This window comes from Paraburkholderia polaris (assembly GCF_012927345.1).
Lineage (GTDB): Bacteria > Pseudomonadota > Gammaproteobacteria > Burkholderiales > Burkholderiaceae > Paraburkholderia > Paraburkholderia polaris.
The window spans coordinates 57,221-114,891 of the sequence record NZ_JABBGJ010000008.1; the positions used below are offsets into that span (position 1 = coordinate 57,221).

The 57,671-nt window shown below is 62.4% G+C and carries 48 protein-coding genes (2 of these 48 running past the window's edge); 18 read left to right on the forward strand and 30 right to left on the reverse strand.

Going from position 1 to position 57,671, the window contains the following annotated elements; translation table 11 throughout:
• On the reverse strand, positions 1-332 hold the beginning of the coding sequence (locus tag HHL24_RS09080; protein ID WP_169485184.1) for a xylulokinase. Its footprint begins 1,210 nt before the window's first position; the window shows 332 of its 1,542 coding nt (coding positions 1-332); the start codon lies at positions 330-332; its stop codon lies beyond the left edge, outside the window.
• Positions 333-757: 425 nt separating this feature from the next.
• On the opposite strand from HHL24_RS09080, the gene HHL24_RS09085 reads away from it, so the two are divergent.
• Positions 758-2,170: a nucleobase:cation symporter-2 family protein gene (locus HHL24_RS09085; RefSeq protein ID WP_169485185.1), complete on the forward strand. Its 1,413-nt coding sequence runs from the start codon at positions 758-760 to the stop codon at positions 2,168-2,170.
• Between the two features lie 196 nt (positions 2,171-2,366).
• On the opposite strand, the gene HHL24_RS09090 is transcribed toward HHL24_RS09085, so the two are convergent.
• The 3 genes from HHL24_RS09090 to HHL24_RS09100 are packed head-to-tail and all read right to left on the reverse strand — an operon-like array spanning position 2,367 to position 8,376.
• On the reverse strand, positions 2,367-3,914 hold the full coding sequence (locus HHL24_RS09090; RefSeq protein WP_169485186.1) for an efflux transporter outer membrane subunit: 1,548 nt from the start codon (positions 3,912-3,914) through the stop codon (positions 2,367-2,369).
• A gap of 1 nt (position 3,915) precedes the next feature.
• Positions 3,916-7,125 carry an efflux RND transporter permease subunit gene (locus HHL24_RS09095; protein WP_169485187.1) on the reverse strand — a complete coding sequence of 1,070 codons (3,210 nt, stop codon included), beginning with the start codon at positions 7,123-7,125 and terminating at the stop codon, positions 3,916-3,918.
• 18 nt (positions 7,126-7,143) lie between these two features.
• Complete coding sequence (locus tag HHL24_RS09100; RefSeq protein ID WP_169485188.1) at positions 7,144-8,376, reverse strand: efflux RND transporter periplasmic adaptor subunit; 1,233 nt, start codon at positions 8,374-8,376, stop codon at positions 7,144-7,146.
• 429 nt (positions 8,377-8,805) lie between these two features.
• Between HHL24_RS09100 and HHL24_RS09105 the strand changes: the two genes are divergently transcribed.
• On the forward strand, positions 8,806-9,456 hold the full coding sequence (locus HHL24_RS09105; RefSeq protein ID WP_169485303.1) for a TetR family transcriptional regulator: 651 nt from the start codon (positions 8,806-8,808) through the stop codon (positions 9,454-9,456).
• A 123-nt stretch (positions 9,457-9,579) separates the two neighbouring features.
• Here HHL24_RS09105 and HHL24_RS09110 read toward each other — a convergent pair whose 3' ends face one another.
• Positions 9,580-10,212 carry a cysteine hydrolase family protein gene (locus HHL24_RS09110; protein WP_169485189.1) on the reverse strand — a complete coding sequence of 211 codons (633 nt, stop codon included), beginning with the start codon at positions 10,210-10,212 and terminating at the stop codon, positions 9,580-9,582.
• Positions 10,213-10,382: 170 nt separating this feature from the next.
• On the opposite strand from HHL24_RS09110, the gene HHL24_RS09115 reads away from it, so the two are divergent.
• Complete coding sequence (locus HHL24_RS09115) at positions 10,383-11,378, forward strand: helix-turn-helix domain-containing protein (RefSeq protein WP_169485190.1); 996 nt, start codon at positions 10,383-10,385, stop codon at positions 11,376-11,378.
• A 133-nt stretch (positions 11,379-11,511) separates the two neighbouring features.
• On the opposite strand, the gene HHL24_RS09120 is transcribed toward HHL24_RS09115, so the two are convergent.
• From HHL24_RS09120 to HHL24_RS09145, 6 genes are all read right to left on the reverse strand, one after another.
• Complete coding sequence (locus tag HHL24_RS09120) at positions 11,512-12,273, reverse strand: CoxG family protein (RefSeq protein WP_169485191.1); 762 nt, start codon at positions 12,271-12,273, stop codon at positions 11,512-11,514.
• A gap of 32 nt (positions 12,274-12,305) precedes the next feature.
• Positions 12,306-12,698 (reverse strand): DUF427 domain-containing protein, encoded by a 393-nt coding sequence (locus HHL24_RS09125; RefSeq protein ID WP_169485192.1) that lies wholly within the window; start codon positions 12,696-12,698, stop codon positions 12,306-12,308.
• Positions 12,699-12,861: 163 nt separating this feature from the next.
• Positions 12,862-13,356 carry a carboxypeptidase regulatory-like domain-containing protein gene (locus tag HHL24_RS09130; RefSeq protein WP_169485193.1) on the reverse strand — a complete coding sequence of 165 codons (495 nt, stop codon included), beginning with the start codon at positions 13,354-13,356 and terminating at the stop codon, positions 12,862-12,864.
• A gap of 233 nt (positions 13,357-13,589) precedes the next feature.
• Complete coding sequence (locus HHL24_RS09135) at positions 13,590-15,107, reverse strand: DegQ family serine endoprotease (protein ID WP_169485194.1); 1,518 nt, start codon at positions 15,105-15,107, stop codon at positions 13,590-13,592.
• A gap of 157 nt (positions 15,108-15,264) precedes the next feature.
• Positions 15,265-16,566, reverse strand: coding sequence for an ATP-binding protein (locus HHL24_RS09140; protein ID WP_169485195.1), 1,302 nt, complete (start codon positions 16,564-16,566; stop codon positions 15,265-15,267).
• A gap of 4 nt (positions 16,567-16,570) precedes the next feature.
• Positions 16,571-17,233 carry a response regulator gene (locus tag HHL24_RS09145; protein ID WP_169485196.1) on the reverse strand — a complete coding sequence of 221 codons (663 nt, stop codon included), beginning with the start codon at positions 17,231-17,233 and terminating at the stop codon, positions 16,571-16,573.
• A 317-nt stretch (positions 17,234-17,550) separates the two neighbouring features.
• Between HHL24_RS09145 and dacB the strand changes: the two genes are divergently transcribed.
• The 3 genes from dacB (at position 17,551) to HHL24_RS09160 (ending at position 21,674) form a co-directional block, all read left to right on the forward strand.
• Positions 17,551-19,200, forward strand: a complete 1,650-nt coding sequence (gene dacB / locus HHL24_RS09150; RefSeq protein ID WP_206002774.1) for a D-alanyl-D-alanine carboxypeptidase/D-alanyl-D-alanine endopeptidase — start codon at positions 17,551-17,553, stop codon at positions 19,198-19,200.
• A gap of 193 nt (positions 19,201-19,393) precedes the next feature.
• On the forward strand, positions 19,394-20,344 hold the full coding sequence (locus HHL24_RS09155) for a sterol desaturase family protein (RefSeq protein ID WP_169485197.1): 951 nt from the start codon (positions 19,394-19,396) through the stop codon (positions 20,342-20,344).
• A 94-nt stretch (positions 20,345-20,438) separates the two neighbouring features.
• Complete coding sequence (locus HHL24_RS09160) at positions 20,439-21,674, forward strand: SGNH/GDSL hydrolase family protein (protein ID WP_169485198.1); 1,236 nt, start codon at positions 20,439-20,441, stop codon at positions 21,672-21,674.
• A 211-nt stretch (positions 21,675-21,885) separates the two neighbouring features.
• Here HHL24_RS09160 and HHL24_RS09165 read toward each other — a convergent pair whose 3' ends face one another.
• The 9 genes from HHL24_RS09165 to HHL24_RS09205 all read right to left on the reverse strand — a co-directional run bounded on the left by HHL24_RS09165 (position 21,886) and on the right by HHL24_RS09205 (position 31,667).
• Positions 21,886-22,938, reverse strand: a complete 1,053-nt coding sequence (locus HHL24_RS09165; protein ID WP_169485199.1) for an L-threonylcarbamoyladenylate synthase — start codon at positions 22,936-22,938, stop codon at positions 21,886-21,888.
• A gap of 10 nt (positions 22,939-22,948) precedes the next feature.
• Positions 22,949-24,145: a 5-(carboxyamino)imidazole ribonucleotide synthase gene (locus tag HHL24_RS09170; protein WP_169485200.1), complete on the reverse strand. Its 1,197-nt coding sequence runs from the start codon at positions 24,143-24,145 to the stop codon at positions 22,949-22,951.
• A 104-nt stretch (positions 24,146-24,249) separates the two neighbouring features.
• Positions 24,250-24,768 (reverse strand): 5-(carboxyamino)imidazole ribonucleotide mutase, encoded by a 519-nt coding sequence (gene purE, locus HHL24_RS09175; RefSeq protein ID WP_120289708.1) that lies wholly within the window; start codon positions 24,766-24,768, stop codon positions 24,250-24,252.
• Between the two features lie 155 nt (positions 24,769-24,923).
• Positions 24,924-25,814 (reverse strand): phosphoribosylaminoimidazolesuccinocarboxamide synthase, encoded by an 891-nt coding sequence (locus tag HHL24_RS09180; RefSeq protein WP_169485201.1) that lies wholly within the window; start codon positions 25,812-25,814, stop codon positions 24,924-24,926.
• Between the two features lie 132 nt (positions 25,815-25,946).
• On the reverse strand, positions 25,947-27,011 hold the full coding sequence (gene fba / locus HHL24_RS09185) for a class II fructose-bisphosphate aldolase (protein ID WP_063497240.1): 1,065 nt from the start codon (positions 27,009-27,011) through the stop codon (positions 25,947-25,949).
• Positions 27,012-27,249: 238 nt separating this feature from the next.
• Positions 27,250-28,686 carry a pyruvate kinase gene (pyk, locus tag HHL24_RS09190; protein ID WP_169485202.1) on the reverse strand — a complete coding sequence of 479 codons (1,437 nt, stop codon included), beginning with the start codon at positions 28,684-28,686 and terminating at the stop codon, positions 27,250-27,252.
• Between the two features lie 448 nt (positions 28,687-29,134).
• Positions 29,135-30,328 (reverse strand): phosphoglycerate kinase, encoded by a 1,194-nt coding sequence (locus HHL24_RS09195; protein ID WP_169485203.1) that lies wholly within the window; start codon positions 30,326-30,328, stop codon positions 29,135-29,137.
• Positions 30,329-30,600: 272 nt separating this feature from the next.
• The gene (locus HHL24_RS09200; RefSeq protein WP_169485204.1) at positions 30,601-30,924 is read right to left on the reverse strand and encodes an AzlD domain-containing protein; all 324 of its coding nucleotides are present in this window, start codon (positions 30,922-30,924) and stop codon (positions 30,601-30,603) included.
• Positions 30,921-31,667 (reverse strand): AzlC family ABC transporter permease, encoded by a 747-nt coding sequence (locus HHL24_RS09205; RefSeq protein ID WP_169485205.1) that lies wholly within the window; start codon positions 31,665-31,667, stop codon positions 30,921-30,923. The genes HHL24_RS09200 and HHL24_RS09205 overlap by 4 nt, the downstream gene beginning before the upstream one ends.
• Before the next feature lie 199 nt (positions 31,668-31,866).
• On the opposite strand from HHL24_RS09205, the gene HHL24_RS09210 reads away from it, so the two are divergent.
• From HHL24_RS09210 to HHL24_RS09240, 7 genes are all read left to right on the forward strand, one after another.
• Positions 31,867-32,790: a branched-chain amino acid transaminase gene (locus HHL24_RS09210; RefSeq protein WP_169485206.1), complete on the forward strand. Its 924-nt coding sequence runs from the start codon at positions 31,867-31,869 to the stop codon at positions 32,788-32,790.
• A 78-nt stretch (positions 32,791-32,868) separates the two neighbouring features.
• Positions 32,869-33,063: a zinc-finger domain-containing protein gene (locus tag HHL24_RS09215; protein ID WP_169485207.1), complete on the forward strand. Its 195-nt coding sequence runs from the start codon at positions 32,869-32,871 to the stop codon at positions 33,061-33,063.
• A 257-nt stretch (positions 33,064-33,320) separates the two neighbouring features.
• Complete coding sequence (gene waaF, locus HHL24_RS09220; protein ID WP_169485208.1) at positions 33,321-34,346, forward strand: lipopolysaccharide heptosyltransferase II; 1,026 nt, start codon at positions 33,321-33,323, stop codon at positions 34,344-34,346.
• Between the two features lie 511 nt (positions 34,347-34,857).
• Positions 34,858-35,898, forward strand: coding sequence for a phage tail sheath family protein (locus HHL24_RS09225; protein WP_169485209.1), 1,041 nt, complete (start codon positions 34,858-34,860; stop codon positions 35,896-35,898).
• Between the two features lie 412 nt (positions 35,899-36,310).
• Complete coding sequence (locus HHL24_RS09230) at positions 36,311-36,757, forward strand: nuclear transport factor 2 family protein (RefSeq protein WP_169485210.1); 447 nt, start codon at positions 36,311-36,313, stop codon at positions 36,755-36,757.
• Positions 36,758-36,835: 78 nt separating this feature from the next.
• Positions 36,836-37,975, forward strand: coding sequence for a YheT family hydrolase (locus HHL24_RS09235; protein WP_169485211.1), 1,140 nt, complete (start codon positions 36,836-36,838; stop codon positions 37,973-37,975).
• A complete protein-coding gene (locus tag HHL24_RS09240; protein WP_169485212.1) occupies positions 37,968-38,543 on the forward strand; it encodes a DUF2946 family protein in 576 nt (191 codons plus the stop codon). The genes HHL24_RS09235 and HHL24_RS09240 overlap by 8 nt, the downstream gene beginning before the upstream one ends.
• A gap of 72 nt (positions 38,544-38,615) precedes the next feature.
• Here HHL24_RS09240 and HHL24_RS09245 read toward each other — a convergent pair whose 3' ends face one another.
• Entirely contained in the window at positions 38,616-40,349 is a 1,734-nt protein-coding gene (locus tag HHL24_RS09245) for a M48 family metalloprotease (protein WP_169485213.1), read from the reverse strand.
• A 134-nt stretch (positions 40,350-40,483) separates the two neighbouring features.
• Here HHL24_RS09245 and moaC point away from each other — a divergent pair, with 134 nt between their 5' ends.
• On the forward strand, positions 40,484-40,960 hold the full coding sequence (moaC, locus tag HHL24_RS09250; RefSeq protein WP_169485214.1) for a cyclic pyranopterin monophosphate synthase MoaC: 477 nt from the start codon (positions 40,484-40,486) through the stop codon (positions 40,958-40,960).
• Between the two features lie 321 nt (positions 40,961-41,281).
• Positions 41,282-42,328, forward strand: a complete 1,047-nt coding sequence (locus HHL24_RS09255) for a phage tail sheath family protein (protein ID WP_169485215.1) — start codon at positions 41,282-41,284, stop codon at positions 42,326-42,328.
• Between the two features lie 54 nt (positions 42,329-42,382).
• Here the strand turns inward: HHL24_RS09255 and HHL24_RS09260 are convergent, their stop codons facing one another.
• The 9 genes from HHL24_RS09260 to recA form a co-directional block, all read right to left on the reverse strand.
• Positions 42,383-44,167 (reverse strand): PglL family O-oligosaccharyltransferase, encoded by a 1,785-nt coding sequence (locus HHL24_RS09260; RefSeq protein ID WP_169485216.1) that lies wholly within the window; start codon positions 44,165-44,167, stop codon positions 42,383-42,385.
• Positions 44,168-44,293: 126 nt separating this feature from the next.
• On the reverse strand, positions 44,294-46,000 hold the full coding sequence (gene ltrA, locus HHL24_RS09265) for a group II intron reverse transcriptase/maturase (protein ID WP_169485217.1): 1,707 nt from the start codon (positions 45,998-46,000) through the stop codon (positions 44,294-44,296).
• A gap of 1,178 nt (positions 46,001-47,178) precedes the next feature.
• Positions 47,179-47,802 (reverse strand): pilin, encoded by a 624-nt coding sequence (locus HHL24_RS09270; RefSeq protein ID WP_169485218.1) that lies wholly within the window; start codon positions 47,800-47,802, stop codon positions 47,179-47,181.
• Positions 47,803-48,004: 202 nt separating this feature from the next.
• Positions 48,005-48,709, reverse strand: a complete 705-nt coding sequence (locus HHL24_RS09275) for a TerC family protein (RefSeq protein WP_169485219.1) — start codon at positions 48,707-48,709, stop codon at positions 48,005-48,007.
• 144 nt (positions 48,710-48,853) lie between these two features.
• The gene (sucD, locus tag HHL24_RS09280; RefSeq protein WP_035548412.1) at positions 48,854-49,735 is read right to left on the reverse strand and encodes a succinate--CoA ligase subunit alpha; all 882 of its coding nucleotides are present in this window, start codon (positions 49,733-49,735) and stop codon (positions 48,854-48,856) included.
• 112 nt (positions 49,736-49,847) lie between these two features.
• Positions 49,848-51,017 carry an ADP-forming succinate--CoA ligase subunit beta gene (sucC, locus tag HHL24_RS09285; RefSeq protein WP_169485220.1) on the reverse strand — a complete coding sequence of 390 codons (1,170 nt, stop codon included), beginning with the start codon at positions 51,015-51,017 and terminating at the stop codon, positions 49,848-49,850.
• Positions 51,014-51,763, reverse strand: coding sequence for a DUF2889 domain-containing protein (locus HHL24_RS09290; protein ID WP_169485221.1), 750 nt, complete (start codon positions 51,761-51,763; stop codon positions 51,014-51,016). Before HHL24_RS09290 ends, sucC begins: the two co-directional genes overlap by 4 nt.
• A gap of 177 nt (positions 51,764-51,940) precedes the next feature.
• Positions 51,941-52,900 (reverse strand): recombination regulator RecX, encoded by a 960-nt coding sequence (gene recX / locus HHL24_RS45025; protein WP_407947488.1) that lies wholly within the window; start codon positions 52,898-52,900, stop codon positions 51,941-51,943.
• 7 nt (positions 52,901-52,907) lie between these two features.
• Entirely contained in the window at positions 52,908-53,984 is a 1,077-nt protein-coding gene (recA, locus tag HHL24_RS09300; RefSeq protein ID WP_169485222.1) for a recombinase RecA, read from the reverse strand.
• A gap of 243 nt (positions 53,985-54,227) precedes the next feature.
• On the opposite strand from recA, the gene HHL24_RS09305 reads away from it, so the two are divergent.
• The 3 genes from HHL24_RS09305 to HHL24_RS09315 all read left to right on the forward strand — a co-directional run.
• On the forward strand, positions 54,228-55,016 hold the full coding sequence (locus HHL24_RS09305; protein WP_169485223.1) for a response regulator transcription factor: 789 nt from the start codon (positions 54,228-54,230) through the stop codon (positions 55,014-55,016).
• A gap of 9 nt (positions 55,017-55,025) precedes the next feature.
• Positions 55,026-56,564 (forward strand): sensor histidine kinase, encoded by a 1,539-nt coding sequence (locus HHL24_RS09310; RefSeq protein ID WP_169485224.1) that lies wholly within the window; start codon positions 55,026-55,028, stop codon positions 56,562-56,564.
• Between the two features lie 230 nt (positions 56,565-56,794).
• On the forward strand, positions 56,795-57,671 hold the 5' portion of the coding sequence (locus HHL24_RS09315; protein WP_169485225.1) for an MFS transporter. Its footprint extends 782 nt past the window's final position; the window shows 877 of its 1,659 coding nt (coding positions 1-877); its start codon is at positions 56,795-56,797; its stop codon lies off the right edge, out of view.

Genomic DNA, 57,671 nt, shown 5'->3' on the forward strand with positions numbered 1-57,671 from the left:
GGCTCGGGCCACCGATCGAGCAAACCCAATGCGCGCGTGTCGGGCCAGAGCATCGCGGGTCGCACGGCTTCGCCATCGGCGTCGACCAGAACAACACCGTGCATCTGTCCGGAGAAGCCGATTGCCTGCACCTCCTGGCGCAAATCTTCCGGCAAACGCGCCGCCGCTTCGCAAAGCGCGCGCCACCAGGTTTGCACCGAGATTTCGGCCCATCCGGGATGCGGCGTTTCGAGTGCATACGCGACGCTCGCCGCCGCCAGTTCACAGCCGCTTTCGTCGACGATTGCTACTTTAAGTGAGCCGGTGCCGAGGTCGATGCCAAGAAAACTCATGGGCGATAGAACGTCAATTTGAGCTTGGAGATAAGCACGCGAAAGGTGCCAGGAACGGCGTATTTTCCGTCACCGTTGCGCGGCTTCGGAAGCGCGCCCGAATACACGCTGAAAACCCGGAATCGCGGGTTAACCCCGCCACGCCGCGAGTCGCACCAAAACAGCACTATGCGTCGAGCGAGATACACCTCATTGATTCTCACACATATCTCGTTAAGACGGGCGCGCGCGGGGCATGAGCCCCCATCACCGCTGCATAGGGCTTACGGCCGATTTGTGCGATGCGCACATTTCTTTTGGCTTTCAAATGGGCCTTATGCATATCGTCACCGGGAATGCCGGAATAGGCCCCAGTGGTCTTGTTGCACTTTATCGTTCCGCATACCTTGGAGCCATCCCAAAACGAGATGGTGGAGAGAGACAAAATGCAATCGAACACGGTTCACCCGTGCGACGAGCGACTGCCCGCGGGCCAGTTGCTTACGCTCGGCATTCAGCACGTTTTGGTGATGTACGCAGGCGCAGTTGCGGTGCCGCTCATCATTGGCGCCGCGTTGAAATTGCCGAAAGACCAGATCGCGTTCCTGATCAGCGCCGATCTGTTTTCCTGTGGCATCGCTACGCTGATTCAGACGCTGGGTCTGTGGATCTTCGGCATCCGTCTGCCGGTCATCATGGGCTGCACATTTGCGGCTGTCGGCCCGATGGTCGCGATCGGCACCAATCCATCGCTCGGTATTCTCGACATCTTCGGCTCGACGATCGCGGCCGGTGTCATCGGCATCCTTCTCGCGCCGATGGTCGGCAAGCTGCTGCGCTTTTTCCCGCCGGTGGTGATCGGCGTGGTGATCTCGGTGATCGGTCTGTCGCTGATGGAAGTGGGCATCAACTGGGCAGCCGGCGGCGTGGGTAATCCTGACTACGGCAATCCGGTTTATCTTGGTCTGTCGCTGATGGTGCTGATGCTGATTCTGCTCATCAACAAGTTCGCCAAGGGCTTCCTCGCCAATATCTCGGTGCTGCTGGGCATCGTCGCCGGTTTCGTGATCGCGCTGGCGCTCGGCCGCGTGAACATGGACGGCATCACGCACGCACCGTGGGTGGGCATCGTGATGCCGTTCCACTTCGGCCTGCCGCATTTCGATCCGCTCGCGATCGCGACGATGGTCACCGTGATGTTCGTCACCTTCATCGAATCGACCGGCATGTTCCTCGCGGTCGGCGACATGGTGGATCGTCCGGTCGATCAGAAGACGCTGGTGCGCGGTCTGCGCGTCGACGGTCTGGGCACGTTGATCGGCGGCATCTTCAACTCGTTTCCGCATACCTCGTTCTCGCAGAACGTCGGCCTGATCGGCGTGACGGGTGTGAAGAGCCGCTTTGTCTGCGCGATGGGCGGCGTGATCCTGGTGCTGCTGGGCCTGTTCCCGAAGATGGCGCAAGTGGTGGCTTCAGTGCCGGCCTTCGTGCTCGGCGGTGCGGGCATCGTGATGTTCGGCATGGTCGCGGCAAACGGCATCAAGGTGCTGGCCAAGGTCGACTTCGTGAAGAACCACCACAACCTGTTCATTGTCGCGGTAAGTATCGGGATGGGTCTGGTGCCCGTGGTGTCGCCGCAATTTTTCTCGAAGCTGCCGCCGGCGCTGTCGCCGCTGTTGCATAGCGGGATCTTGCTGGCGTCGGTGTCGGCGGTGCTGCTGAACCTGATCTTCAACGGTGTGAAGAGCGAGAAGAAGGCGAAGTGCGAAATCCGTAAGGCCGGACATGATTTCGATGGACGCGGCGGCAATGAACCGAAGGGCGGCGACGAGCTGCTGCGTGCGGCTGATGTGCACTGAGCATCTGATGCAACCCGCACGGCGCTACAGAGGTCGCGCTGAGCGCGGGCGCTGAGTTGAGTTGAGTCGAAGTGAGGTGAGCACTAACAAAAAAGCCACGGCATGCCGTGGCTTTTTTTATTGCCGGCTGCGCGGGACGGCTTCCCTGAAACCGAAAACCGCCCTGCGCGCCTACTACTGCGAGACTACAAGAGACTCAACCCGCGGTCGCTGCCGAAGCCGCCACCGGTGCACTCGCCGCACCGTAGTCGACCGGCGCATCGGCCGGACGCGGCTGCTCGCCAGCCCGCTGGATCCAGCCGCCGCCCAGGGCCTGGTACAAATCGACCAGGTTCTGAAGACGCTGCATGCGCGCGGTGATCAACGACTGCTGCGACGAGTACAGATCGGTCTGCGCGGTCAACACCAACAGATAGCTGTCGACGCCGCTCGTATAACGCAAATTCGACAGATCCAGTCGACGCTGCTCAGCAAAGGTATTGCGCTCCAGCGCCTGGATCTGCTGATCGTACGTGCCGCGTGCCGCCAGTCCGTCCGCCACTTCGCGGAAGGCCGTCTGGATCGTCTTTTCATACGTCGCGATCTGGATCTTCTTCTGGATGTTGGCGAGATCGAGGTTGGCAATGTTCTGACCACCTTCGAAGATCGGCAGCGTGATCGACGGCGCAAAGCTCCACGCCGCCGAACCCGGCTTGAACAAGCCACCGAGCGACGGGCTCAGCGTACCGAAGCTGCCTGTCAGCGAGACCTTCGGGAAGAACGCCGCACGTGCCGCACCGATGTTCGCGTTGGCCGCCAGCAGATTCTGTTCGGCCTCCATGATGTCCGGACGACGCGTGAGCAGATCGGACGGCAAACCCGCCGGAATATCCGTGAGGAGATTCTGGTCGTTCAGCGTCAGACCCGGCGGCAAATCGGCAGGCAACGGCTCGCCGATCAACAGCACCAGCGCGTTCTCACCCTGAGCCCGCAGACGTGCTTGCGCCTGCAGGTTCGCATTGGCCTGTTCGACCACGGTTTGCGATTGCCGCAAGTCGAGTTCCGAACCCGTGCCGTTGTCGAATTGCAGCTTGGCGATTCGATACGACTCCTGCGACGTCTTCAGCGTGTTCTGCGTCACCGTCAGCAGATCGTCGAGCTCGAGCACCGTCAGGTACTGATCCGCGACTTGCGACACCAGCAAGATTTCCGCCGCCTTGCGAGCCTGGGCAGTGGCCAGGTACTGTGCCAATGCCTGGTCCTTCAGGCTTTGAATACGCCCGAAGAAGTCGATTTCCCACGAAGCGTTCAGACCGACCGAATATGAGTCGGAAATCGTCTGGTTGAAGAACGACAGATCTTTCGGCGTACGTGATTTGGTTTGCGAAGCCGCGGCGTCGAGCGTCGGGAACAGCCCCGCACGAACGATGCGGTACTGGGCCGCCGACGCCTGCATATTCAGCACCGACACGCGCAGATCACGGTTGTTCTTCAGCGCGATCTCGATCAACCGCTGCATGCGCGGATCGACGAAGAAGTCACGCCAGCCGATATCGGCCGCAGCCTGGCCGCTGGCGGTACGCGCCGCAATCGACGTACCCGTTTCCCCCGGGCCCGGCTGGGTCGCGCCCGGCTGCGTGTCGTACACGCCGCCGGTCGGGAAGGTACTCGTCACGGGCTCAGCCGGACGCTGGTACTTCGGCGCCATCGTGCAACCCGCGGCGAACAGCGCAACCGCCACTGCAATCAAAGAGTGTTTTTGCATCTCAATGTCCGTCCTTGCCCGAGCCTTCATCAGTCGACCCGCCACCTTGGCCGTCATGCGGATGGTGCTGGTTGTAGTGTGCGAGCGCCTCATCGGGGTCTTCCTTCTCACCGCCGAACTTCGCGCGGATCACGACGAAGAACATCGGGATCATGAAAATCGCGAGGAAGGTCGCCGTCAACATCCCGCCGATCACGCCGGTACCGATTGCGTGCTGGCTGGCCGAACCCGCGCCGTTACTGATCGCGAGCGGCATCACGCCGAGAATGAACGCGAGCGAGGTCATCAGAATCGGACGCAACCGCAGACGCGCGGCTTCTAGCGCGGCCTCGACCGGGCCCATCCCTTCACCCTGCTGCAGCTCGCGGGCGAATTCCACGATCAGAATCGCGTTCTTCGCCGACAACCCCACCGTGGTCAACAGACCCACCTGGAAGAACACGTCGTTCTCGAGTCCGCGCAGCGTAGCGGCCAGCAGTGCTCCGATCACGCCGAGCGGCACCACCATGATCACCGAGAACGGGATCGACCAGCTTTCATACAGCGCCGCGAGACAGAGGAACACGACGAGGATCGAGATGCCGTACAGAATCGGCGCCTGCGAACCGGACTGGCGTTCCTGCAACGACAAGCCCGTCCATTCGTAGCCGATACCCGCCGGCAGCTTCGCCACGAGCGCTTCCATGGCCGTCATCGCCTGACCGGTCGACTTGCCCGGTGCAGCCGCGCCCTGGATTTCCACCGCGGAAATACCGTTGTAGCGTTCGAGCTTCGGCGAACCGTAGGTCCACGTGCCGCTGGCGAACGACGAGAACGGCACCATGCCGCCGGCCGTATTGCGCACGTACCAGGCGTTCAGGTCTTCCGGGGTCATCCGGAACGGTGCGTCGCCTTGCAGATACACCTTCTTGATCCGGCCGTCGGTATCGAGGAAGTTGTTCACGTACTGCGACGCCCATGCGATTGAGAACGTCTGGTCGATCGCCGACAGCGACACGCCGAGCGCGGAAGCCTTCTCGTGATCGATGTTCACCGTGAACTGCGGCGTATCGTTCAGGCCGTTCGGACGCACCTGAGCCAGCGTCGGATCTTTCGCCGCCATGCCCAGCAACATATTGCGTGCCTGCATCAGCTTTTCGTGACCGATACCCGCGCGATCCTGCAGTTCGAAGTCGAAGCCCGCGGCCGTGCCGAGTTCAGGAATCGACGGCGGATTCACCGGATACACCAGCGCGTTTTTGTAGCTCGAGAAGTGCATGAAGAGTCGGCCAACCAGCGCCTGCACCTTCTGATCCGAATGCTGACGCTCTGCGTAGTCCTTCATCCGCACGAACACAAGACCCGCGTTCTGGCCGCGGCCGGCGAAGCTGAAGCCGTTCACCGTGAAAGTCGATTCGACAATGCCCTTCTCGGTGTTGAGCAGATAGTCGGAAACGTCCTTCAGCGCGCGCGCCGTGGTTTCCTGCGTCGAGCCGGACGGCGTTTGCACCAGCACGAACATCGTGCCCTGGTCTTCGTCAGGCAGGAACGACTTCGGCAACTTCACGAACAGCAGGCCGACCGCGAAGATCACTACCATATAGATGATCAGCCAACGGCCCGAGCGCTTGATCACGTGGTGAACGCCCGAGTGATACTTGTCGCGGCTCGTTTCGAAAGTCCGGTTGAACCAGCCGAAGAAGCCCTTCTTGACTTCGTGATGACCCTTCGGAATCGGCTTGAGGATCGTCGCGCACAGCGCCGGCGTCAGAATCAACGCGACCAGCACGGACAGCACCATGGCCGCCACGATCGTCAGCGAGAACTGCCGGTAAATTGCGCCGACCGAACCGCCCGAGAACGCCACCGGCACAAACACCGCCGACAGCACGAGCGCCACGCCGACCAGCGCGCCGGTAATCTGGTCCATCGCCTTGCGGGTGGCGTCTCGAGGCGACAAGCCCTCCTCCGCCATCACCCGCTCGACGTTTTCCACCACCACGATCGCATCGTCCACCAGCAAGCCGATCGCCAGCACGAGCCCGAACATGGACAGCGTGTTGATCGAGAAGCCCACCAGACCCATGATCGCGAACGTGCCCAACAGCACCACCGGCACGGCGATCGTCGGGATCAACGTGGCGCGCAGGTTCTGCAGGAACAGGTACATGACCAGGAACACCAGCACGATACCTTCGAGCAGCGTCTTGACCACTTCTTCGATCGACAGGCGCACGAACGGCGTGGTGTCGTACGGATATTGCACGACCAGACCATGCGGGAAGTACTTCGACAGTTCGGCGACCTTCGCGCGCACCGCCTTCGCGGTGGCCAGCGCGTTCGCACCGGTGGCGAGCTGAATACCGAAGCCTGCCGTCGGCGCACCGTTGTACTTGGTGTCGAAGTTGTAGTTTTCGCCACCGAGCTCGATACGGGCCACGTCCTTGATACGGACTTGCGAACCGTCCGGATTCACCTTCAGCAGCACGTTACCGAACTGTTCAGGCGTATTGAGCAGTGTGGCTTCCGTGATGGTTGCCTGCAGCACCTGGCCCGGCACCGACGGCGTGCCGCCGAGCGAACCGCCCGCGACCTGCACGTTCTGGTTCGTCAGCGCGGTCTGCACATCCACCGGCGTCAGGCCGAAGTTGGTCAGCTTGTTCGCATCCAGCCAGATCCGCATCGCGTACTGTGAGCCGAACAGCGTCACCGTACCCACACCGTCGATCCGGCTGACCGGATCCTCGATGTTCGACGCGACATAGTTCGCCAGATCGTACTTGTTCATGCTGCCGTCTTCAGACACGAACGCCATCACCAGCAAGAAGCTGCTGCTCGACTTCGTGACCTTGGTGCCCAACTGCTGCACGGCTTGCGGCAACAGCGGCGTGGCGAGCTGCAGCTTGTTCTGCACCTGCACCTGCGCAATGTCAGGATTGGTGCCGGCTGCAAACGTCAGCGTAATGGTTGCCGTACCCGAGTCGTCCGAAGTGGACGACAGATACAGCAAGTGGTCGAGACCACTCATCTGCTGCTCGATCACCTGCGTGACGGTGTTTTCCACCGTCTTCGCCGATGCGCCCGGGTACGTTGCACTGATCTGCACGGCCGGCGGCGCAATGGTCGGGTATTGCGCGATCGGCAACGTAAAGACCGACGCGATACCCGCGAGCATCAGAATAATGGCGATCACCCATGCAAAAATTGGGCGATCGATAAAGAACTTTGCCATGTGGCGGGCTCCCTGTTATTACGCGCCCGATGCAGCAGAAGCGGGTTGCGCCGTCTGCGTAGCACCGCTGGCGGCCGGCGCACCCTGAGCGGATGCGTCGGAAGCGGGTGTGGCGGGAAGTTGCGCGGCAACGGCCTTGACCTGCTGCCCCGGATGCGCCTTGTCGGTGCCTTGGACAATCACGCGGTCGCCGGCCTTCAGGCCGCTTTCGACCACCCAGTTCGGACCGTACGTGCCGGCCGTGACGAGCTGACGCAGCGCGACCTTGTTGTCGTCGCCGACCACCAGCGCGGTCGGCTGACCCTTCTGGTCATGCGTGATGCCGACTTGCGGCACGACGAGCGCGTTGTCGTTGACGCCTTCCTCGATCCTCGCGCGCACGAACATACCCGGCAGCAGCACCTTGTCCGCGTTCTTGAAGATCGCGCGAACCGTCACCGAGCCAGTGCTCTGGTCGACCGTCACGTCGGTGAACTGCAGCTTGCCCTTTTCCGAATAGGTACGGCCGTCTTCGAGAATCAGCGAGACCTTGGCGGCGTCCGGGCCGCTCGTCTTCAGGCGTCCTTCCTGCACTTCGCGGCGCAACTTCAGACCGTCGAGACTGGATTGCGTCAGATCCACGTAGACCGGGTCGAGTTGCTGAACCGTTGCCAGCAGCGTCGCGGCGCTCGCCTGCACATACGCGCCCGGCGTGACTTGCGACACGCCGATCTGGCCGGTCACCGGGGAGGTCACGTCGGTGTAGCCGAGGTTGATCTGCGCCGTGTCGACCGCTGCCTTGCCCGCGGCGACGTCAGCCACTGCCTGGCCTTCCGAGGCCACCGCGTTGTCGTAGTCTTGCTTGCTAACCGCATTCGCAGCGACGAGCACCTTGTAGCGATTAGCCTGCGCGGTGACGGACGCGAGGTTGGCCTGGGCCTTCGCCAGCGTTGCCTTCGCGTTGTTCAACGTCGCGATGTAAGGCGCCGGATCGATCTTGTACAGACGCTGACCGGCCTTGACCTCGCCGCCTTCCGTGAATTCGCGGCGCAGCACGATGCCGTCGACCCGTGCACGCACTTGCGCGACGAGGAAGGCACTGGTGCGGCCCGGCAATTCGGTGACGACGGGCACAGCCGTCGGCTGGACGGTGACGACGCCAACTTCGGGCGTTTGTTGCGGCGGGGCAGATTGTTTTGGTCCGCACGCTGCCAGCAATACGGCAGCCGTCGCGGCACTAATTAAGCGGAATGGAACCCGTTCGACGCGCATGGAGCGACCTCTGTCTAAGACTGAGAATGAAAAAGTGCGCGCATCCCTACCCCGGGGACGACAGCGCACACATGCGTCTTGCGACGCGTGACCGGAAGCCCGTGGATGCAAACCGCACCTGCAGAGGCATCCTGAGCGAAATGCGCCATACCGGGGAAATGCCGCACGGCGCCGCCCGTCGGGGCACGGCGCAATAGCGTTTTGAAAGGCAACAGTGACGGATATTAACCGGTCGTCACGGCTTGGGCTATCCGATCGTGGGATGCTATTATATATACATCCATGAATGCATGTAAAAGTGCGTTTACTTCTTTGCAGGCAGGGGGCCTGCAAGATCGCTTCGCAAATGGCTCAACAGCAGAGAGATTGTCATCGAGCGTACTTAAAAGCGCCCGGGAAAACCCCACAATCAGGGCAGGTCACATCGATATGGTCAGAAGAACCAAAGAAGAGGCGCAGGAGACGCGCAACAGCATTCTCGACGCGGCCGAAAGGGTTTTCTTCGAGAAGGGCGTTTCGCGCACGTCGCTCGCCGACATCGCGCAAGCGGCCGGCGTCACGCGTGGCGCCATCTATTGGCATTTCGCGCACAAAAGCGATCTGTTTACCGAAATGTTCGACCGCGTGCTGTTGCCGCTGGACGAGCTCAAGGCCGCCTCGCAAGACCCCAATGAACCCGATCCGCTCGGGCGCCTGCTGGAAATCTGCACGGTCTGCCTGCGCGACACCGCCAACGACCCGCGCCGCCGGCGGGTGTTCGACATCCTCTTTCTGAAGTGCGAGTTGGTCGAAGAGATGGGTCCGGTGATGATCCGCTATCAGACGAATATGCGCGAAGGGCTGAAGAAGATCGAGGGCGGTCTGCGCAATGCGATCTCCAAAGGGCAATTGCCGGCCGACCTCGACACCAGAATCGCGGCGGCGATGGTGCATGCGTTCGTCAGCGGCTCGCTGCGCGACATGCTGTTTTTGCCGGAGGCGACCGATTTCGGCAAGCACGCCGAGCAGATGGTCGAAGGGATCTTCGATGCGCTGCGGCTGAGCCCGGCGTTGCGCAAGGGGAAGGCGGTGGGGCTATAGACGGTCGGTCAGCTACCTGAATAGTCAGGGCTGCCACGAAACAGCGGGCGGGTGCGCATTCGCGCAACCCGCCCGCTTTTGTTTACGCGTGCCGGCTTGGGCAACCTCGTTTTGCCGTCCGCCTTATGCAGCCGCCCGGCGCGCCCGCGCCTTCTGATTCGACGTGTAGATATTGCCGCGCTCGAGCGTCTCCCCGCCCTGCACCGCCGTGATCCACTGCTCCGTACTCGCCACTGCCGCGAAGTTCGACTGTAAGACCACGCTGAAGACCCGGTGAATCTCCTGCGCGCTCGCAAAGCCCGCGCTGTTCTCATAGGGCAGCGAGCCGGTTGCGTCGTGCAGAAATTCGACGGCAAACCCCGCATGCCACGCGTGGTTGATCGTCGACGCGTCGCAGTTGTGCGTCATGTAACCGACGACCGTCAGCGTGTCGATCTGCTGCACGGCCAGCCAGTCCGCGAGATCAGTGCCGGTAAAGGCGCTCGCCAGCGACTTCTCAATATAGTGATCGCGTGCCCGCGCGCCCACCAACGGATGCAGCTCGGCGCCTTCGCTGCCACGCGCGAACACCGGCGAGCCGGCCGACGAGAAATGTTGCACCACCACCACCGGCACGCCGGCGGCGCGCGCCGCGTCCATCGCGCGGCCGATGTTCGCCAGCGAGGTTTGCACATTCGGGTATTCGATCGGCAGATCGCCAGTCACGTATTCGTTCTGCACGTCAATAACGATCAGCGCACGGCGCGGTGTAGTCATGGCAAAACTCCTGTCAGATAAGGCTCGCGCTGCGTGGCCCGGAGTGGGCGCTGCACGGGCAGCGGCGATGACTGCATTGTTGGCCTGCCGCCGCTTTCCCGATAGTGACCCGAATGACAAGATTCGCTAGAATCGGGCCATCGTTGAATTTCCCTGGGCGACTGCAACCAATGGCCACACCCACCTCCTCCATCGCGGAGCGCGGCGACACACCCCGCCACGTCGTCGCGGTGGTTGCGTTCGACCACATCAGTCCGTTCCATCTTTCGGTGCCGTGCGCAGTCTTCGCCGAGGACCGCAGCGGCGGCGGCTTGCCCGATTTCGACTTCCGCGTCTGCGCCGCCGAGCCAGGCGCGCTGACCACCACCGCCGGTTTCTCGATCGCCGTCACGCATGGACTCGAGGCACTCGCCGACGCGCACACGATCATCGTGCCGAGCTGGCGCGATCCGGACGAGACGCCGCCCGCCGCGCTGCTCGACGCGCTGCGCGCCGCCCATGCCCGCGGTGCCCAGTTGGTGGGGTTATGTCTGGGCGCGTTCGTACTGGCCGCCGCCGGCATCCTCGACGAGCGGCCGGCCTCCACCCACTGGGCGTGGGCAGATGACTTCGCGCGGCGCTATCCGCGCGTGCGGCTCGATCCCGACGTGCTCTACGTCGACGACGGCAACGTGATGACCTCGGCCGGCACCGCCGCAGGCCTCGACTGCTGCCTGCACGTGCTGCGCAAGATGTGCGGCGCGCAAGCGGCGAACTATGTCGCGCGCCGGCTGGTCGTGCCGCCGCATCGGCAGGGTGGCCAGGCGCAATACATTCAGCAACCGGTGGCGCCGAACGTGCGCGGAGACCGCCTGTCCTGTTTGCTCGATTGGGTGAGAGGGAATCTGGATGCGCCGCATACGCTCGACACGCTCGCCGAGCGCGCGTTGATGAGCCGCCGCACTTTTACGCGACGCTTCCGGCTCGCCACCGGCACGACCGTCGGCGCATGGTTGTTGGCGCAGCGGCTCGCCCGCGCGCAGCAACTGCTGGAAAGCTCGGATGAGTCCGTGGAGACGATCGCGGGGATTGCCGGTTTCGGCTCGACAGCCTCGCTACGCCAACATTTCGCAGAGGCGTTCCGAACCTCGCCGTCTGCGTGGAGGCGGGAGTTTCGCGGCGTGTGAGCGCGGGTGGGACCGGCAAAAGCGGATCAAGCGTTCAGCGGCCGCAAACGCCGTGTGGCCGACGGCGTTTCGTAGTAGCCCCCCAGGATTTCGTAGTCGCGCTGGCACGACAGCGGTGCGTCAAGCTAAGCCGTCACTGCTCGCTAATCCAACGCGCCACATACAACAGCAGCGCCACCAGAAAAATCATCACCGCCCACGCCCAGTTCGGAACCGCATGCGGACTGGACTCGTGATGCGAGACCCCATGCGACACGCCGTGGGGTACCCCATGCGACGCGCTCGCCGCCCGCCCGGTCAGCGCATTGCCATGATCCGTGCGGGTCCGTCGAGCGATGCCGCCAAGCGTGATCGGCCGCAAAAAGACGTGTTGCCGCCGCGTCGCCGAACCACGCGCGCGGTTCGGCCCTTGCCCATGCTTGGCGCGAACGACTGCGCCGAACTCGTCGAAAAAATCGTCGGCCAGTTGATGCAGCGCGTTTTCGAGCTGGCGCGTGGGCAGTTCGGCGAGTGGCCCGGACGAGGTCGCCCAGATCGTGTAATCGATCCGCGTGCCCCGTTCCCTGCCGATGCCATGCGAGCCATCGTCTGCGCGCAACCTCACTTCGATCTGTCCGCGCAACGAACCAATGCCCTCGGCTCGCGCCTTGAAATTGATGGTGCGGCGCTGCGCGTCCGCCGGTCCGGAATCCTGACCGGCTATATGGGCCCGGGCTTCATAACGCGCGCGCAACGGCCCAAGCGGCACGGTCATGGTGAGCGCGTATTCGCCATCGCCAAGCCGAGTGAACGACTCGCAATTGTCGAGGCTGGCACGCAACAAGGCGAGGTCCTGCAACGCGTCCCAAACGTCGGACGGTGCAAGCGGAATCCGTAACGCGTCGTTCAGTTCCATGACAGCCTCCCCGATGAACGCGCGACAGCCGGTCAGGACGTCTGATCGATGCGGTCGACGCGCGATGCGTAAAACGCGAGATACCCTTTTATTAGTGCCGCCGGCTCGAGCGGCGTCTCATAGCTCCAGACGGCGTTTTCGATCAGACCGTCTTCGGTGCGCAGATGGAAGTAGGAAGCCTCGCCCTTGAAGGGGCAGTGCGAAGTATGCGTCGAGCGCTCCAGGCGCGCCATGTTCACGTCGCCACGCGGGAAATAGAACACGTCCGCCAGACCGGTTTCTGTGAGCGTCAGGCCTGACTGGGTGTCGGCCATGGTCACGCCGCCATGAATCACACGCACCCGATGGTTGTTGCCGCTGATCGCAATGGTGTGCCCGCCCGAGCTCGCGCCGGGGCTTCCGTGGGGTGTCAAGGCATCGCTCATGTCTCGGCTCCGTCGTGTTGTGCAACTCGTATGCGATCGTGCAAACAGTAAAGCCACGGGGCGCACCCGTGGCTTCATTATCGGCCAAACTCCAGCCGATTGCGCGACCTTCCTGAATGCCGCCGGTGCGTCTCGCCCGGCGCCGCTCAGGAAGGTGTGACGCTTATTGTGTATTCCAGTAGAACGCCGCCTTGGCCGTGCCCTTCGCCGGGATGGTCACCGGCCTGGTCTGGTCGCTATCCTTGTATTGCGCATGCACGGTGTAGCGGCCGGGGCGCAGCTTGACCAGCATATACGGTCCGCGCGAGGTGGCGGTCAGCACATCGCCGTCGTGCGCATCGACGATTCGCACGCGGACGTCGGCGAGAAAATCGGAGCCGGGGCCCGTGAAGCGCAGCGACAGCGGCCACTGGCTTTGTGCCTGCTGCAGTGCTTTCGATTCGTCGAGACCGACGCCGCCCGATACGAATGAGACGTCGCCCTTATGCTGGATTTGCGGCAGGCCGCCGCCATTGGCATTGCCCGCACTGCTGTCGTCGGTGGTCGTGCCACCCGTTACGTCACTCGCCTGCGCATATGCGCCACCCGCCAGACCGAGCGTGAGCGCTGCGCATACCGCGGCGGCTACGATCCTTCGCTGATTGCGTTGGGTTTTCATCGGTTCGCTCCTTCTTAAGGTCCTTGTCGTCCGGCGCCCTCGATGGGTCCGGATCAAGGAAGACGCAACCTGCGTGCCAAGCATCGGCTTGCGTCGTCTGGAAACCGCTGCTGCGCCACGCCACGAGGCGCAGAGCGCCCTTCTTCACGGCTTTTGAATGGGTAAAAAAATGCCGGTCCGTCAGCAGTAAGTACAAGGACCGGCAAGCGTTACTTCAATGCGTTCAGTTTCGGTTAGCCGAGATCGACCGGCACGAAGATCTGCGCGTTATCGCGCTGGATCAGCAATGCGATGCTGTTGCCCGCGCTGGCGATCATCTGCTTCAACTGATCGACGCTCGTGACCGGCCGGCCATTGACCGCCAGGATCACGTCGCCCGGCTGGATACCGGCGCTTTCAGCCGCGCCTCCCGATTGCTGCACCAGCAGACCATGCGACACCGACGCGCCGCTCTTCTCTTCCGGCGTCAGCGGCCGCACCGCCACACCGAGACGGCCTTGCAACTGGGTCGGTTGATCGGCCTTGTCCGAGGCAACCTTCGCATCCGACAACGAACCGATTGTCACCTTCAGGTCCTTGGTGGCCTTGTCGCGCCACACCTGCACGGTGGCCGAACTGCCCGGCGCCAGACTGGCGACTTGCGAAGGCAAGTCCGACGAGTCGCTGACCGGTTCACCATTCACCGACAGAATCACGTCGCCCGGCTGCAATCCACCCTTGGCGGCCGGGCCGCCCGGATCGACCGAGCTAACGAGAGCGCCCTGCGGCTTCTGCATGCCGAACGAATCGGCCAGCGTCTGATTCATGCCCTGCACCGCAACGCCGAGACGTCCGCGGCTCACATGGCCGGTTTTGACGATGTCGTCCTTGACCTTGATCGCTTCGTTGATCGGGATCGCGAACGAAAGGCCCTGGAAGCCGCCCGTCTGCGAATAGATCATCGAGTTGATGCCGATCACTTCGCCTTGCAGATTGAACAGCGGGCCGCCCGAATTACCCGGGTTCACCGGCACGTCGGTCTGGATGAACGGCGTGTAGTTTTCGTTCGGCAGCGAGCGCGACTTCGCGCTGATGATGCCCGAGGTCACCGTGTTGTCGAAACCGTAAGGCGAGCCGATCGCGACCACCCACTGGCCGACCTTGCTCTGCCGCGGATCGCCGATCTTCACGGTCGGCAGATTGCTCGCGTCGATCTTCAGCACGGCGACGTCGGACTGCTTGTCGGCACCGACCACTTTCGCCCTGAATTCACGCTTGTCGGTGAGCTTCACGGTGACGACGTTCGCGCCGTCCACCACGTGGGCATTGGTCAGGATGTAGCCGTCACTGCTGACGATGAATCCCGAGCCGAGGCTCGCGCTCGGCTGATCGGGCGCATCGCCGCCGTCGCCGCCTTGCATACCCGGCATGCCGCCGAAGAAGTGCTTGTAGAACTGATAGAAGGGATCACTCGGATCGATCGGCAACTGGTTGCCGCCGTTGGCGCCATTTCCGCCGTTGCCGCGCAATGCCGTCTGCTTGACCACATGCTTCGCGCTGATGTTGACGACGGCCGGGCCGTAGGTTTCGACCAGACCGGAGAAATCGGGGATGCCGGTCTTCGCAGCGGCTTCAGCAGGCATCATCGCGGCCTGCGCCGGCGTGATCACCTGCGGCGCGGGCACGTCGCGATGCCCCGCCACATAGCCGGCGGAGAGCGCCACGGCGACAGCCACTGCAACAGCGCTGCGGGACAAGGTTTTCGCGTTCATCGTGTACTCCTGACTGGGAGAAAGAGGCTCTGGAATGGGATGAAGCGTACGTGGCATCGCTTAAAAGAGTCTTAAGCAGCGCCAGATCGCTTCAAGCCAGTTTTTTAGGCGTTTTTAAGCCCCGTTTAAGCCACTTTAGGAACGGCGAGCCCCACATTCAGAAGCGCACTTCGACCTGCAAGCCACCTGCCGGAGATTCGTCGAGCCTCACAGCCGCATGATGCTGCGTAGCGATGCGGCGCACGATCGCGAGGCCGAGACCGCTGCCCGCCACGTCGGTGCGCGCGCGGTTCGCGCCAGCGCCAGCCCGGTAGAAGCGATCGAACACGCGGTCGCGTTCGGCCGGCTCGATGCCCGGCCCGCTGTCGGCAATCCGCACCACCGGATGCCCTTCTTCGACATGCAAACTGACGTCGACGCGGCCGCCTCGCGGCGTGTATTTGGTTGCGTTATCAACGAGGTTGTTGAACATGACGCGCAGCGCGTCCGCGTCGCCGGTCACCGTAGCAGGTTCGCTCGCCTCGATACCGAGATCGACACCGCGATTCTGCGCAAGCGGCGCGTACGCCACCACGCAGTCCTGCAGCAGCGCGCGCAGATCGATCGCGTTGGTGGCGGCGAAACCGTCCGGTTCCGATCGTGCGAGCGCCAGCAATTGTTCGGCAAGACGTGTGGCGCGCGTGACGCCCGCCTGCAGATCGGCCAGCGCTTCGCTACGCGCGGCGTCGTCTTTCGCGCGGGCCACCAGTTGCGACTGGATCTGCACGGCGGCGAGCGGCGTGCGCAATTCATGCGCGGCATCGGCGACGAATGCTTTCTGGATATCGAGCGCAGTGGCGAGCCGTTCAAGCAGGCCGTTCAACGCGCGCACGAGCGGCTGCACTTCGAGCGGCAGACGCTGATCGGGCAAAGGATCGAGCGCCTCGGGGTGACGCGCGTCGAGCGCGCTGGTCACGCGCCGCAACGGCCGCAGTCCGCGCCCGACGATCACCCACACCGCCACGCCCAATAGGGGCAGCAGAACGATCAACGGCCACAGGGTTCGCAACGCAACATTCGCCGCGAGCCGGTTACGCACCGAAACCGGCTGCGCCAGTTGCACGACGTTATCGCCGACAATCGCGCCATACACACGCCAATCGCCGCGATCCGTATGCTCGGTTGAAAAGCCGAGTTCGGCGCGCGGCGCGAGCGGCGCACGCGGTCGCGAGTAGTACATCAACACGCCGTTGCGATTCCAGATCTGCAGCACGATGCCTTCGTCGCCGGTGTCGCGCGAACCGAGCACCTGCGAGAACGGTTCCGACGGCAGTGCCGCGGCGATCTGCTCCAACTGGTAGTCGAACAGTTCGTTGGCTTCGGCAAGCGCTTGCCGGTAGATCAGCCAACCCGCAATACCGACGCCGAGCAGCACCAGCGCCAGCAGCCAGAACAACAATTGACGGCGAATCGAACGCATCGGCTCAGGCGTCCTTGGCGATCATGTAACCGAGACCGCGCACGTTGCGGATCAGGTCCGCACCGAGCTTCTTGCGCAGGGCGTGAATGTAGACCTCGACGGTATTGCTGCCGATCTCCTCGCCCCAGCCGTACATTTTTTCTTCGAGCTGGCTCTTCGAGAGCACCGCACCGGGCCGCGCGATCAACGCTTCGAGCAGCGCGAATTCGCGCGCCGACAACGCGACCGGCGCACCGTCGAGCGTGACCTGATGCGACGCGGGATCGAGCGTCAGGTTACCGTGGCGAATCGTCGAATCGCTGCGGCCCGATTGGCGGCGGATCAGCGCGCGCATGCGGGCGCCGAGTTCGTCGAGATCGAAAGGTTTGACGAGGTAATCGTCGGCGCCGGCGTCGAGGCCTTTGACGCGATCGGCGACCGCATCGCGCGCGGTGAGGATCAGCACCGGCGTGGCGTGGCCTTTGGCGCGCAACGTGCGCAACACGTCGAGCCCATCGCGTTTAGGCAGGCCGAGATCGAGCAGCACCAGATCGTAAGGTTGGCCAGTCGCCGCGCTGAGCGCCGCTTCGCCGTCTTCCACCCAGTCGACCGCGAAGCCTTCGCCGCGTAGCGCCTTACGCACGCCTTCGGCGATCATCCGGTCGTCTTCGACTAGCAATATGCGCATGGTTGGGTCGGTCCTGAAACATTTGATGATGCCGCATTCTAGCGCCCGGCCCTGACGTGCGCGCCGCGCGACGCTTTTTCACCGCAGCCTCGCGGCATGTCTCTACAATGAGCGCTTTGCGTCGCGCGGCTCGATTCACCAGCATGCCCCGCTCCGTATGCGGGGTGCGTAAATCCGCCGCCGCATTTGCCTGACCGACCGATGCCGCCCTCGCGAACGCGCAACGAAACCACCGCCCGCACGCGTCGCGAGGTGCATCGACACACCCTGGATTGCCGCGTACCACGCGCCCCAAAATCTTGCTTCCTCGCCTGTCCATGACGCACGCTTTCCTGTCTTCTCTCGCACGCCGTGTGGCGCTGCGTCCGCTGTCTTCTTCTGCTGCAGACTCCCTGCCTCGCCGGTTCGCGCCGCGCACAGCGGCGTTGCTGCTTGCCTGCGCCGCGCTCGGCTGCGGCGCAGCACTGCCGCTCACCGCGCAGGCGCGCATCAAGGCCACGCATCCGAGCGTCAACGTCACCACGGTGTTGCCGCAAACGGTCATGACCGGCCTGCAGCGCGCGCACGTGCCCCTGTCGTCGATCAGCGTGGTCGTCGAAAAAGTCGGCGACCGCACGCCGATCGTCGCGCTGAATGCCGGCAAGCCGATGATGCCCGCCTCGACGATGAAGCTCGTCACCACCTACTCCGGCCTGTCGATCCTCGGCCCGGACTATCGCTGGCGCACGAGCGCCTATGCGGACGGCACGCTCGACGCCAACGGCGTGCTGCATGGCAATCTGTACATTCAGGGCACGGGCGATCCGAAACTTGTGCCCGAAGAACTGATCGACCTCGTGCAGAAGATCCACAAGTCGGGCATCAACGGCGTCGACGGCGCGCTGGTGCTCGACAAGCGCTACTTCGACACCTCCACGCGCGACCTGCCGCCGTTCGACGACGACGCCACCGCGCCGTACAACGTCGGCCCCGATCCGTTGCTGTACGCCTTCAAATCGCTGTCGTTCACGCTGACGCCTTCGCCGGATGGCAGCGTCGCAATCGACGTGCTGCCCGCGCTCTCGCAGTTGCAGATCGACAATCAGATGCACGCCGTCAATGGCCCGTGCCGCGGCGACGCCGCTTCCGTCTCGCCCACCGTGACGCCGCAGCCCAACGGCACGGTGGTGGCGTCGTTCGACGGCGACTACTCGGTGCGCTGCGGCCCACGCACGATCAACGTGGCGGTGCTCGATCACACCGCGTTCTTCGCGGGCGGCTTCCTCGCGCTGTGGCAGCAAACCGGCGGCACCTTCAGTGGCGCAACCCGCGAAGGCCCAGTGCCGGTGGGCGCGCGCCTCGTCGCCACGCACCAGGGGCCGGTGCTCTCCGACATCGTTCGCGACATCAACAAGTTCAGCAACAACACGATGGCGCGCAACCTGTTCCTGACGATCGGCGCGACGGAAGAAAAACCGCCCGCCACGCCCGCAAAATCGGCGCGCGCCATCGAGGCGTTTCTGCGCCGCGACAGCGTCGACATGCAATACCTGACGCTCGACAACGGCTCGGGTCTGTCGCGCGACGAACACGTTACCGCGCTCTCGCTCGCCGATCTGCTGCAGCGGGCCAATGCGAGCCCGGTCGCCCAGGTATTCGTGGAGTCGCTGCCGATTGCGGGCGTCGACGGCACGATGCGCAACCGCTTGACCAACCAGGGCGCGGGCGGCAACGCGCACATCAAGACCGGCACCCTGCGCGATGTGCGTGCGATCGCCGGCTATGTGGCCTCGGCGGATGGCAACAGCTACGTGGTGGTGAGCCTGATCAACGACCCGCATTCGGAGGCAGCGCGCGCCGCGCACGATGCCTTGCTCGAATGGGTCTATCAGGGACCGTCCCAAGGATTCACGAATGTCTCCGACCCCGTCGCCGAACCGCGCAGCAGCAAGCCCAGGAAAAACCCGCACAAGCGCGGCGCCCATTGAGGATTCCTTCTATAGAACCCGCGCGCCGCAACGCGCCCAAGCGTGTACGCTGTCGGGCAGTGTTTGAGGCGCGCGTACGCAACGCGTAGCGCACGAGTCGCGCACCCGTTACGGTCTGCGTGGCCCAATCAAACGAAAACGACAACGTCCGCTGCGGCAAGCGCAGCGGCCAGGGACCACGGAGGAAGACACAATGCAATTCGATGCCGAATTGCTGCTGCTCGCCATGGCGCCAGTCTTTCTCGCATGCATTGGCTGGGAGGCGTGGCACCTGCGGCGCACGCGCCCTGGCGCGCAGCTCTATAGCTGGCGCGACACGTTCTGCAACGCCGCGCTCGCGCTGATGCAGCAAGCCGCCGACAAGCTCGCCTGGCTTGCGATCATCCCCGTCTATGCATTTTTCTACGATCACTATCGCGTCACTACGTGGCAGGCGAACTGGGTATCGTTCGTCGTGCTGTTCGTCGCTCAAGATCTGCTCTATTACTGGTTTCACCGCTGCAGCCATCGCGTGCGCTGGCTGTGGGCCGCGCATGTCGTGCATCACTCGTCGGAGCGGATGAATTTTTCGACCGCGTTCCGCCAGAGCCTGATGTATCCGATTGCCGGCATGTGGCTGTTCTGGATTCCGCTCGCCGTGCTCGGCTTTCCGCCCAAGCAGATCGTGGCCATCGTGCTGATTAACCTCGGCTTCCAGTTCTTCGTGCACACCCAGGCGATCGGCAAACTCGGCTGGCTCGAATACGTGTTCAACACGCCGTCGATTCATCGCGTGCATCACGCGCGCAACGACCGCTATATCGACCGCAACTATGCCGGCGTGCTGGTGGTCTGGGATCGCCTGTTCGGCAGCTATGTAGAGGAAGATCCGCACGATGCGCCGGTGTACGGCATCGTCGAGCCGCTTCACACCTATAACCCGCTGAAGGCGACGTTTCATGAATGGGCGTCGATGGCCGCCGATTTCGTGAGCGTGCGAGGCTGGCGCAACAAGTTGCGCGCGCTGTTCGCGCCGCCCGCATGGGCCGCGGATTATCATGCGCGCCGCGCCGCCGGTGCGAGTGCCCGTGTCGCGGCATCCGGCGCCGATACGAGCATGGAAGACAACCATACGGCCGCGTTTCAAACGCCGCGCAGGCCGTAGAAGATTCTGTAAGCTGACGTCACGCCGCCGACGCGGTGGGCGCCGCCTGCAATACATGGCACATGGGCCACACATACGAGGAGATGTAGTCAACATGAAACAAACAGCATCGAAGCAACGCAATTTCGTCCGTGTCACGCAGATCGCTATTGCCAGTGCGGCCTTTGCGCTGCTCGCGGCTTGCGGCGGCGGTAGCGATAACAACAGTTCGAGCAGCAGCACGCCGGCGGGCGGCGTGAAATTGCAGGTCGTGTCGTTCGGCGACAGCTTGTCGGATGTCGGCACGTACGCGCCGGTGATTCAGTCGAGCTTCGGCGGCGGCCGCTTCACGACCAACCCGGGCGAAGTGTGGACTCAGAAGGTCGCGGAGTACTACGGCGGCACGTTGACCGCGGCGTATCTGGGCGGCTTCGGTCAACCGCTGGTCGCGGCGGGCGGGTATGGCTACGCGCAAGGTGGATCGGACGTCGTCAACGCCCAAGGCGAAGGTTGGGCACCGAACAGCATGGCGGCGACAACGGTGCCGGTCGTGCAGCAGGTGCAGAACTACCTGGGCGCGCATACGAGCTTCAATTCGAACCAGCTCGTGCTGGTGAACGGCGGCGCGAACGACATCTTCCAGTTCTCGACCGCCGCCAATCTGACGGCGCTCGGCACCGCGCTACAGACAGCCTTGGCGCACGGCGTGGTGCCGAACACGCAGGCGGGCCAGGTCGGGTTCATCGTCGGCTACCTGCAGCAACTGCCCACCCCTCAGGTCGCACAGGCCGCCGCCGCCCTCGCCGCGCAAGTCCAGACCATGGTCAATTCGGGTGCGACCCACGTGGTAGTGTCGACGGTGCCGGACATCGGCAATACGCCGCAAGGTGTCCAGGCCAACGCGGCCTCGCCGGGCGCGGCCGCACTGCTGACGGGGATTACCGCGGCGTATAACTACATACTGGTCGAACAACTGACCGCCCTCGGCCTGCTGGGTACGGGCAAGGTCATCGTGGCCGATGCGTTCACGTGGCTGGATCAGCAGTTGCCGAACTACCAGGCGCTGGGCTTCACGGTGTCCAACACCGGCACGGCGTGTAACCTGACGTCGATGGTGGCCAACGCAACCGCGTACGCCACCGCCAATCCGAGCGCAACGAACGGGCTGACCCCGGCCCAGTACGGTGCCCAGTTCGGCTCGTCGCTGTTCTGCTCACCGCAGACCTACACGGTGGCTGGCGCTGACCAGACCTACATGTTCGCGGACCTGGTCCATCCGAGCACGCACACGCACGCCTTGTTCGCGCAGTACGTTCAGCAGCAGATCGCCGCCACCGGGTTGGGGAAATAAGTTGAGGGTTGCCGCGTAGCGGCAGCAGGATGCGAATTCTGCGAACGCCTGGCTTGCTGGTCAAGCTGGGCGTTTTTTTATTGCCTGCGCGGCGCTTCTGATTAATCGCGGGCGGCGTTAGCGTGTCGTGATTTTTTTGCCTACGCGGCGCTCGATATCTATTTGCCTGCTGCGCGCGACCTTAGCGCCACACAGGCAAAAAAATCAAACTTCAACCTTGTGCTTCAAAAGCCGCCGCGGCCCTGCCCAGCCGATCGTTCACAGCGATCCACTCAATCGTGTCCGGCAACTTCTCGATGAGAATCCGACTCACATCCGCGCGGTCGAGCGCCCTTAACAGGCCATACAACTCGCGCGCATAAACGTGCGGATCTTCAGGCGCGGCGATGAAATGCACGCCCTCGGCATGAGCCCACTCCCCTGCGCGGGAAGCCCGCGCCACCAAGGCAACGCGCTCATCGCCCTGGCGCGCCGCAAGCACAGTCTGCAACGCATCAAAAGGCAGCAAAGCCAGAGGCGTACGCGGCGCATAGTGCGCCTTCAACGTCCCCGAAGCTCGCGGAGCCGTCGCATCCGAACCGTCGGCCAGGCGTGGCGCCTCGCCGAGCACATCGGCGATATCTTGTGGCGTCACCCGCCCCGGCCTCAACAGCGCCGGAAATCCGCGTGACAAATCCAGAATCGTCGATTCGATCCCGACGTCCGACGCGCCCCCGTCCAGCACATGAATCGCACCACCGAACTCATCGCGCACGTGTTGCGCCGTGGTCGGGCTCACATGACCAAAACGATTCGCCGACGGCGCAGCAACACCACCATGCCCGCCGCGCAACGCGCTGAATGCTTCCAGCAAAGCCTGGGCAACTGGATGCGATGGGCAGCGCAACCCCACCGAATCCTGCCCACCGCTCACCGCCGCATCGATTCGCGCCGCGCGCTTCAGGATCAACGTGAGCGGCCCCGGCCAGAACGCATCGATCAAGCGCTGCGCCTCGGCGGGCAAATGCTCGACCCAGTAGTTCGGATCGCCCTGCGGCGCGAGATGCACGATCACCGGATGATTCGCCGGCCTGCCCTTCGCCGCATAAATACGCGCGACCGCGTCCGGACTTTCGGCGTCGCCGCCGAGTCCGTAGACAGTCTCCGTCGGGAACGCGACGAGACCGCCCGCGTCGAGCAGCGCGGCAGCGTGCTCGATCTGCTCGGCGCTCACAGGCAAGGCGCTCGCGGCGCCCCCTTCGGCAGGTTTGCTTTGATCCGGCATGGCGCTCGCGTCAGCTCGTGATGATATGCAGGAGCCGCGCGCAATCGCGCGCCGCCGTGCGGGCTTCTTCGAGCGTCGCGGCCGTGAAGTTCACGTGACCCATCTTGCGGCCGCAACGTGCTTCTTCCTTGCCGTACAGATGCAAACGCGCCGCCGGCATCGCGGCGACTTCATGCCACGGCGGCGTGACCGCCGCGCCCTTCGGGCCGCCCGGGAACCAGACGTCGCCGAGGATGTTCAGCATCACCGCCGGCGAATGCTGGCGCGTGTCGCCGAGCGGCATGCCGGTCATCGCGCGCACCTGCTGTTCGAACTGGCTGGTCGCGCAGGCGTCGACGGTGTAATGGCCGGAGTTGTGCGGACGCGGCGCCATTTCGTTGGCGACGAGCGAACCGTCTTCGAGAATGAAGAACTCCACGCACAGCACGCCGACATAGCCGAGCTTGTCCGCGATTTGCAGCGCGGCCTGCTGCGCTTGCTGGACCAGCGTCGGGCTTGCATCCGGCGCGGGGACGATGGTGTGCGACAACACGCCGTCGCGATGCGTGTTCTGCGCCAGCGGATACACCACCGACGCGCCGCTCGCCGCGCGCGCGATCAGCGCAGACACTTCGAACTTCAACGGCAAGCGCTTTTCCAGCACGCACGGCACGCCCGCCAGCGACGCATGCGCCTCACGCACTTCCTCGGCGTTGCGTACGCGGATCTGGCCTTTGCCGTCGTAGCCCATGCGTGCAGTCTTGAGAATGCCGGGCAGCACGGCGTCGAGCTTCGCGTCGTCGAGCGCGGCCAGCGCGTCCGACGACTCGATCACAACGTGCGGCGCCACCGTCACGCCCGAGGACGCGATAAAGCGCTTCTCGGCGATCCGGTCCTGCGCCACGGCGACGCAACGGCCGGCCGGGCTTACGAAGGTGGTCTTCGCAAGAAAATCGAGGCTCGCGGCCGGCACGTTCTCGAATTCGGTCGATACCGCCGCGCACAGCCGCGCGAGTTCGGTGAGCGACGCTTCGTCGTCGTAAGCCGCACGGATATGGCGGTCGGCAACCGCGCCCGCAGGACTGGTTTCGTCCGGATCGAGCACGGCGACGCGATAGCCCATCGCCTGAGCGGCAAAGCAGAACATGCGGCCGAGCTGGCCGCCACCGACCATGCCAAGCCATGCGCCAGGCAGAATCGGTGAAACCGGTGTGTTGTCAGGGTTCATCTTAGTGGTCGGTCACGGCCGGGTGCGCATGCAAAACGTGCAATAGCAGCACCCGGCCGGGGGTCAGACATTGAGGGACGTCTAAAAGCAATCAGCCTTGGCGCTTACAGCGCCGGCAGCACCATTGCGTGGGCCGCTTCGTTCTGGCGCACGCGAAACGCAGCCAGTTTCTCCGCATATTCGGCGCTCGTGCCGCTCAGAATCGACACCGCGAACAGCGCCGCATTCGCCGCGCCCGCTTCGCCGATTGCAAACGTGGCGACCGGCACGCCCTTGGGCATCTGCACGATGGAGTGCAACGAATCGACGCCCTTCAGATACTTGCTCGCCACCGGCACGCCGAGCACCGGCACCGTGGTCTTGGCCGCCAACATGCCCGGCAGATGCGCCGCGCCGCCCGCACCCGCGATGATCGCGCGAATGCCGCGCTCGCGCGCGCTCTCGGCGTACGCAAACATCTCGTCGGGCATCCGGTGCGCGGACACGACCTTGGCTTCATACGGCACGCCGAATTCTTGCAGAATCGCGACGGCGTTCTTCATCACTTCCCAGTCGGAACTGGAACCCATCAGCACGCCAACAACGGGCGCGCCATGCGTATGGGCAGTCTGGACTTCACTCATCTTACGGCTTCCTTGTTTCTTGAGAGCGCCCCCAGACCTGTCGCTTCGCGCCAGATCCCAGAGTGGGTGATCCCCCGGGGGACTTCCTCCGGGGCGAAAAACTCGGGGCGGCCCTCCGTTTTCTCACGCGGTGCGGATCTAACAGACGCGCGTAATCAAGCGAGCTTGTGTCCGGTCAGGCGTTCGAGCGCTTCCTGGTACTTCTCGCCCGTCTTCGTGACCACGTCGTCCGGCAGCTTCGGTGCGGGCGGCTCTTTCTTCCACGGCTGGGTTTCCAGCCAGTCGCGCACGAACTGCTTGTCGAACGACGGCGGGTTGGTGCCGACCTGATACTGGTCAGCCGGCCAGAAGCGCGACGAATCGGCAGTCAGCGCCTCGTCCATCAGATATAGCTGGCCGTGGTTGTCCAGACCGAATTCGAACTTCGTATCCGCGATGATGATGCCGCGCGTCGCAGCATAGTCAGCGGCTCCCTTGTACAGCTTGATCGAGATGTCGCGGATCGTGGCCGACAGTTCGGTGCCGATGCGACGTTCCATCTCGTTGTAAGTGATGTTTTCGTCGTGATGGCCCATTTCGGCCTTGGCTGCCGGCGTGAAAATCGGCTCGGGCAGCTTCTGTGCGTTTTGCAGGCCCGGCGGCAGTTCCACGCCGCAGACGGAACCCGTTGCCTGGTAGTCTTTCCAGCCGCTGCCGGCCAGATAGCCGCGCACCACCGCTTCGACGAGAATCGGCTCGAGGCGCTTCACCACCACAGCACGGCCCTTCACCTGCACGACTTCGTCAGCCGCCACCACGGATTCGGGCGCCACGCCCGTCAGGTGATTCGGCACCACATGCTTCAGTTTCTCGAACCAGAAGTTCGCCATTTCATTGAGCACGCGGCCCTTGTTCGGAATCGGCTCGCCCATGATGACGTCGAACGCCGACAGACGGTCGGTCGTGACGATCAGCAACTGGTCGTTGCCCACCGCATAGTTGTCGCGGACTTTACCGCGGCCGAGCAGCGGCAGCGAGTGGAGCGTGGATTCGTAAAGGGTAGACATCGTCGTGGTTCGCTAAAAGTGGGGCAAAAAGTGTGACCGGAACAAAAGGGAAACGCCGTTCCCCGGATGATGCGGGAACGGCGATCTAACGACAACCTGGCCAATCGGCCAAGCCTAGAGCTTAGTTATAGCTTAGCGGACGACCTGTGCGAGCTCGCCCGACTTGTACTTCTCCGCGATTTTATCAAGCGAAACCGGCTTGATCTTGCCGGCCTGGCCTTCGCAGCCGAATTGCGTGAAGCGCTCGAGGCAGATCTTCATCGCGGCTTCGCGCGCCGGCTTCAGGTAATCGCGCGGATCGAACTTGCCCGGATTGGTCGCCATGTAGCGGCGGATCGCACCGGTGATCGCCAGCCGCAGGTCGGTGTCGATGTTGACCTTGCGCACGCCGTTCTTGATGCCTTCCTGAATTTCTTCGACCGGCACACCATAGGTTTCCTTCATGTCGCCGCCGAATTCGCGGATTTCCGCGAGCAGTTCCTGCGGCACCGACGACGAACCGTGCATCACCAGGTGCGTGTTCGGAATGCGCTGGTGAATTTCCTTGATGCGCTGGATCGACAGAATGTCGCCCGTGGGCTTCTTGCTGAACTTGTACGCGCCGTGCGACGTACCGATCGCGATCGCCAGCGCGTCGCATTGCGTCAGCTTGACGAAGTCGGCAGCCTGCTCCGGATCGGTCAGCAACTGCTCGCGGGTCATCGTGCCTTCCGCGCCGTGGCCGTCTTCCTTGTCGCCCTTCATGGTTTCCAGCGAACCGAGCACGCCCAGCTCCGCTTCCACCGTAATGCCGATCGAGTGCGCCGCTTCAACGACCTTGCGCGAGACTTCGACGTTGTACTCGTACGATGCGACCGTCTTGCCGTCGGCTTCGAGCGAACCGTCCATCATCACGCTGGTGAAACCGCTGCGGATTGCTGCCATACAGACCGCCGGCGACTGGCCGTGGTCCTGGTGCATCACCACCGGAATGTGCGGGTACGACTCGACCGCTGCTTCGATCAGGTGGCGCAGGAACGGCTCGCCCGCGTACTTACGCGCGCCGGCCGACGCCTGCATGATGACCGGGGCATTGACCTTGTCGGCCGCCGCCATGATCGCCTGCACCTGCTCCAGGTTGTTCACGTTGAATGCCGGGATGCCGTAACCGTTTTCGGCGGCATGGTCCAGCAGTTGACGCATTGATACGAGAGGCATGCTGTAACTCCTTAGATTGAAACGAATTCTGTGCCGTCGGCATCTTTTTTGGCGATTTTATCGCGAAGCAAGCTGCATACCCTTTCGCACATTCCCTAAAGCACGTTTTCCTTCACGCGCGATTGGAGTCTGTGCGCCGCCTCTCGCGGGGCATGACAGCCTGCCTGGCTCTTTCAAGCCTGTACCTGTGTCTGATCCCACACAGAGCGTGCCGATCGAGCAGTCCGCAGCTACTAAATCAATACGGCTCGCCGACGCGCACGATCTTCAGCGTATTCGTGCCGCCTGCCTGGCCCATCGGCTCGCCGACGGTCAGCACCACCATGTCGCCGCGCGACGCATAGCCCTTGCTGACCACGGTTTCCAGCGCCTGCTGCAACGCAGTGTCGCGATCGGTGCTGGTGTCCAGATGCAACGACGTGACATTGCGGTAGATCGCCATCGCCCGTTCGCTGCCGACGCGCGGCGTGAGCGCGAAAATCGGCACGTGGCTCCAGTGACGCGACATCCACAGCGCGGTCGAACCCGATTCGGTCAACGCAACGATCGCCTTCGCGCCAAGGTGATAGGCCGTAAACAGCGCGCCCATGGCGATGGACTGGTCGATTCGCGTGAACGTGCGGTCGAGGAAATCCTTGTCCAGCTCCGACTGTTCCGACTTCTCGGCTTCCAGGCAGATCGCCGCCATCGTCTCAATGGTCTGCACCGGGTACTTGCCCGCCGCGGACTCGGCCGACAGCATCACCGCGTCCGTACCGTCGAGCACCGCGTTGGCGACGTCCGACACTTCGGCGCGGGTCGGCACCGGTGCGTAGATCATCGACTCCATCATCTGGGTCGCGGTGATCACGAACTTGTTCGATTCACGCGCCATACGAATCATGCGCTTTTGCAGCGCGGGAACTGCGGCATTCCCCACTTCCACGGCCAAATCGCCGCGCGCCACCATGATGCCGTCCGATGCGTCGAGGATGCCTTGCAGCGCCGGAATCGCTTCCGCCCGCTCGATCTTCGCGATCATCTTCGGCTTGATGCCGTAGGGCGCACCCGCGATGTTCGCGAGCTGGCGGGCCATTTCCATGTCGGTGGCGTTCTTGGGGAACGATACCGCGACGAAATCCACGCCGAGCGACATCGCCGTGCGAATGTCTTCCATGTCTTTCGCGGTCAGCGCCGGCGCCGACAGGCCGCCGCCCTGGCGGTTGATACCCTTGTTGTTCGACAGCTCGCCGCCGATTTTCACGGTGGTGTGGATTTCGCTGCCGATCACACGTACGACGTCCAGCACGATCAGGCCGTCGTTGAGCAACAGTACGTCGCCCGGTTTCAGGTCCCGCGGCAGGTCTTTGTAGTCGAGACCGGCGCGTTGTTCATTGCCGAGTTCGCATTCAGCGTCGAGCACGAACGACTCGCCGGCGACCAGCATGATCTTGCCGTTTTCAAATTTACCGACCCGAATCTTCGGGCCTTGCAAGTCAGCCATGATGGCAACTTCACGGCCGGCCTGGCGGGCCGCCTCTCGCACGAATTCGGCGCGCTGGCGGTGGTCGTCGGCGGTGCCGTGCGAGAAATTGAGCCGCACCACATCCAACCCTGCCTGAATCATTTGCAGCAGGATTTCCGGCGTACTGGAAGCCGGTCCGATGGTAGCGACAATCTTGGTGGCGCGATGCATGAGTCTCCTCGTCTGGATAGGATCGCTGGAATGAGCGCTGCGAGTCGGATGCGGAGGCTGCGCACCGAAGGATGCTGCCGGGGGCTGCGCGCCGGTTGAAACCAGCGTCGCTTTATGGGGTGAAGCGGTGTTCGACACCAGCACGGGGGGTGCCGGTGGGGGTGCGAGCGCGACCTCTTCGTCCGGGAGTTCTGCCGGCGAGTGGGCGGCTTGTCCAGCATCTGTGCTGGACAATTCCGCTGCCTCGCTGGCAGTGGTCAACTCCGCGAGCGCGAGGAGCGACTCGGATTCTTCCTGCTGAGCAATAACAGATTCAACCGATTCGGCCGCGGCCGTCGTGGCGGTGGAGCGCGCTTCGCGCTCCCCTGCCGTTGCTGCTGCGGTGTTGCGCGGCGACTTGCTGCCGCGCGCTTTTGCAGACTTTGCCGTTGGGGAGCGCGTCGCCACGTTAAGCCCGCGATTCCAGAACTTCGACGGCGGGCAGTTTCTTGCCTTCGAGGAACTCGAGGAAGGCGCCGCCGCCCGTCGAGATGTAGCTAACCTTGTCGTGGATGCCGTACTTGGCAATCGCCGCGAGCGTATCGCCGCCGCCTGCAATCGAGAACGCCGACGAATTGGCGATCGCATCAGCAAGCGTCTTGGTACCGTTGCCGAACTGATCGAATTCGAACACGCCGACCGGGCCGTTCCACACGATCGTGCCGGCTTTTTCCAGTTGTGCGGCGAGCAGCCTGGCGGTTTCCGGTCCGATGTCGAGGATCAGATCGTCGTCTTGAACATCAGCGACAGCCTTGACTTCAGCCTTGGCGGTTGGCGAAAACTCTTTCGCCGTGACCACGTCGGTCGGGATCGGCACCGAGGCGCCGCGTGCCTTGGCGGCGTCGATAATGGCTTTGGCTTCGTTCACCAGATCGGCTTCAGCGAGCGACTTGCCGATCTTCAGACCGGCGGCCAGCATGAACGTATTGGCGATGCCGCCGCCGACGATCAGCTGATCGACCTTGTCGGCGAGCGACTTCAGGATGGTCAGCTTGGTGGACACCTTCGAGCCGGCGACGATCGCCACCAGCGGACGCTTGGGCGCGCCCAGCGCCTTGCCGAGCGCCTCGAGCTCAGCGGCCAGCAGCGGGCCGGCACAGGCGATCGGCGCGTATTTGGCGATGCCGTGCGTGGTGGCCTCAGCGCGGTGCGCGGTGCCGAATGCGTCGTTCACGTAGATGTCGCAGAGCTTCGCCATTTTCTGCGCAAGCTCGTCGGAATCCTTCTTTTCGCCCTTGTTGACGCGGCAGTTTTCCAGCAGCACGACCTGGCCCGGCGCAACGTTCACACCGTTTTCGACCCAGTTGGCGACCAGCGGCACGTCACGGCCGAGCAGCTCGGCCAGACGCTTCGCGACCGGCGCAAGCGAGTCTTCCGGCTTGAATTGGCCTTCGGTGGGGCGGCCCAGGTGCGACGTGACCATCACGGCGGCGCTCGCGTCCAGCGCGGCCTTGATCGCCGGCACGGAGGCGCGGATACGGGTGTCTTCGGTGATGTTGCCTTGATCGTCCTGCGGCACGTTCAGATCGGCGCGGATGAACACGCGTTTGCCGGATAGTTTGCCTTCGGCGATCAGATCGGAGAGACGCAATACCTTGTTCATGGGCGTGTATGTGCGAGTTGATGGGAAGGCGGTGGCGGACGACACGCTGGGCGCGAAGCGCGGCAAACTCCAGCGCTTCGGCACGGCAGCGGCTCCACTGAATCGGGCGCCGGCGGCATGGCCGCGGCTGTCGCGCCATGCACCGGCGCGCTTATCCCGGAAACGACCATTTTAACTGATCCACACTGCCTTCTGACCCGCAACCAGGCGAATGTCCCGTATTTGAAGAATGCACGGCGCATGCCGCAATGCAACATTTTCAACTCGATCAACTACATGAAGAGGCGCAAGAGCGTGAACACGACCATTCCCACCACAATCGTGCCGAGCATGGTGCGCCGCCACAAAAACCACGCAAGACCGGACAGCGTCGCGTAAAACTCGTGGTTCGACGGCGCGAACGAGAGCCCGTCCGGCGTCGCCAGCACGTCAGGCAGCACGACGGCGGCAAGCGCTGCGGCCGGCGCATAGCGCAGCATCCGCTGAACGCGTGCCGGCAAAACCGTGCGCTCGCCGCCGATTAGAAACATGGCGCGTGTCACTGCGGTGACGAAAGTCATGCCGATAATGGCCAGCCAGATCTGCGTGGATGTCATGGAGAATCTCCGGCGCTGTTACGGATGCGCCGCAAGTCGGCGCGCTCGACCATCAGGTCGGCTGCACTGCCCGCGACAATCGCCGCAATCACCGCCAGCGGCAGCGCGAGCCGGTACGGCAGGTCGAAAGCGAGCAGCGACACCAGGCCGGCGATGCTGACTGCAACCAGCGTGGAACGCGTGGCGATTGCCGACACCATGATAGGCAGCAGCACCAGCGTGCCCGCCAGCGCGAGGCCCCAGTTGTCCGGAATCAGGCTCGCGAGCAGGATGCCGACGATCGACGACACCTGCCACGACAGCCAGCTGCACATCGCCATGCCCCAGAAGTACGCCTCTTTGCCCGGCACGTAACCGGTCTGGAAGCTTTTCTTCTGGAACAGCAGATAGATCACGTCGCCGTTGAAGTAGCCCAGCACGATACGCCGCCACATCGGCAGATAGGAAAAATGCGGCGCGAGACCGGCGCTGAAGATCACAAAACGCGTATTGACCATCGCGGCGGTGAGCAGCACGGTCCAGATCGGCAGCTTGGCGGCCAGCAGCGGCAGCACGGCCAATTGCGACGAACCGGCGTAGCACAGCAGCGACATGGTGAGCGCCTGCGGCAGTGTGAGCACGGATTTGCTCATCGCGATGCCGGTGACGAGGCCCCAGGAGAAAATCGCCATCAGCGTGGGCGAATAGTCGCGCGCGCCCTCACGAAAAGCACGGCGATCGGTATCTGACAGGCGAGCGAGCATGAGGCGAAACGCGGGCGCCAGGCGGCGCCGCAGCGAAGGGAAGTCGGCGCCAGGTCGTCAAGCACCCGCTGGCGCATCCGGATTTGAATTATGCGTGCGCCGAATTATAGCGCCCGGCATGTGGCCAAATGCCCGTTCCTTGTGCAAAAGACGCTAAAATAACGGTCCCCACCCCACACCGCACCCGCTGGAGAATCGTATGTCAATGGCCGACCGCGACGGCAAGATCTGGATGGATGGCAAGCTCATCGACTGGCGCGACGCCAAGATCCACGTGCTTACCCACACGCTGCATTACGGCATGGGCGTTTTCGAAGGCGTACGCGCCTACAAGACGGCGGACGGCGGCACGGCGATTTTCCGCCTCCAGGAACACACCAAGCGCCTCTTGAACTCGGCCAAGATCTTCCAGATGGACGTGCCGTTCGACCACGAAACGCTGGCCGCTGCGCAGTGCGAAGTGGTCCGTGAAAACAAGCTGGAATCCTGCTACCTGCGCCCGATCATCTGGGTCGGCTCGGAAAAACTCGGCGTGTCGGCCAAAGGCAACACGATCCACGTGGCGATCGCCGCCTGGCCGTGGGGCGCTTACCTCGGTGAAGACGGCATTGCCAAGGGCATCCGCGTGAAGACCTCGTCGTTTACGCGCCATCACGTGAACGTGTCGATGGTCCGCGCCAAGGCGTCGGGCTGGTACGTGAACTCGATCCTCGCCAACCAGGAAGCGATTGCCGACGGTTACGACGAGGCGCTGCTGCTGGACGTGGACGGCTATGTGTCGGAAGGCTCCGGCGAGAACTTCTTCCTCGTGAACAACGGCAAGCTGTACACGCCGGATCTGGCGTCGTGCCTCGACGGCATTACGCGCGACACGGTCATCACGCTGGCGCGCGACGCGGGCATCGAGGTAATCGAAAAGCGCATCACGCGCGACGAAGTCTATACATGCGACGAAGCGTTCTTCACCGGCACCGCCGCGGAAGTCACGCCGATCCGCGAACTCGACAACCGCACGATCGGCTCGGGCGCACGCGGCCCGATCACCGAGAAGCTGCAATCGGGCTTCTTCGATATCGTGAACGGCAAGAGCGAGAAGTACGCGCACTGGCTCACCAAGATTTAACGCGCGCTGCGCCGGCCTTGGGCCCTCGGCCTTTTGACGGCGCAACGCACGCACCCTGTATTCAACGAGAAAGTCCTCATGAGCGAAATCAAGGAAATGCCGCTGGTCGAACTGTCGGCAAAAGACCTGCCGGCGTATTGCCCGAATCCAGCCATGCCGCGCTGGAGCACGCACCCGCGCGTCTTTATCGACGTGACGCACGGCGAGGCCAAGTGCCCGTATTGCAGCACGCGCTACAAGCTGCGTGACGGCGAAGTGGTCAAGGGTCACTAATCTTGCGCACTGAGCGCTGATCGCTTGCGGCGCTCTTTGCCGGCGCGCCCGCTGCCTGGGTCGTCATATGACGGGGCGGCTGTGTTTTTGCAGCAGGCGGCGGCAGGGCAAGCGCTTCGCAATCAAGCCGCAGCCGCGGCGGGGCCGGCCATACCGATTCCGCGCCGCAAGGCTCGCGGCTTTTTCCCTTTTACACAATCGAACGCCACGCGCATGGCGCGCGCGGCGCTTCATTTCGACACCGGACACTCACTCTGATGCGTCGCGCGTTGGTTATCGCACCGAATTGGATCGGTGACGCATTGATGGCGCAGCCGCTGTTTGCGCGCCTCGTGAAATTGCATCCGCGCATCGTGATCGACGCGGTCGCGCCCTCGTGGGTCGCGCCTGTACTCGAACGCATGCCCGAAATTCGCGACGTCTACGCAACGGACCTCGCACACGGCAAGCTGCAGATGCTGCGCCGTTGGCAACTGGCGAGCGACTTGCGCGATGTCGGCTACGACGCGGCCTATGTCCTGCCGAATTCGCTCAAGTCGGCGCTGATTCCGTGGATGGCAGGCATTCCGCTGCGCATCGGCTACACCGGCGAAAGCCGCTACGGCTTGCTGAACGTGCGCCACGCGAATCCGCGCAAGGACGAGCGCCCGCCGATGGTCGGCCACTACGCCGCCCTCGCCTACGCGCAAGGCGCCAAGGTCCCCGACGACCTGCCGATGCCGCGGCTCGACGCGGACCTGAACGAAGCGTCGCGGGTATCGGCGCGCTTCAATCTGGATACGCGCGTGCCACTGCTGGTGTTCTGCCCGGGCGCCGAGTACGGTCCGGCCAAGCGCTGGCCGCCGGAGCATTTCGCCGCGCTCGCGCAGATGGTTGGCCAGTCGTTCCCGTACACGCAGATCATCGCGCTCGGCTCGCCAAAAGATGCACCGCTTGCCCAGGCCATCGCCGAGAAAGCGCCGAACGTGCGTAACCTGTGCGGCCAGACCGCGCTGGGCGAGGCTTGCGCGCTGATCTCGCGGGCCAACGCAGTCGTCACCAACGATTCCGGGCTGATGCACGTGGCCGCCGCCCTGCGCCGGCCGCTGGTGGCCGTGTACGGTTCGACCGATCCGCGCCACACGCCGCCCTTGTCCGAGCTTGCGAAGGTACAATGGCTTCATCTCGAATGCAGCCCCTGTTTTCAGCGCGAGTGTCCGCTCGGGCATCTGAACTGCCTGAAGCAGTTGAGCGCCGAGCAGGTATTCGGCGATTTGCGCGGCATGTTGTTGGCGCAAAGGTAAGCTGGGCGGAAGGCGCGGGCGCCGCGGCGCAGTGGGCGCCTTCCGGTTCAATCTGTACGGAGCATTCTGGAGTCTTCGTAATCGCACCACAACCCGGCCGACGCAACTAGCGGCGGCGCTCCGCACGCCTGCTCGAACCCCTACACATGCAACGATTGGCCTAACCCGCTGCTATCTGACGCACTTCCAGTATCGCATTCGCGTATAGCATAGCTACGAATACACGATACAGTTTCGACTTGAAATATAGACACCGATTATTTCAATCGCGCAGCGGAATCCAGTAAACGGACAACTCTAAAAATACCCCCAAATACTTATCACACAAAACAAATTTTGCTTCCAATCTGTTCATCCACTACCTTAATGATAATATCCACTGCAAAGCGGACGAAAACCGTCATCGCACCTTCGATTTGCATGCCGAAGACGCGCAATCCCACTTACATCGCAACCAGATTGAACGAGTCGTTAATTTCCAACTTGAAAATCCGTTTTCGGAGGATCCGCCATGCGCGTATTGACCAGCTATCCGGGCGTCTACATTAACGAATACGCAACACCGACCTTCACTATTCGAGCAAACAACACTACCGTTCCAATTATTGGGTTGACGGACTGGCCAACCGGTCCAGCGCAAAAAATTAATAGCTTCCCCGATTTTATATCGCATGCCGACATCAGCGACCTAGACCGCTACGACATGAGGGCTTATTTCGAGTGCGGCGGCGCGCCTTGCTATGTGGTTTCTAAAAACAACTTCTTAAGCGAGGCACCAAAATATAACGACATTAACTTGCTAGTCACTGGTCGGAATAACACATTGAGCAGCGATATCGCGGCACTCTGCGAGCCTGGCGCGGGCCTGTTCGCGATTCTCGAGCAAGCCCCAAATGAAATTACTGACGGCAACGCAACAAACAGCCTACCGGAAACCCCTTTTGCAGCCGTGTATTATCCGTGGTTGTTAGCGCCATGGACAAACGATTGGATCCCGTCATCAATCGTAATGGCGGCTTTATACTGCGTCTCGGATCGCACACGCGGCGTATGGAAGGCGCCAGCAAATATTGCTCTGCCAGCCGGATATCAGCCCCTTTATTCCGTCACAGACGATCTTCAAGGTCAATACAACTCCGGTAAAGCGCTCAACATGATTCGCAAAATCGGCGATCGCGGCGTGCTCGTCTGGGGCGCACGAACGCTGGAAGACAGCGACGACTGGCGCTACATCTCCGTAAGACGCCTGTTCAACAGCGCCGAGCGCGATATTCAAACCGCCCTGCAGACGATGGTTTTCGAGCCGAACAATCAGCCCACCTGGGAAAAGGTGCGCTCTGCAATCAATAACTATCTGTACAGCCTATGGCGACAAGGCGCGCTGACGGGGGCGACCCAACAGGAGGCCTATTTTGTCAACATAGGCAAAGGTATCACCATGACTGACGACGACATCGCGCAAGGCAAAATGATCGTCGACGTCGGCATGGCAGTGACGCGCCCGGCGGAATTTATCATTTTGCAATTCACTCAAAACGTCGTTCCAGCCTGACGGTGCGCTCAGCTACGGCAAATCCGAAAGTGGCCCGCGCCAAAACACCTATCCAACCGCCACGCACATACTCGCGGCATGTCGCGTTTCAGCACCCTCAAAATGCTCGCGCGCCACAATCAGCCTATCAGCGCTGCCGCCCCTCCTCCGGTCGCATCCTCTGCTGCCCTCCAGCAGTAACCGTCATTCGCAGCCCAAGCCCCACCCGCACAGGTACAATGGCTTGATTTTGCACGGGTCCCTGCAATTCGATTGCAGGCACGCAACACTGCACGCCCCTGAGCGCGTCGCGTCATGTTTGCGCCTTGCGGCGCGGGCATTCTCGCGCTTGGGTGTGATTGTCCGGTGCTCCGGACTGTCCCGCTGACCGCTGCCCCGCAACCGCGCGCCGCGCACAAGAGACTGACGAGCCATGCCACGTTTTGCCCATATCTTCGAAGCCGCCGCCGATACACTGAACGCCTATTACCAGGCCGTCGCCGAGGTGAATATCGACAGCTTGATGGGCCTGTGGATCGATGAGGAGTTCGTTAGCTGCATCTGCGCCGACGGCTCCCACCTGCACGGCCTCGACAGCATTCGCGCCGGCTTGCAAATCCAGCTCGAAGCCACGCGCGTTTCGATTGAACCGCTCGATATTCGCGTCTACGACAGCCTCGGCACCGTCGTCTACGCCATTGCCGAAGCGCACCGCCCGCACGATCCGAAGGCAACGCCCGCAATGGTGTTCACCACTTACGTGATGGTCCACGAGCGCGGCGAGTGGAAGATTGCACATATTCACGCGAGTCCGATGCCGAATGAGGCCGCCAGTCAGTTCGCCACGAAGATGCGGCATGGCCAGGGGTCGCTGCACTAACGCCTGACGGGCGCGTTTCGTCTGTTCGGCCTGTTAGGCCTGTTTCACCTGGTTTACTTTTTTGCTTCGACGGCTGGCATGAGTACGCACCGCAGGAAGTCCCCCGCCCCGCAGGAAGTCCCCTCGGGGGATTGGGGGACGACGCACGACAAATCCGCTTCTACCGGCGCAACACGCGCCGCGGCCGCTGTCGAGGCCACCGTCGATCTGCTCTACCGCGCGCCACTCTGGCTGCCGAACCGGCATGCGCAGACCATTGTCCCGTCGCTGTTTGCGCGCCGTCCGGCCATCACATTCCGGCGCGAACGCTGGGATACGCCGGATGGCGATTTCATCGATCTCGATTGGGTGGTGCATGACGGCAAACCTGCCTCCGCACTCGCATCTGCCACGCCCGCCAGAATTCCCGCCGACGACGCGCCGCTATTCGTCCTGTTTCACGGCCTCGAAGGCAGTTCCACGTCGCACTATGCCGCCACGTTGATGGCGGCCGCGCGCGAGTACGGCTGGCACGGCGTCGTGCCGCACTTTCGCAGTTGCAGCGGACCGCTGAATCTGTTGCCGCGTTTCTATCATCTCGCCGACAGCAACGAAGTCGACTGGATCCTGCGGCGCTTGCGCGCCACGCATCGCGGGCCGATCGTGGCGGCCGGCGTGTCGCTCGGCGGCAATGTGCTGCTGCGCTGGCTCGGCGAGCGGCGCGAAGATGCGTCGGCAGTGCTTTCGGCGGCCGCGGCGATTTCGACGCCGATCGACGTGCATGCTGGCGGCCGTGCGTTGTCGCAGGGCTTCGGCATGGTCTACACGCGCAGTTTCCTGAAGACGCTGAAGCAGAAGGCCGAGCAGAAGCTGGCGCAGTTTCCGGGGCTGTTCGACCGCGACGCGATGCTGTCGAGCCGGACGATGTACGACTTCGACAACGTGGTGACAGCGCCGCTGCACGGTTTTCGCGATACTGACGACTACTGGAGCCGCGCGACCACGCGGCCGTTGCTGCATGGAATTGCCGTGCCGACCTTGGTGCTGAACGCGCGCAACGACCCGTTCTTGCCGGCCGAAGCGTTACCGGCGCAGCATGAGGTGTCGGCAGCGGTAGAACTCGATCAACCCCGGCACGGCGGCCACGCCGGCTTTATGACCGGACCCTTCCCGGGCCGCATCGACTGGTTGTCGCGGCGTGTGCTCGGTTATCTGGAGCGGTACGTCGATCATGGATGACATCGTCAAGCAGGCTTTGGCCAAATGGCCGAACGTGCCAAGTTGCACGGGATGGTTGATGCTGGACCGGCGCGGCAACTGGCGCATGCGGGATGAAGCCGCTCAGGCCAGCGGTGCGCCCGGTACGCCGATTCGGCATGAGGCGTTGCTCGGATTTATCAATCGGAATTACGACGCCGATGACCGCGGGCAGTGGTTTTTCCAGAACGGCCCGCAGCGCGTGTATATCGAGTTGGGTTATACGCCGTGGGTGGTGAGGTTGTCAGCCGATGCTGCTGGGCTACTTTCTTTGACTGACCAGGCCGGTGGGGCTTTCGAGCCCTCGGCTGTGTTTGTCGACGATGAAGGTGGGATTGTGTTTGTCGATGGCTCAGCGCCGCCGAGAGTCGCAGTTTTGCACGATCACGACCTCGAGGTTTTTTCTGACCACGCCGCGTTGGGCGATGACTCGATGAGCGGGGCGTTTCGCTGGAACAATGGGGTTGTGTTGCCTTTGCAGGGCGTGCAGCGACATGAGGTCGCCGCGCGGTTCGGATTTGTGGAGAGTCCGGCGGCTGCCAGTGCTTAGGTCTTTTGCCTACTGACCGCCGGATCTTTTGCACAGGCCATGTTCTGGTCAGATAGCGAAGGCCGGCAACCCCTAACTCTTCTCGTCAAGCCGTTCCTCTTTATAGCGGCTCTCCATTTCGTGTAACCGGGCATCGACGGTAGCGAGATCGTAGTAGCCGATCGCCTTCAGATCACGCGCTTCCTTCAATTGCCGGATGGCCGACGGCCAAGCCCCCTCGAGTGCGAATTTTTCGGCCAGCGCCCGATGCTGCGTCAACGCATCGCCACTGCCGGCGCTTGCCTGCGCGAGATACATCCACCAGGCATGCTGATCGGGTTGCGCACGCGTTTCCTTCAAAGCCAGAGCCTGCGCATCGGCAAATCGCTTCAAGGTGAGCAAGGTTTGGATATGCATGTCGATCGCAGCGTTCGACTGCGGCCAGCGCCTCTGCGCAAACTCGGCAAGACGAGCCGCCTCGTCAACACGCCCGGCGCGGCGCGCGATGTCGGCCGCCAGCACGTCCAGACTCGGCGAACTGCGCATGGGCTCACCTTCACCGCGTTCGCCGGCTGCAAACGCGGCACGCGACGAAGCCAGCGACGCCGCCGCATCGTCGTAACGCTCGAGCAGCATCTGCCCATACGCAATCCCGTACCAGTTCGCCGCGACGTTCACCGCGGTTCGGTCCTCGATTTCGGAGCGCAGGCGCGAAATCTCATCGGCGTATTCGCTGCGCGAGCGGTCCTGCAGCAAGCGCGCCCGTGCCCGCACAAAACCGTATTCGGACGTCTGATGCGGCTGCCGGTAAGGCGCGCGCCGCGCGCGGTCTTCCATGTCGGCAATCCGTTCGCCAGTCAAAGGGTGGGTACGCGCGTAGGCCGGTATGCCCGTGTCGCTCATTGCCGCGCGATCGAGGCGGCCGAAAAACGTCGTCATCGCGTAAGGGTCGTAGCCGGCGCCGGCCAGCAGCAGAAAGCCGACGCGATCCGCTTCGTGCTCGGCGGAGCGCGAGAAACGCAACTGGCTGTCGACCGCATAGGCCTGGCCGCCAATCGCAATCGCGCTGCCGAGGTCACCGCTGTGCGCGAGCACGCCCGCCAGAATGCCGAACAACAGGCCGGCGAGTGCGGCATAGGAGCTGCGTTCGCCGGTGGTGATCATCCGCGAAATGTGCCGCTGCAAGACGTGCCCCATCTCGTGGCCGAGCACGGAGGCGAGTTCGGACTCGGTTTGCGTCGTCACGATCAACCCGGTGTTCACGCCGATAAAACCGCCCGGCAGCGAGAAGGCGTTGATCTGCGTGTCGCGGACCGCGAACAGCTCGAAATCCGGACGATAGCCGCCGATGTATAGCGCGCTCGCCGCCGCGGCGAGTTTCGCGGCGACCGAGTTCAGGTAGTCGCGCACCAGCCAGTCGTCGAGATAATCGGGGTCGCGGCGCAACTCGCGCATCACGCGCTCACCGAGTTTGCGCTCGGCTTGTGGCGTCAGCGAGCCGGAGCCGCCGTTGCCGAGGTCGGGCAGTTGCTGCGTGACGATCGCGGCCCGCCAACTGTTTGTCCCGTTAGTGTTGCCGGAGAAGCGGCTCTGCGCGCCGCCATAGACGCCGAATACGCCTTGGGCGATGTCGGGCGGCACGATGGGGTCAGCGAAAGTTTCGGCCGGGCCGCTTTCCAACGGCGGTTCCGCGGACTGCATGTTGAGCGCGAGGCTCGGGGCTGCTTTTGTGTTTGTGCTTGATACGCCGTGCGATTGCGCGAACGCGCCCGGCGGCGCCGCGAGCGCGACAGACAACAACGCAGCAAGAAACCGTTTCGAACGCATCGCGAGGTCGATATGGCGAAGTCCAAAAGCGACGCCCGCCGCTCGGACTAAGATAGCGGGCATAGGGTAATTGTAATCAACCCGGCCCGTCCGACCACACTGCTATGATAGGCGCCCTCTGAAGGAGCCCGACCATGCCTGAACTCACTCATTTCGACGCCGCCGGCCAGGCGCATATGGTGGACGTCGGCAGCAAGCAGGAGACCAAGCGCATCGCCGTCGCGCGTGGCTCGATTCGCATGCTGCCGGAGACGTTCGCGCTGATCCGCGACGGCAACGCCAAGAAGGGCGATGTAATCGGCATCGCGCGCATCGCCGCGATTCAAGGTTCGAAGCGCACCGCCGATCTGATCCCGCTATGTCATCCGCTAGCGCTGACACGCGTGAAAGTGGATTTCGATCTCGATGAAACATTGCCCGGCGTGCATTGCACGGTGCAAGTGGAAACGCTGGGACGCACGGGCGTGGAGATGGAAGCGCTAACCGCCGTGCAAGTCGGACTGCTGACCGTGTACGACATGTGCAAGGCGGTGGATCGGGGGATGGCGATCACCGACGTGAAAGTGCTGGAGAAGCACGGCGGCAAGTCGGGGGATTGGGTGGCGGGTTAAATACTGTTTGCGTTCATTTCTGGTACCCACGACTCGTCGCTCAACTGGACGCATCCGAGCGCTCCCGTAGCCAATCCGGCAATCAAGTGGCTCACGAGCCGCTTCAAGGTTGCGAGACGCGTGCCGCACTCCCTGTCAGCGGCACGATCACACCTTTAGAACCTCGCTGATGTCTTCAATGGCGGTGAAAATGCTCATTACCGCGGCGTTACACCGCAATGGCAAATGTAGCGAATCTGCCAGTATTCTCTCCTGCTGCAATCTATTCCGCCTTGCTATTTGCGTTTCACGGCCGCGGAAAGACTAACTGCGAGGGCATCCATGTCTACTGTTACTACCTATCCTGGCGTTTATATCGAAGAAGACGCATCGTCGTCTGTTCCAGTCAAACCTGCCGCCACGGCTGTACCGATGATTGCAATGGACGGATGGACGAATACGGTAATGAGATTCAATAGCTACCTCGATTTTATTCAAGCTATTGGTGGCGAATTTAAAGATAAAGACGATAACGTTCGCTCGCTAAGAGCGTATTTCGAGAATGGCGGTGGACCGTGTTACGCAGTTAATCGCGCACAAATAGCAGACGCGGTACCTCAGTATGACGACATCACGCTAATTGTCGCGGCAGCGCGGGATATCACGTCCGCCGTAGCCGAGCTTTGCCAGCCAGGCTCAGGAATATTTGCAATCCTGGACGGCCCTGCTACAGAAATTACGGGTAGTGGCGCCGCCGACAACTACCCTGCCACGGCCCAGGCCGCAGTTTACTACCCGTGGCTAGGGGTAGACTGGTCGACCACTGCTATTGCTCCCAGCGCCGTGGCGGCGGGCCTTTATTGCCAATCGGACCGCACACGCGGCGTATGGAAAGCGCCCGCGAATATTTCGATCGCAAGCAATTACAAGCCTTTGTTTAAAGTCAGCGACGATTTACAGGGGCAATACAATCAGGGCAAAGCGATCAACATGATCCGTGATCTCGACGGACGGGGTCCTGTGATATGGGGCGCACGCACCCTGGAAGATAGTGACGACTGGCGCTATATCTCTGTACGGCGCCTGTTCAATAGCGCGGAGCGGGATATTAAAAGCGCAATGCAGCCGATGGTGTTCGAGCCCAATAACTCGCCGACTTGGGAGAAGGTGCGTAGCGCCGTCACCAATTATCTGCATAGCCTCTGGCGGCAGGGCGCGCTGCTCGGCGCAACCGGAAAAGATGCCTATTTCGTGGCGATCGGCGAAGGCACATCGATGACCGCTGATGACATCGCGCAAGGAAAAATGATTGTCAAAGTGGGCATGGCGGCGGTCCGCCCGGCTGAATTTATCATCTTGGAGTTTACTCAAAACGTCGCCGCCGGTTGACCCGGTGAGGCCTCTTTCCGGGCGCATCAATGCGCCCGGACAAGGCGTCGCCAGTCAATCCTCGTCGCTGTCATCGTCCTGGTTGACGTCGCCCGGAGGCATGCCGTAGCGCTTGACCAGTTCCGCCTTGAAACCGGCCAGCGTCTTCTGCTCGTCGCACAGCTCATACACATAGGCCAACTGCGACGGCCAGTCCTTCAACTCCTGAGCAAAGATCTTCAGGCGCTCGACGGTATCGAACGCCCCCGCCGTATCGCCGCTCAGTGCCTGCAGCACCGCGTACCGGCGCAGCACGGTTTCACCCGGCAGCAGCGCGATTGCCTGCTTGTGCATGGCGAGCTTGTGTTGCAGGTTCATCGAATTCATGGGCTCCAGCGTCGCGAGGCCGTATTCTCCCCATGCCTGGAAGAGGAACGACGGGTCCGCGCGATACTGCTCGGCAGGACGCGAGCCGTAATACAGCACCTCGGCGCGCGCGTAATCCTTGAACACCGGATACAGCGCGGCCAGCCCGCCGAACACGACCACCACGAACGCGCCGAACGACAGGCGGCCAGGCACGAGGCGCAGCGGCCGTGTCTCGAGCAACCCGAACACGAACATCGCCGGCAGCAGGAAGAACATATACTGCTGCGGATACTCGACCAGCGCGTGCATGACCAGCACGCCGATCAGCGCGACGCCGAACACGCGCGCGGCGCTCTGCGGCGCGCGGACCACGCGCACCAGCCACGTGATCAGGCCGAACAGCATGATCGCGAGACCGATCAAGCCGGTTTTCGCGAGCAGGTCGATGAAGATGTCGTGAGAATTATTGGCAATCTCGACGCCGCCCAGCGACTTCACATACTCGAACTGGTAGCTCGGAAACTCACCCCAGCCGACACCCAGCAGCGGATGCGTCTTGAACATCGTCCAACCGTATTTCCACAGCGCAAGGCGCGGCGCGATCTGGCCGGCGTCCTTGAAACGCTCAGCCGCCGACTGCCCAAGTTCCAGGTGGTAGTGCACATTGGCCCAGCGGATCAATGCGTTGACGACGAAGAACAGCACCGCCAAAGCGATCGGGATCAGCCATTCGCGATTGCTGCGGCGAAGGAGCGGCTGACTGCGCATCTGCGCAAAGGCCATCCAGAAACCCGCCACCACGATCACGCCCATCTGCAGCCAGGGGCCGCGCGACACGGTCAGTGCAAGCCCAATGGCGAAAATCGTCGACACGAGCAGCCAGATGCTGACGGCTAGGCGGCGGGTCTGCACGAGGAACAGCGCACCCGCCATCGCGAATGCTATATAGGTGGCGAGGTGGTTCGCCTGCGCCATATTGCCGAACGGCCGACGCTCGACGGTCACGTTATAGGCGACAACCAGCGGCGACACGCGCGTTTCGAGGTGAAACAGCTGGATCACCTGGCAGAACACTGCAAACAGGCCGCCGACGATCAACGCCCCGGCGGCCCAGCGCAGCGCAGTTTCGTTCAGCTTGGCGCGTGTGAAACCGTAGCCGGCATGCGTCGCCATGAGTGCAGCGAGCAGATAACCGCCGCCGAGCCAGTTCATCGACGGCTGCGAGACCGGCAGCAGCACCGACTGCGCCACCAGCACCAGCCCGAACAGCAACGGCACCAGCGCGACAACCGGCGACGCGAACGTCACGCGCGGCGTGGCCGTCCACACCAGCAGCACGACGCCCGCGCCCGTCAGCAGATACAGCGCGAGCGCCGTAAATTCAGCGTAGAAGGTCGGAATCGGATACGTGTGGTTGACGACTGCATAAGGCAGCACCAACGCGAGAGCCAACAGAATGAGAGACAGGTAGCGCGCAAATGGGGTGGGCATCGAGTAACCGGTGGGCGTCAGGTAGGGTAGCCCCCCTTCCTTGCGGAAGAGGGGCCCCCTAAGAACCGTACGTGCGAGTTTCCCCGCATACGGCTCAAGCCTACATATTTCTTTTACAAAGCCCCGTCAGTGCAACGACGGAGCCGGCTTAGTTACCACAAGTTTACCAACGTGTACCTGCCGGTGGCAGTCGGGGTGTAGCAAAACCCTGTTGGACAGAGCGTCGGTCCCGCCATGCATCCGATATTCCAGATGATGGTCGTGCCAACTTGTCTCGTTCGTCAGAGCCCAGCCACAGTGCGCACACAATCCGCCCTGTGACTTGTACAGCGCCACCCATTGCTTGCGATAGCGCATCGAGTACTCCATGCGATCCTGCCGCAATTGCTCGCTGTACTGCTCCCACATTGGATCAAAAGGATTGAATTCCCCTTTGACCTTCCTGTGGCGCCTGATGTCCGTACCGCTGATCTGGTACAACTCAAGCAAACCCTTGCTGCCGTCCTCTTGAACTACGGGAGCGGCGAACACCCAATGCCGATTGCCAATCGAGTGAAAATACTTCCGTCTCACCCACTCGGCGCTCTTCTGTGGATGCCTCCGCTTCGACCACCGCCAGAGTCGATAAAACACCAACGACTCCATACGGCTATACGCCTGCTTGGCAACTACGGGGCTGTGATATTGCGCCCACCCTCGTAGCATCGGATTCAGCAGTCGGATCAGCTCCTCCTGCTTTACCGCCTTGTGACCGCTGATCGTATCCGCCACCTTGCGGTAGAACGTCTGCACGTTCTTCCTGCTCGGCTTGATGAGTAGCGTCCCCGAGTACTTACGGAAATTCCACCCAAGGAAATCAAAGCCTTCGTCAATGCGGACGATCCGGGTTTTCTCCTCCGATAGTTGCAGTCCCCGTGTTTCAAGGAAGTCTTCTATCCAAGGCCGGACTTCCTGTTCCAGCACCTCTTTCGAGTCACCGGTGATAACGAAGTCGTCCGCGTATCGCACCACATTTACTTTCAGCTTCTTCGCTTTCCCGATCCCAAATTTCGCACCAAGGTGCGCAATCAGTTCACGTTCCAGCCCGTTCAGCGTCACGTTTGCCAGCGTCGGGGAAATGATGCCTCCCTGCGGCGTACCGGCCTCCGTCGCCTGTAGCTGCCCTTTGTAAATCAGGCCAGCCTTCAGCCATTTGCGGAGGATCACGATGTCCATCGGGACATGGTTTTCCAGCCACTTATGGTTGATGTGGTCAAAGCATCCCTTGATATCCGCCTCAAGTACCCATTGCGCTGAACTGCGACGGGCCATGACAACGAAAATTTGAGACATGGCATCAGCCGTCGAACGGTTGAGCCTGAACCCATAGGAGTTCGGGTCACTCGTCGACTCTGCTACCGGCTCCAAGCCCAGCAGATACAAGGCTTGCATCGCCCTGTCCCGCATGGTCGGAATGCCCAGAGGGCGCTCCTTCCCATTGGCTTTGGGGATAAAGACCCTCCGTAAAGGCAGAGGCTTATATCCATGCCGCTTCAACCTGCCGACAGCAAGCCATCGGCGTTCAGGCGAGTCCCATAGCTCGCGATCGACTCCAGCCGTTCGCGCACCCTGGTTCTGCGTAACACGTCGCACCGCATACAGCTTTGCGGACAACGTGCGGGTCAGCATCCGTTGCAAGGCTTTCACCCTGCGCCAGTTACCTTCCCGCGTCGCCTTCGCAATTCGAATCTGCATCCCTCTCACGTTCCGCTCAACTCGGCGCCAATCGATGGCGTGCCAATTGTCCGGCGCGTGGGAAAGCGCAGATCCGGTCTTTCGACCAGATACTTTCATGCTGCTCTCCTACCTTGGATTAGATCCCCGGCAGAAGGCGCATCTCCCCCAGCGGGGAAGACACACCCCGCTGGGGAACAACAGACACCTCAATATGAGCGCATGCACTCACATCTCGGACAAACTCCTCAATACGGGCGCATGCGCCCGCATCTAACCAAGTGACAGAGGGTAGTCAGCCGTCTTGCGACGGTAGACCAGACGGAAGTCTGCCCGCTTTCGCGTGGGATGATGTTCCAACCCCTATCCGGACCGTTACAGCCCGACCTTCGCTTTTTCCGTCCTCCCATACCTGCACAATCAACAGCGTTCCTTGCGGTTCGCTTGCCAGCCTGACTGCGCTGGCAACCATACAGGCTTACCACGTTCCCGGCATGTCACACGACTGACGTAGGTTCTGCCTCTTCCCCGGTGGCTAAGTGACGACGTAATCCGACGGTTGAGCGGATTAACCAGCCACGTACCTTTTGGTTAGAGCCCAATATTCAAGCAGCTTTGGCTCCTCAGTGCTTACGAGGTTTATCAGCAGTTCACTTACGTTAACCCTATCAGCCAGCCTAGCTCCTCAACCCCCTTGCTGCTGGGAGTATCCAGATCGCTCCTCGCGGAATCAATCTGCCCGAAACATCCGGGGGCTACATTGTCAGAAGAGCTTCACACCCCACCGTTACCAGTGACGCATGTCTTCCTAGGCTACTGCTGGTCGTACAGCAGGTTCACTTCCTCACCCAGACATCGGGCGAGGCAAAACAATGACACACCGAGCTTTCGCTCGTATCGGTTTGCGAATCCATTGCCGTTGAAAGCGCAGGAATTGCACACGACATCCCGCCTGGTCGGCGGAGATGAAGCCGCTGACTGGGCGGGACCTGACGGTAATCAGGTCAATACAATGCGATTCTCCGGCTAGACAAGCCCGGGTCACGCTTCACAAAATATGGGGTGTAGTCCAGAAGGACCACACACTCAGCTACTAGAAATTGCCCCCGAAGGGACCTAAAGCACATCTACCGCAGTCGATGCTCGTAACGTGAGCTAACGGACACGAGCGTGCGTGTCGCACCAACCGGCGCACTATACAAAAAAATTCTCCTGCTGTGCGCCGGCTGGGCTGAAATATCCCGAAAATCAGCCTTTTACGTTCGGATAACAACTCACCCGCTCGTCCGCCCCATTGCTTACGAGCGGCACTCCGGTGGTGCGAGATTCGACGGCAAGGACGGCGCATCGGCAGGTGCGGGCCCGGCACCTGGCGCAGGCAACGAGGAGGCCGTTTTGCCGCCGGCAAAACACTCCCAGGTGACCGCGCCCGCCTGCACGGCGCCCTTGCTCAAGGCGATCCGCGCAGTCGGCGCCTCGGCATTGTCCGGCACCGAGGGCACCAGGGTCAGCGTGTTCGAACCGGCTGGCGCGACGCGTGTCGTGAAGGCGACGGTGATCTGACCGGTGTCATCGTCGACATGAACGGATTCGACGTTGCGGGTGGCAGGCGGTGACGCATAACCGCCGCCGAACGCATTGCCACTCGCGGCGTTTTCGGACACCGCGAGCCGCGCGGATGCGGCCAGCGAGAGACCCTCCCCCACGCGGCTGCGGGCCAGATAGTCCTGATACGCCGGAATCGCATAGGCCGCGATGACGCCGACGATCGCCAGCACGATCATCAGCTCGATCAGCGTGAAACCGAAACTCAAGCAGCGGCAGGCACGTGCGAGCGGCGCGGTCCAGCGCGCTCGTTCGAACGTGTGCCGTGGGGAAAGCGTGGACTGTGAATAAGGGGAGTACGGCAAAGTAACGATCATCGGCAGGCTCCTGAAACGAAAAACGCCTGCCCCTCGAATCGGGGACAGGCGTTTCAATCGTAGCCAGCGGTGCTCGTTCCACACAGTCAGCCGAATGGCTAACGTTGCGCTAGTGCGGCGGAGGTCGGTACAGGTGCGCTTATGTTCAGGCCACCACATCGTTGCCGTGGCGCGTCCGGCCACGGTTCAGGCTGAGTTCAGCTTAAGCCGCCGCGCGGTTGGCGTTGCGGCGCTTGAGCAGATAACCGAGGATCACGACGAACAGCGCGCCGGCGATGCTCATGCCGTACTCGGCCACCGGCGTATCGAGGATCGGCCAACGGTCGCCGGCCGGGTCATTGATGATCAGGCCACCCGCGATCCAGCCGAGCAGCGCGGCGCCGAGCGTGATGACGATCGGAAAGCGGTCGAGCAGCTTCAGCACCAACTGGCTGCCCCACACGATCAGCGGAATGCTCACCACCAGGCCGAAAATCACCAGCGCGAGGCGATGTTCGGGGTCGGCCGCCTCGGCCGCGCCCGCAATGGCGATCACGTTGTCGAGGCTCATCACCGCATCCGCGATGATGATGGTCTTGATCGCCGACATGAGCTTGTCGGCCGGCTTGATGTTCTCGTGGACGTCATGCGCGGGCGCCATCAGACGCACACCGATCCACAGCAGCAACAGGCCGCCGGCAAATTTCAGCAACGGCACGTCGAGCAGCGCCACGGCAAACGCAATCAGCGCCACGCGCAGCACAATCGCGCCGGCCGTGCCCCATAGCACGCCCTTGGTACGCTGCTCAGCCGGCAGGTTGCGGCAGGCAAGCGCGATCACGACAGCATTGTCGCCACCCAGCAGGATGTCGATGACGATGATCTGAATGACTGCGCCCCAATGGAGCGTGGCGAAGAACTCGAGCATGAGCGAAAGAGTAAAAAGGAATCGGACGCGCGGGCAATAAAAAAGCGGAGGAGTCTACACTCCCCCGCTTTTTAAGACTGCCTGCTCACGAAAGGGTTTCGTAAGCGTATCAAAAACGCGCCGTGACTGCGCGCGAATTTCGATTTACAGCATCGCCTTCAGAAGACGCGCCATTTCCGACGGGTTCTTCGTGACCGTGATACCGCAAGCTTCCATGATTTCCAGCTTGGCTTCAGCCGTGTCCGCACCGCCCGAGATCAGCGCGCCGGCGTGGCCCATGCGCTTGCCCGGAGGCGCCGTAACACCAGCGATAAAGCCAACCACCGGCTTCTTCATGTTGTCCTTGATCCACTCCGCAGCGTTCGCTTCGTCCGGACCACCGATCTCGCCGATCATGATGACGGCGTCCGTTTCCGGATCGTCGTTGAACATCTTCATCACGTCGATGTGCTTCAGACCGTTGATCGGGTCGCCGCCAATACCGACTGCCGACGATTGGCCGAGGCCGATCGCCGTCAATTGGCCGACTGCTTCATACGTCAGCGTGCCCGAACGCGACACGACGCCGATGCGGCCCTTGCGGTGGATGTGACCCGGCATGATGCCGATCTTCAGCTCGTCCGGTGTGATCGTGCCCGGGCAGTTCGGTCCGAGCAGCAGCGTCTTGCTGTTCTTTGCGCGCATGCGTGCCTTGAGCTCGATCATGTCACGGACAGGAATGCCTTCCGTGATACAGATCGCCAGATCCAGGTCGGCTTCGACCGCTTCCCAGATCGCAGCAGCAGCGCCTGCCGGCGGAACGTAAATCACCGACACGGTCGCGCCCGTTTCAGCCTTGGCTTCAGCGACGCTTGCGTAGATAGGAATGCCTTCGAAATCTTCGCCGGCCTTCTTCGGGTTCACGCCTGCAACGTACGCTTCGCGGCCGTTTGCATATTCACGGCAAGCACGCGTATGGAACTGACCGGTCTTGCCGGTGATGCCCTGCGTGATGACCTTGGTGTCTTTGTTAATCAGAATCGACATGTATTGACCTCTGTTCGTTTGGCGTCGCGCGGTTGCGCCGCGAGGCGGGATGTTCTCCGCCCGCGTCGCTCACGCGCCGCCATTCGTAATCCTGGTGAACGTCCCGGCAGGCTTACGCCTTGCCCGAAGCGGCCGCGACGACCTTCTGAGCCGCTTCTTCCATGCTGTCTGCCGCAATGATCGGCAGGCCGGATTCAGCGAGCATCTTCTTGCCCAGGTCTTCGTTCGTGCCCTTCATGCGGACCACGAGCGGCACCTTCAGCGACACGGCCTTCGACGCCGCGATCACGCCTTCCGCGATCACGTCGCAGCGCATGATGCCGCCGAAAATGTTGACCAGAATCGCGGTCAGGTTCGGGTTCTTCAGCATGATCTTGAACGCTTCCGTGACCTTCTCGGTCGTGGCGCCACCGCCCACGTCCAGGAAGTTCGCCGGTTCGCCGCCGAACAGCTTGATGGTGTCCATCGTTGCCATTGCGAGGCCAGCGCCGTTCACGAGGCAGCCGATGTTGCCGTCGAGCGAGATGTAGGCGAGGTCGAACTTCGATGCTTCGACTTCAGCCGGATCTTCTTCGTCCAGATCGCGATACGCGACGATTTCCGGGTGACGGAACAGTGCGTTCGAATCGAAGTTGAATTTCGCGTCCAACGCGATGACCTTGCCGTCGCCGGTCAGGATCAGCGGGTTGATTTCGGCCAGCGATGCGTCGGTTTCCCAGAATGCCTTGTACAGGCCTTGCAGGATCGCGCGCGCTTGCGGCAGCGAAGCGGCGGGCACGCCGATCTTCGTTGCGAGCTCGTCGGCTTCCGAATCTTTCAGACCGGTCGACGGGTCGACGGCGATCTTGTGGATCAGCTCAGGCGTCTTTTCCGCGACTTCTTCGACGTCCATGCCGCCTTCGCTCGATGCCATCACGACAATCTTCTGCGAAACGCGATCGATCACCAGGCCGATATACAGTTCCTTCTTGATGTCAGCGCCTTCTTCGATCAGCAGGCGATTCACCTTCTGGCCTTCCGGACCGGTCTGGTGCGTGACGAGCTGCATGCCGAGGATCTGTTCCGAATACTCGCGAACCTGTTCCAGCGACTTGGCGACCTTCACGCCACCGCCCTTGCCACGGCCACCCGCGTGGATCTGAGCCTTCACGACCCATACCGGGCCGCCGAGCTCTTCCGCGGCCTTGACCGCATCATCCACCGAGAAGACCGGCTTGCCGCGCGGTACCGCGACGCCGAATTTCCGCAGGATTTCCTTACCCTGGTACTCGTGAATCTTCATGCGTGATTCCCTTCAGTCTGAGAGTTGGATTGAACTTCGTTTCCGCTGCCGTCGTTCATGCCGGACGCGTTGCCGCCCTCACCTGTCTGGCGGGCTGCCCCGTCGCCTGACGATGCCGCACGATCCGCCTGATACGGAGCGCGGCCATACCAGCGCGGATAAAACTGTTGCACCGCCTCGCCGTTGAAACGCAGCGCGTGGCAGCGTCCCAGCTGGAATGGCGGTTTGTTGTTGGAATGCTCGTCTGTGCTGTCTGGGCTTCTGGCCTGCTCGGTCCCGGAACTCGCCGCTGCGCCCGGCGTGCCTTCATTGGTGTTCCACACGTCACCGGCGAACGCCTGGATTGCGGCGGTCGGCAAAATCGCACATAGCTCAGTGAGATGCGTGCAACCCACCGTGCCGCCCAGCAAACGGGCAGCTTCGCGACGGAAGTTGTGACGGAGATTGAGCCCGATGAGGGCACGGTAGGCGGGATTGCTGGCTTGGCACAACCCTGGATAGGGCACCCAGTCGGACGACGCTTCGGCGTCGACGACGTTGAGCTTGCGATCGATGGTGATGCGAAGCCAGAGTTCATGGATCGGCTGACCATTGGGCCGGACGCCCGACGCAAGCACCACATCGCGCGGTTTTTCGTCGGTCAAGCACGCTTCCACATCCCACAGGCCATCGGCTCGCTCATAGGCTTCCGCTCTGATTGCGCGACGATGGCGCAACTGACGGGATACTGGCGGGGAGAGCGGCATGCGGGAAGGAAAGGCCGGATTGGAAAACCCCTGAATTTTAGCATACTGGGTATTTGAGACAGGTCGGAATGCGCAGGGCCGCCCGGCGGGCCGGGGAGCGCGGCAGACGCTATCTCAAAGCAAAGGCGTGGCGGCGAAGCACGGGGGTTTTTGCGCCGGGGCCAGCGCGGTACCCAGCTAGTCGCCGCTCCACTCCTCGTCGATACCTTTGAGAATTTTGCCGATCGTGGCGCCCGAGAAACCGCGCGATGCCAGAAAGCGCGCCTGCTTGGCCCGCTCGGCGGCGGTTTCGGGAAGCCGGCCGAATTTCTTCTGCCAGACGGTTTGCGCGCGCGCGAGTTCGGTTTCGCGCAGTTGCGCACTGGCTTCTTCGACCAGCGTTTGGTCCACCGCGTGCTGCTTCAATTCGCCGACGATCCGGCTCGCGCCCAGCCGCGACGAGCGCCGATGGATCAGGCTTTCAGCAAAGCGCGAATCGGACAGCCAGTTTTCGGCTTCCAGCGAATCGAGCAAGGTATCGAGCGAATCGGTTTCTTCGACGAACGGCTTCAGCTTGCGCGCCAGTTCGGAGCGGCTGTATTCACGCCGGGACAAATAGCCGAGTGCACGTCCTTTTAGCGAACGGGTTGGGCGCTGGGATTTTTTTTCATCGTCCTGCTCTGGCTTCGCCTCGCCGGGTGCGCGGCGCGAGCGGGTATAGGTGGTTTCGGACGGGTCCGCTGCAGCTTGCGCAGAAGAATCAGACTGCGGCTGACGACCCTCGGCGCGATCGTGCGCATCGAACGACTCGAAGGGATCGGCGTCGCCGGCTGCGGCAAAGGGATCGGGATCTGATGCGTATGAGCGCCGGGTGGCGGAGTTGCCCGCCGGATAACGTGGCGCACGTGAGGTGGAACGCCCGAAAGAGCTTCCAGAAGACTTGCCGAACGAACTGCCGGACGAACGACCGGTCGAGCTGTCGGACGAATTCCCCGACGACCGCCCAAACGATCGGGTGGACCGGGAAGTCGTTGAGGAAGAAGGTGACGACGAAGAGGATGACGACGACTCGAACGAATCGTCGTCACTGTCACGCGGGCCGTCCGCGTTGCGTCCAGCGTTGGCAGCATTGGGTTGCGGCCGGCCCTTGCGTATCACGTGCTGGTTACTCTTCTTCGCCTGCGACTTCGGCGCTTACGCCCGTCGCCGCTTCAGCCATGGCATTTACGCCCAGCGATTCACGGATACGGTTTTCGATCTCACGGGCGATGTCCGGATTTTCGCGCAGGAATTCGCGCGCGTTGTCCTTACCCTGACCGATCCGTTCGCCGTTGTAGCTGTACCAGGCGCCGGCCTTATCGACGATCTTCGCCTGCACGCCGAGGTCGATGACTTCGCCCTGACGGGAAATACCTTCCCCGTACAGAATGTCGAAAATCGCTTCACGGAACGGCGGCGCAACCTTGTTCTTCACCACCTTCACGCGCGTTTCGTTACCGATCACTTCGTCGTTCTTCTTGATCGAACCGATCCGGCGAATGTCCAGACGCACCGACGCGTAAAACTTCAGCGCGTTACCACCCGTGGTGGTTTCCGGGTTGCCGAACATCACACCGATCTTCATACGGATCTGGTTGATGAAGATCACGAGGCAGTTCGTGCGCTTGATCGTGCCGGTAAGCTTACGCAGCGCTTGCGACATCAGACGCGCTTGCAGACCCGGCAGCGAGTCGCCCATTTCGCCTTCGATTTCAGCCTTCGGCACGAGTGCCGCCACCGAGTCGATCACGATCATGTCGATCGAGCCTGAGCGCACCAGTGCGTCGGCGATTTCGAGCGCCTGTTCGCCGGTATCCGGCTGTGAAACCAGCAGGTCGTTTACGTTCACACCGAGCTTGCGCGCGTACTGAATGTCCAGCGCATGTTCCGCGTCGATAAACGCTGCCGTGCCGCCGAGCTTCTGCATTTCGGCGACGACCTGCAGCGTTAGCGTGGTTTTACCGGACGACTCCGGACCATAAATTTCGACCACCCGGCCACGCGGCAAACCGCCGACGCCCAGCGCGATATCGAGGCCGAGCGATCCGGTTGAGACCACCTGGATGTCTTCGACCGCCTCACCTGCGCCGAGCCGCATGACCGACCCTTTGCCGAACTGCTTTTCGATCTGCGCGAGCGCGGCAGCGAGTGCCTTGCCCTTTTCAGCAGTCAGTCCAGCCGAGCCTTTCTTGCTTTCTTCCATGAATCGTCCTTTGCTATGATGAACGGCGTCTGAGGCAGATGTGCGGCCCGCCTTTTCAAGATTCTTGAAGGACAGCACACGAAACTCAGACACTGTATAAAAAAACAGTAGTTTTGGCAAGCGCGATTCTCATGCGAACGCGCATTTTTACCGTCGCGCCGCCCAACTACCCACAATAATTTTCGGAGACCGCTGTGCGCCAGGGGACACCCCACGGTGCCGGCAAGGCCAGGTTGGCGCACCATGCGAATTCTGATTGCCGAAGACGACAGCATACTCGCGGACGGTCTGGTTCGATCACTCCGCCAATCGGCCTATGCCGTCGATCATGTGAAGAACGGCGTCGAGGCCGACACCGCCCTGTCGATGCAAACTTTCGACCTGCTGATCCTCGACCTGGGCCTGCCGCGCATGTCCGGGCTCGAGGTGCTGCGCCGCCTGCGCGCCCGTAATTCGAACGTGCCGGTGCTAATTCTCACCGCCGCGGACAGCGTCGACGAACGCGTCAAAGGTCTCGACCTCGGCGCCGACGATTACATGGCCAAACCCTTCGCACTTAACGAGCTTGAGGCGCGCGTGCGCGCGCTGACCCGGCGCGGCGCGGGCGGCGGCCCGACGGTGGTGCGGCACGGTTCGCTGTCGTTCGATCAGGTCGGCCGGATCGCCTATGTCAATGAGCAGGTGATCGACCTGTCGGCACGCGAACTCGGTTTGCTCGAAGTCCTGCTGCAACGGATCGGGCGGCTGGTATCGAAGGAGCAGCTCGTCGACCATCTGTGCGAATGGGGCGAGGAAGTCAGCAATAACGCGATCGAAGTCTACGTACACCGGCTGCGCAAGAAGATCGAGCCGAGCGGCGTGCGCATCATCACCGTGCGGGGCCTCGGGTACTGCCTCGAGAAAGCCGCCCTGCCCGCGAACACGAACGTGAATGTGAGCGCCAACGCGCCCACGCCGCATGCTCCCGCTGAGCCCGAACCGCCGGCATCGCCCCCGTCGGCCGCGATGCCGGCGAGCCATCACTACAAATAGAGGACGCCCATGTCCGCACGCGCAGACCGCGCCACGGCGCACGCGGCGGACCTCGACGAGGCACGCGACGAGCGCTACGCCAATCCGTTCGCCCCGCCCGACGAAACCGAAGCCGCCGCCGAAGCACGCCCGCGCTCGCTGTTCGGCGAGATTCTCGACTGGATGCTGGCGCCGCTGCTGCTGCTTTGGCCGATGAGCCTCGCGGTCACCTACCTGGTCGCCAAGTCGATCGCCAACGGCCCGTTCGACCGCGCGCTCGAAACCGACGCCTACGTGCTCGCCCGCCAGATCCATCCGATCAACGGCGTGGCGGAGCTATCGCTACCCGACTCCACCCGCGACTTTCTGCGCGCCGACAACGTCGACAGCGTGTTCTATCAGGTGCTTGGCACGCGCGGCGAACTGGTCGGCGGCGAGCGCGACATGCCGCTGCCGCACGAGGAAGACCGGCCACCGCCGGGTCTCGTCGAATTCCGCGACGACGTGCTGCGCGGCAACGATATCCGCGTCGCCTATACGACCGTCGAATTTCCGCAAACCCCCGGCGCTCAGCCGGTGCTGGTGCAGGTCGCCGAGACGCTCGACAAACGCAGCCAGCTTGCCAACGACATCATCAAAGGCGTGATCCTGCCGCAGTTCGTCATCCTGCCGTTGGCGATCCTGCTGGTGTGGTTCGGCCTGTCGCGCGGACTTGCGCCGCTGCATGCCCTGCAGGCGCACATTCGCGCGCGCCGCCCGGACGATCTGTCGCCGCTCGAAGCGCGCCGCGCGCCGCCGGAAATCGAGCCGCTGGTGACGTCTTTCAACGATCTGCTGACGCGTCTCGCACAGAACATGGAGTTGCAGAAGCGCTTTATCGCCGACGCCGCCCATCAGATGAAAACGCCGCTTGCCGGTCTGCGCACCCAGGCTGAGCTTGCGCTGCGCCAGGACGCCTCCGCGGAAGTCCACCGCTCGCTCGAACAGATCGCCACCAGTTCGGAGCATGCGGCGCGTCTCGTCACCCAGCTGCTGGCGCTGGCGCGCGCGGAAAACCGCATGTCCGGGCAAATTTTCACGCCCGTCGAGGTGACGGAGATGGCGCGTCATGCCGTGCGCGACTGGGTCCAGGCCGCGCTCGCCAAGCAGATGGACCTCGGCTACGAAGCCCCCGAAGAGCCGGTCGAAGTCGACGGCAACCCGGTCATGCTGCGGGAAATGTTGTCGAATCTGATCGACAACGCGATCCGCTACACGCCGCCCGGTGGGCGCATCACCGTGCGGGTACGGCACGACGTAACGGCGCGGCGCGTGCATCTGGAAGTGGAAGACACCGGGCTCGGCATTCCGGTGGCCGAGCGCTCGCGAGTGGTCGAGCGTTTTTACCGGATTCTCGGCCGTGAAGGCGACGGCAGCGGCCTTGGGCTCGCGATCGTCCGCGAGATCGCAACGATGCACGGCGGGGAGATGACGATCGACGACAACGTCTATCAAACCACCCCGCGGCTTGCCGGCACGCTCGTGCGTGTCAGCTTGCAAGTGCTCGAACGGGCACAGGACTTACCCTAGGAGCGTACAGATCCACGCATCCAGCGACGCCATATTGAGATGATTTAGACAAACTTTACAAGAACTTGTAAGCTATTTGGCGTTTGTTGATGGAATTTTCCCTCACGCGCCTGTAACTGCCACTTCACCCCTCCACGTCAGTACGCCGTAAGTTTCCACTCCAATAATCGGTTCCACGGGAACGCCTTTGCCGGCGGACTGCGTACACATATCAATATTGGAGACGACATATGGCTACCGTTGGCGGGCAAATCTCGCACGTGCCGATGACGCACGAAGAGAAGCGGGTGATCTTCGCATCGTCGCTAGGTACAGTTTTCGAGTGGTACGACTTCTTCCTGGCCGGTTCACTCGCGGTCTTTATCAGCAAGAGCTTCTTCTCCGGCGTCAATCCGACGGCCGCCTTCATCTTCACGCTCCTCAGCTTCGCCGCGGGTTTCGCCGTGCGGCCATTCGGCGCGATCGTATTCGGGCGCCTCGGCGATATGGTTGGGCGCAAGTACACCTTCCTCGTGACGATCATGATCATGGGCCTGTCGACCTTCCTGGTCGGCTTCCTGCCGGGCTATGCGTCGATCGGCATTGCGTCGCCGGTGATCTTCGTCGCGATGCGCATGCTGCAGGGCCTCGCGCTCGGCGGCGAATACGGCGGCGCCGCTACTTACGTCGCCGAACACGCGCCGGCGGGACGCCGCGGCTTCTACACCTCGTGGATCCAGGCGACCGCCACGCTCGGCCTGTTTCTCTCGCTGCTGGTGATTCTCGGCGTGCGCACGGCGCTGGGCGAAGACGCGTTCGGCGTCTGGGGCTGGCGCATTCCGTTCGTCGCGTCCATCATTCTGCTGGCCGTGTCGGTGTGGATTCGTCTGCAACTGCACGAATCGCCGGTGTTCGAGCGCATCAAGGCCGAAGGCAAGACCTCCAAGAGGCCGCTGACGGAAGCGTTCGCCGAATGGAAGAACCTGAAGATCGTGATTCTGGCGCTGGTGGGCCTGACCGCCGGCCAGGCCGTAGTCTGGTACACGGGCCAGTTCTACACCCTCTTCTTCCTCACGCAGACGATGAAGGTGGACGGCAGCAGCGCCAACATCATGATCGCGATCGCGC

What these genes read in the sequence shown, in the direction of transcription:
- sucD (WP_035548412.1), bottom strand. Translation starts at nt 49,735, where the DNA reads ATGTCGATTCTGATTAACAAAGACACCAAGGTCATCACGCAGGGCATC.
- HHL24_RS09205 (WP_169485205.1), bottom strand. Translation starts at nt 31,667, where the DNA reads ATGCTCGCTCGCCTGTCAGATACCGATCGCCGTGCTTTTCGTGAGGGC.
- HHL24_RS09105 (WP_169485303.1), top strand. Translation starts at nt 8,806, where the DNA reads ATGGTCAGAAGAACCAAAGAAGAGGCGCAGGAGACGCGCAACAGCATT.
- fba (WP_063497240.1), bottom strand. Translation starts at nt 27,011, where the DNA reads ATGCCTCTCGTATCAATGCGTCAACTGCTGGACCATGCCGCCGAAAAC.
- HHL24_RS09240 (WP_169485212.1), top strand. Translation starts at nt 37,968, where the DNA reads ATGGATGACATCGTCAAGCAGGCTTTGGCCAAATGGCCGAACGTGCCA.
- HHL24_RS09225 (WP_169485209.1), top strand. Translation starts at nt 34,858, where the DNA reads ATGCGCGTATTGACCAGCTATCCGGGCGTCTACATTAACGAATACGCA.
- HHL24_RS09145 (WP_169485196.1), bottom strand. Translation starts at nt 17,233, where the DNA reads ATGCGCATATTGCTAGTCGAAGACGACCGGATGATCGCCGAAGGCGTG.
- HHL24_RS09100 (WP_169485188.1), bottom strand. Translation starts at nt 8,376, where the DNA reads ATGCGCGTCGAACGGGTTCCATTCCGCTTAATTAGTGCCGCGACGGCT.
- HHL24_RS09085 (WP_169485185.1), top strand. Translation starts at nt 758, where the DNA reads ATGCAATCGAACACGGTTCACCCGTGCGACGAGCGACTGCCCGCGGGC.
- dacB (WP_206002774.1), top strand. Translation starts at nt 17,551, where the DNA reads ATGACGCACGCTTTCCTGTCTTCTCTCGCACGCCGTGTGGCGCTGCGT.
- HHL24_RS09290 (WP_169485221.1), bottom strand. Translation starts at nt 51,763, where the DNA reads ATGCCGCTCTCCCCGCCAGTATCCCGTCAGTTGCGCCATCGTCGCGCA.
- HHL24_RS09140 (WP_169485195.1), bottom strand. Translation starts at nt 16,566, where the DNA reads ATGCGTTCGATTCGCCGTCAATTGTTGTTCTGGCTGCTGGCGCTGGTG.
- ltrA (WP_169485217.1), bottom strand. Translation starts at nt 46,000, where the DNA reads ATGAAAGTATCTGGTCGAAAGACCGGATCTGCGCTTTCCCACGCGCCG.
- purE (WP_120289708.1), bottom strand. Translation starts at nt 24,768, where the DNA reads ATGAGTGAAGTCCAGACTGCCCATACGCATGGCGCGCCCGTTGTTGGC.
- HHL24_RS09270 (WP_169485218.1), bottom strand. Translation starts at nt 47,802, where the DNA reads ATGATCGTTACTTTGCCGTACTCCCCTTATTCACAGTCCACGCTTTCC.
- sucC (WP_169485220.1), bottom strand. Translation starts at nt 51,017, where the DNA reads ATGAAGATTCACGAGTACCAGGGTAAGGAAATCCTGCGGAAATTCGGC.
- waaF (WP_169485208.1), top strand. Translation starts at nt 33,321, where the DNA reads ATGCGTCGCGCGTTGGTTATCGCACCGAATTGGATCGGTGACGCATTG.
- HHL24_RS09095 (WP_169485187.1), bottom strand. Translation starts at nt 7,125, where the DNA reads ATGGCAAAGTTCTTTATCGATCGCCCAATTTTTGCATGGGTGATCGCC.
- pyk (WP_169485202.1), bottom strand. Translation starts at nt 28,686, where the DNA reads ATGCATCGCGCCACCAAGATTGTCGCTACCATCGGACCGGCTTCCAGT.
- HHL24_RS09305 (WP_169485223.1), top strand. Translation starts at nt 54,228, where the DNA reads ATGCGAATTCTGATTGCCGAAGACGACAGCATACTCGCGGACGGTCTG.
- HHL24_RS09200 (WP_169485204.1), bottom strand. Translation starts at nt 30,924, where the DNA reads ATGACATCCACGCAGATCTGGCTGGCCATTATCGGCATGACTTTCGTC.
- HHL24_RS09245 (WP_169485213.1), bottom strand. Translation starts at nt 40,349, where the DNA reads ATGCGTTCGAAACGGTTTCTTGCTGCGTTGTTGTCTGTCGCGCTCGCG.
- HHL24_RS09210 (WP_169485206.1), top strand. Translation starts at nt 31,867, where the DNA reads ATGTCAATGGCCGACCGCGACGGCAAGATCTGGATGGATGGCAAGCTC.
- HHL24_RS09275 (WP_169485219.1), bottom strand. Translation starts at nt 48,709, where the DNA reads ATGCTCGAGTTCTTCGCCACGCTCCATTGGGGCGCAGTCATTCAGATC.
- HHL24_RS09260 (WP_169485216.1), bottom strand. Translation starts at nt 44,167, where the DNA reads ATGCCCACCCCATTTGCGCGCTACCTGTCTCTCATTCTGTTGGCTCTC.
- HHL24_RS09180 (WP_169485201.1), bottom strand. Translation starts at nt 25,814, where the DNA reads ATGTCTACCCTTTACGAATCCACGCTCCACTCGCTGCCGCTGCTCGGC.
- HHL24_RS09090 (WP_169485186.1), bottom strand. Translation starts at nt 3,914, where the DNA reads ATGCAAAAACACTCTTTGATTGCAGTGGCGGTTGCGCTGTTCGCCGCG.
- HHL24_RS09160 (WP_169485198.1), top strand. Translation starts at nt 20,439, where the DNA reads ATGAAACAAACAGCATCGAAGCAACGCAATTTCGTCCGTGTCACGCAG.
- HHL24_RS09195 (WP_169485203.1), bottom strand. Translation starts at nt 30,328, where the DNA reads ATGAACAAGGTATTGCGTCTCTCCGATCTGATCGCCGAAGGCAAACTA.
- HHL24_RS09230 (WP_169485210.1), top strand. Translation starts at nt 36,311, where the DNA reads ATGCCACGTTTTGCCCATATCTTCGAAGCCGCCGCCGATACACTGAAC.
- HHL24_RS09310 (WP_169485224.1), top strand. Translation starts at nt 55,026, where the DNA reads ATGTCCGCACGCGCAGACCGCGCCACGGCGCACGCGGCGGACCTCGAC.
- HHL24_RS09155 (WP_169485197.1), top strand. Translation starts at nt 19,394, where the DNA reads ATGCAATTCGATGCCGAATTGCTGCTGCTCGCCATGGCGCCAGTCTTT.
- HHL24_RS09125 (WP_169485192.1), bottom strand. Translation starts at nt 12,698, where the DNA reads ATGAGCGATGCCTTGACACCCCACGGAAGCCCCGGCGCGAGCTCGGGC.
- HHL24_RS09110 (WP_169485189.1), bottom strand. Translation starts at nt 10,212, where the DNA reads ATGACTACACCGCGCCGTGCGCTGATCGTTATTGACGTGCAGAACGAA.
- HHL24_RS09120 (WP_169485191.1), bottom strand. Translation starts at nt 12,273, where the DNA reads ATGGAACTGAACGACGCGTTACGGATTCCGCTTGCACCGTCCGACGTT.
- recA (WP_169485222.1), bottom strand. Translation starts at nt 53,984, where the DNA reads ATGGAAGAAAGCAAGAAAGGCTCGGCTGGACTGACTGCTGAAAAGGGC.
- moaC (WP_169485214.1), top strand. Translation starts at nt 40,484, where the DNA reads ATGCCTGAACTCACTCATTTCGACGCCGCCGGCCAGGCGCATATGGTG.
- HHL24_RS09235 (WP_169485211.1), top strand. Translation starts at nt 36,836, where the DNA reads ATGAGTACGCACCGCAGGAAGTCCCCCGCCCCGCAGGAAGTCCCCTCG.
- HHL24_RS09165 (WP_169485199.1), bottom strand. Translation starts at nt 22,938, where the DNA reads ATGCCGGATCAAAGCAAACCTGCCGAAGGGGGCGCCGCGAGCGCCTTG.
- HHL24_RS09135 (WP_169485194.1), bottom strand. Translation starts at nt 15,107, where the DNA reads ATGAACGCGAAAACCTTGTCCCGCAGCGCTGTTGCAGTGGCTGTCGCC.
- HHL24_RS09255 (WP_169485215.1), top strand. Translation starts at nt 41,282, where the DNA reads ATGTCTACTGTTACTACCTATCCTGGCGTTTATATCGAAGAAGACGCA.
- HHL24_RS09115 (WP_169485190.1), top strand. Translation starts at nt 10,383, where the DNA reads ATGGCCACACCCACCTCCTCCATCGCGGAGCGCGGCGACACACCCCGC.
- HHL24_RS09130 (WP_169485193.1), bottom strand. Translation starts at nt 13,356, where the DNA reads ATGAAAACCCAACGCAATCAGCGAAGGATCGTAGCCGCCGCGGTATGC.
- HHL24_RS09170 (WP_169485200.1), bottom strand. Translation starts at nt 24,145, where the DNA reads ATGAACCCTGACAACACACCGGTTTCACCGATTCTGCCTGGCGCATGG.
- HHL24_RS09215 (WP_169485207.1), top strand. Translation starts at nt 32,869, where the DNA reads ATGAGCGAAATCAAGGAAATGCCGCTGGTCGAACTGTCGGCAAAAGAC.